Origin of the sequence: Vibrio sp. SCSIO 43140 (assembly GCF_023716585.1) — a bacterium.
GTDB classification, from domain to species: Bacteria; Pseudomonadota; Gammaproteobacteria; order Enterobacterales; family Vibrionaceae; genus Vibrio; species Vibrio maritimus_B.
The window spans coordinates 1,955,657-2,013,327 of sequence record NZ_CP071850.1 but is presented as its reverse complement, the minus strand read 5'-3'; the positions used below and the strand labels follow the sequence as shown (position 1 = coordinate 2,013,327).

General features: G+C 45.4%; 50 protein-coding genes and 2 pseudogenes (2 of these 52 running past the window's edge). 33 read left to right on the top strand and 19 right to left on the bottom strand.

All coding sequences use genetic code 11. The features are described 5' to 3' along the window. Together J4N45_RS09355 and uraH are read right to left on the bottom strand one after the other, a co-directional pair. Positions 1-988: the 5' portion of an NCS2 family permease gene (locus J4N45_RS09355; RefSeq protein ID WP_042472615.1), read on the bottom strand. It extends 356 nt beyond the left edge of the window; the window shows 988 of its 1,344 coding nt (coding positions 1-988); its start codon is at positions 986-988; the stop codon falls past the left edge of the window. A gap of 230 nt (positions 989-1,218) precedes the next feature. Beyond that, entirely contained in the window at positions 1,219-1,572 is a 354-nt protein-coding gene (gene uraH, locus J4N45_RS09350) for a hydroxyisourate hydrolase (protein WP_252011099.1), read from the bottom strand. A gap of 356 nt (positions 1,573-1,928) precedes the next feature. Between uraH and puuE the strand changes: the two genes are divergently transcribed. The 6 genes and pseudogenes from puuE to J4N45_RS27345 form a co-directional block, all read left to right on the top strand. Further along, positions 1,929-2,849 (top strand): allantoinase PuuE, encoded by a 921-nt coding sequence (gene puuE, locus J4N45_RS09345; protein ID WP_252011097.1) that lies wholly within the window; start codon positions 1,929-1,931, stop codon positions 2,847-2,849. A 20-nt stretch (positions 2,850-2,869) separates the two neighbouring features. Continuing rightward, positions 2,870-3,385, top strand: coding sequence for a 2-oxo-4-hydroxy-4-carboxy-5-ureidoimidazoline decarboxylase (gene uraD, locus J4N45_RS09340; RefSeq protein WP_252011095.1), 516 nt, complete (start codon positions 2,870-2,872; stop codon positions 3,383-3,385). 67 nt (positions 3,386-3,452) lie between these two features. Continuing rightward, positions 3,453-4,439: an allantoicase gene (gene alc, locus J4N45_RS09335; RefSeq protein WP_252011093.1), complete on the top strand. Its 987-nt coding sequence runs from the start codon at positions 3,453-3,455 to the stop codon at positions 4,437-4,439. Between the two features lie 20 nt (positions 4,440-4,459). Then, complete coding sequence (locus J4N45_RS09330; RefSeq protein WP_252011091.1) at positions 4,460-5,029, top strand: ureidoglycolate lyase; 570 nt, start codon at positions 4,460-4,462, stop codon at positions 5,027-5,029. Between the two features lie 21 nt (positions 5,030-5,050). Next, positions 5,051-5,986 (top strand): annotated as a pseudogene (locus J4N45_RS09325) (urate hydroxylase PuuD); the annotation flags it as partial. Positions 5,987-6,064: 78 nt separating this feature from the next. Further along, positions 6,065-6,319: pseudogene (locus tag J4N45_RS27345) on the top strand (urate hydroxylase PuuD); the annotation flags it as partial. A 76-nt stretch (positions 6,320-6,395) separates the two neighbouring features. On the opposite strand, the gene J4N45_RS09320 reads toward J4N45_RS27345, so the two are convergent. Beyond that, positions 6,396-7,328, bottom strand: coding sequence for a 2-dehydropantoate 2-reductase (locus tag J4N45_RS09320; protein ID WP_252011088.1), 933 nt, complete (start codon positions 7,326-7,328; stop codon positions 6,396-6,398). 101 nt (positions 7,329-7,429) lie between these two features. Between J4N45_RS09320 and J4N45_RS09315 the strand changes: the two genes are divergently transcribed. After that, the gene (locus J4N45_RS09315) at positions 7,430-7,900 is read left to right on the top strand and encodes a DMT family transporter (RefSeq protein ID WP_252011086.1); all 471 of its coding nucleotides are present in this window, start codon (positions 7,430-7,432) and stop codon (positions 7,898-7,900) included. A 13-nt stretch (positions 7,901-7,913) separates the two neighbouring features. On the opposite strand, the gene J4N45_RS09310 is transcribed toward J4N45_RS09315, so the two are convergent. The 7 genes from J4N45_RS09310 to J4N45_RS09280 form a co-directional block, all read right to left on the bottom strand. Further along, a complete protein-coding gene (locus J4N45_RS09310) occupies positions 7,914-8,276 on the bottom strand; it encodes a YgiW/YdeI family stress tolerance OB fold protein (protein ID WP_252011084.1) in 363 nt (120 codons plus the stop codon). 410 nt (positions 8,277-8,686) lie between these two features. Next, positions 8,687-10,021, bottom strand: a complete 1,335-nt coding sequence (gene guaD, locus J4N45_RS09305) for a guanine deaminase (protein ID WP_252011081.1) — start codon at positions 10,019-10,021, stop codon at positions 8,687-8,689. 64 nt (positions 10,022-10,085) lie between these two features. Continuing rightward, positions 10,086-10,913, bottom strand: a complete 828-nt coding sequence (xdhC, locus tag J4N45_RS09300) for a xanthine dehydrogenase accessory protein XdhC (protein WP_252011079.1) — start codon at positions 10,911-10,913, stop codon at positions 10,086-10,088. A 12-nt stretch (positions 10,914-10,925) separates the two neighbouring features. After that, entirely contained in the window at positions 10,926-13,316 is a 2,391-nt protein-coding gene (xdhB, locus tag J4N45_RS09295; protein WP_252011077.1) for a xanthine dehydrogenase molybdopterin binding subunit, read from the bottom strand. Further along, on the bottom strand, positions 13,309-14,697 hold the full coding sequence (gene xdhA, locus J4N45_RS09290; protein WP_252014682.1) for a xanthine dehydrogenase small subunit: 1,389 nt from the start codon (positions 14,695-14,697) through the stop codon (positions 13,309-13,311). The genes xdhB and xdhA overlap by 8 nt, the downstream gene beginning before the upstream one ends. A gap of 467 nt (positions 14,698-15,164) precedes the next feature. Beyond that, complete coding sequence (locus tag J4N45_RS09285; RefSeq protein WP_252011075.1) at positions 15,165-15,902, bottom strand: GntR family transcriptional regulator; 738 nt, start codon at positions 15,900-15,902, stop codon at positions 15,165-15,167. Positions 15,903-16,092: 190 nt separating this feature from the next. Next, a complete protein-coding gene (locus J4N45_RS09280; RefSeq protein ID WP_252011073.1) occupies positions 16,093-16,281 on the bottom strand; it encodes a hypothetical protein in 189 nt (62 codons plus the stop codon). A gap of 561 nt (positions 16,282-16,842) precedes the next feature. Between J4N45_RS09280 and J4N45_RS09275 the strand changes: the two genes are divergently transcribed. Then, the gene (locus tag J4N45_RS09275; protein WP_252011072.1) at positions 16,843-18,069 is read left to right on the top strand and encodes a DUF819 family protein; all 1,227 of its coding nucleotides are present in this window, start codon (positions 16,843-16,845) and stop codon (positions 18,067-18,069) included. A gap of 76 nt (positions 18,070-18,145) precedes the next feature. Here the strand turns inward: J4N45_RS09275 and J4N45_RS09270 are convergent, their stop codons facing one another. The 4 genes from J4N45_RS09270 to J4N45_RS09255 form a co-directional block, all read right to left on the bottom strand. Then, positions 18,146-19,639, bottom strand: a complete 1,494-nt coding sequence (locus tag J4N45_RS09270) for a tripartite tricarboxylate transporter permease (RefSeq protein WP_252011070.1) — start codon at positions 19,637-19,639, stop codon at positions 18,146-18,148. A 9-nt stretch (positions 19,640-19,648) separates the two neighbouring features. After that, a complete protein-coding gene (locus J4N45_RS09265; RefSeq protein WP_252011068.1) occupies positions 19,649-20,095 on the bottom strand; it encodes a tripartite tricarboxylate transporter TctB family protein in 447 nt (148 codons plus the stop codon). Positions 20,096-20,169: 74 nt separating this feature from the next. Continuing rightward, positions 20,170-21,096, bottom strand: a complete 927-nt coding sequence (locus J4N45_RS09260) for a tripartite tricarboxylate transporter substrate binding protein (protein WP_234495850.1) — start codon at positions 21,094-21,096, stop codon at positions 20,170-20,172. A gap of 14 nt (positions 21,097-21,110) precedes the next feature. Continuing rightward, complete coding sequence (locus tag J4N45_RS09255; protein WP_252011066.1) at positions 21,111-21,581, bottom strand: hypothetical protein; 471 nt, start codon at positions 21,579-21,581, stop codon at positions 21,111-21,113. Between the two features lie 387 nt (positions 21,582-21,968). Here J4N45_RS09255 and J4N45_RS09250 point away from each other — a divergent pair, with 387 nt between their 5' ends. Next, positions 21,969-23,084: a phosphoserine transaminase gene (locus J4N45_RS09250; protein ID WP_252011064.1), complete on the top strand. Its 1,116-nt coding sequence runs from the start codon at positions 21,969-21,971 to the stop codon at positions 23,082-23,084. 124 nt (positions 23,085-23,208) lie between these two features. Continuing rightward, positions 23,209-24,378, top strand: a complete 1,170-nt coding sequence (locus J4N45_RS09245) for a phosphoglycerate dehydrogenase (RefSeq protein WP_252011062.1) — start codon at positions 23,209-23,211, stop codon at positions 24,376-24,378. A 63-nt stretch (positions 24,379-24,441) separates the two neighbouring features. Here J4N45_RS09245 and J4N45_RS09240 read toward each other — a convergent pair whose 3' ends face one another. Next, positions 24,442-25,860 (bottom strand): DUF3131 domain-containing protein, encoded by a 1,419-nt coding sequence (locus tag J4N45_RS09240; protein ID WP_252011060.1) that lies wholly within the window; start codon positions 25,858-25,860, stop codon positions 24,442-24,444. A 236-nt stretch (positions 25,861-26,096) separates the two neighbouring features. On the opposite strand from J4N45_RS09240, the gene J4N45_RS09235 reads away from it, so the two are divergent. From J4N45_RS09235 to J4N45_RS09220, 4 genes are all read left to right on the top strand, one after another. After that, entirely contained in the window at positions 26,097-26,732 is a 636-nt protein-coding gene (locus tag J4N45_RS09235) for an ElyC/SanA/YdcF family protein (RefSeq protein WP_252011058.1), read from the top strand. 108 nt (positions 26,733-26,840) lie between these two features. Next, positions 26,841-28,541, top strand: coding sequence for a type I secretion system permease/ATPase (locus tag J4N45_RS09230; RefSeq protein ID WP_252011056.1), 1,701 nt, complete (start codon positions 26,841-26,843; stop codon positions 28,539-28,541). 9 nt (positions 28,542-28,550) lie between these two features. Continuing rightward, positions 28,551-29,855, top strand: a complete 1,305-nt coding sequence (locus J4N45_RS09225; RefSeq protein ID WP_252011055.1) for an HlyD family type I secretion periplasmic adaptor subunit — start codon at positions 28,551-28,553, stop codon at positions 29,853-29,855. Continuing rightward, positions 29,856-30,110: a hypothetical protein gene (locus tag J4N45_RS09220; RefSeq protein WP_252011053.1), complete on the top strand. Its 255-nt coding sequence runs from the start codon at positions 29,856-29,858 to the stop codon at positions 30,108-30,110. Positions 30,111-30,243: 133 nt separating this feature from the next. Here the strand turns inward: J4N45_RS09220 and J4N45_RS09215 are convergent, their stop codons facing one another. Then, positions 30,244-34,683, bottom strand: coding sequence for a beta strand repeat-containing protein (locus tag J4N45_RS09215; protein WP_252011052.1), 4,440 nt, complete (start codon positions 34,681-34,683; stop codon positions 30,244-30,246). 241 nt (positions 34,684-34,924) lie between these two features. Beyond that, positions 34,925-35,908 carry a hypothetical protein gene (locus J4N45_RS09210; RefSeq protein ID WP_252011051.1) on the bottom strand — a complete coding sequence of 328 codons (984 nt, stop codon included), beginning with the start codon at positions 35,906-35,908 and terminating at the stop codon, positions 34,925-34,927. Between the two features lie 150 nt (positions 35,909-36,058). On the opposite strand from J4N45_RS09210, the gene J4N45_RS09205 reads away from it, so the two are divergent. The 11 genes from J4N45_RS09205 (at position 36,059) to J4N45_RS09155 (ending at position 49,897) form a co-directional block, all read left to right on the top strand. Beyond that, complete coding sequence (locus J4N45_RS09205) at positions 36,059-37,285, top strand: fused response regulator/phosphatase (RefSeq protein ID WP_252011049.1); 1,227 nt, start codon at positions 36,059-36,061, stop codon at positions 37,283-37,285. Between the two features lie 9 nt (positions 37,286-37,294). Further along, positions 37,295-37,627: an STAS domain-containing protein gene (locus J4N45_RS09200; protein ID WP_234495860.1), complete on the top strand. Its 333-nt coding sequence runs from the start codon at positions 37,295-37,297 to the stop codon at positions 37,625-37,627. 28 nt (positions 37,628-37,655) lie between these two features. Further along, positions 37,656-38,780: a nucleotidyltransferase family protein gene (locus J4N45_RS09195; protein ID WP_252011047.1), complete on the top strand. Its 1,125-nt coding sequence runs from the start codon at positions 37,656-37,658 to the stop codon at positions 38,778-38,780. Positions 38,781-38,792: 12 nt separating this feature from the next. Beyond that, positions 38,793-39,248: an ATP-binding protein gene (locus J4N45_RS09190; RefSeq protein ID WP_252011045.1), complete on the top strand. Its 456-nt coding sequence runs from the start codon at positions 38,793-38,795 to the stop codon at positions 39,246-39,248. A 10-nt stretch (positions 39,249-39,258) separates the two neighbouring features. Further along, complete coding sequence (locus tag J4N45_RS09185) at positions 39,259-41,409, top strand: glycoside hydrolase family 2 protein (RefSeq protein ID WP_252011043.1); 2,151 nt, start codon at positions 39,259-39,261, stop codon at positions 41,407-41,409. Between the two features lie 77 nt (positions 41,410-41,486). Next, complete coding sequence (locus J4N45_RS09180; protein WP_252011041.1) at positions 41,487-43,346, top strand: glycosyltransferase family 2 protein; 1,860 nt, start codon at positions 41,487-41,489, stop codon at positions 43,344-43,346. Further along, positions 43,336-44,652, top strand: a complete 1,317-nt coding sequence (locus tag J4N45_RS09175) for a DUF3131 domain-containing protein (protein ID WP_252011039.1) — start codon at positions 43,336-43,338, stop codon at positions 44,650-44,652. The genes J4N45_RS09180 and J4N45_RS09175 overlap by 11 nt, the downstream gene beginning before the upstream one ends. Before the next feature lie 28 nt (positions 44,653-44,680). Beyond that, positions 44,681-46,090, top strand: coding sequence for a DUF3131 domain-containing protein (locus tag J4N45_RS09170; RefSeq protein ID WP_128650004.1), 1,410 nt, complete (start codon positions 44,681-44,683; stop codon positions 46,088-46,090). A gap of 11 nt (positions 46,091-46,101) precedes the next feature. After that, a complete protein-coding gene (locus tag J4N45_RS09165) occupies positions 46,102-47,493 on the top strand; it encodes a DUF3131 domain-containing protein (RefSeq protein WP_234495866.1) in 1,392 nt (463 codons plus the stop codon). Then, a complete protein-coding gene (locus J4N45_RS09160; protein ID WP_252011036.1) occupies positions 47,480-48,472 on the top strand; it encodes a hypothetical protein in 993 nt (330 codons plus the stop codon). Before J4N45_RS09165 ends, J4N45_RS09160 begins: the two co-directional genes overlap by 14 nt. Positions 48,473-48,619: 147 nt before the next feature. Then, positions 48,620-49,897 (top strand): glycosyltransferase, encoded by a 1,278-nt coding sequence (locus J4N45_RS09155; protein ID WP_252011035.1) that lies wholly within the window; start codon positions 48,620-48,622, stop codon positions 49,895-49,897. Positions 49,898-49,984: 87 nt separating this feature from the next. Here the strand turns inward: J4N45_RS09155 and J4N45_RS09150 are convergent, their stop codons facing one another. Beyond that, positions 49,985-50,182: a hypothetical protein gene (locus J4N45_RS09150; RefSeq protein WP_252011033.1), complete on the bottom strand. Its 198-nt coding sequence runs from the start codon at positions 50,180-50,182 to the stop codon at positions 49,985-49,987. A gap of 319 nt (positions 50,183-50,501) precedes the next feature. Here J4N45_RS09150 and thrS point away from each other — a divergent pair, with 319 nt between their 5' ends. From thrS to rplT, 4 genes are all read left to right on the top strand, one after another. Then, the gene (gene thrS, locus J4N45_RS09145; protein ID WP_252011029.1) at positions 50,502-52,427 is read left to right on the top strand and encodes a threonine--tRNA ligase; all 1,926 of its coding nucleotides are present in this window, start codon (positions 50,502-50,504) and stop codon (positions 52,425-52,427) included. A 3-nt stretch (positions 52,428-52,430) separates the two neighbouring features. After that, positions 52,431-52,982, top strand: coding sequence for a translation initiation factor IF-3 (gene infC, locus J4N45_RS09140; protein ID WP_081935896.1), 552 nt, complete (start codon positions 52,431-52,433; stop codon positions 52,980-52,982). A gap of 104 nt (positions 52,983-53,086) precedes the next feature. Beyond that, positions 53,087-53,281 carry a 50S ribosomal protein L35 gene (rpmI, locus tag J4N45_RS09135; RefSeq protein ID WP_019275792.1) on the top strand — a complete coding sequence of 65 codons (195 nt, stop codon included), beginning with the start codon at positions 53,087-53,089 and terminating at the stop codon, positions 53,279-53,281. Positions 53,282-53,322: 41 nt separating this feature from the next. After that, positions 53,323-53,676: a 50S ribosomal protein L20 gene (rplT, locus tag J4N45_RS09130; protein ID WP_004401084.1), complete on the top strand. Its 354-nt coding sequence runs from the start codon at positions 53,323-53,325 to the stop codon at positions 53,674-53,676. A 52-nt stretch (positions 53,677-53,728) separates the two neighbouring features. Here the strand turns inward: rplT and J4N45_RS09125 are convergent, their stop codons facing one another. After that, on the bottom strand, positions 53,729-54,694 hold the full coding sequence (locus J4N45_RS09125; RefSeq protein ID WP_252014624.1) for an integron integrase: 966 nt from the start codon (positions 54,692-54,694) through the stop codon (positions 53,729-53,731). Positions 54,695-54,929: 235 nt separating this feature from the next. On the opposite strand from J4N45_RS09125, the gene J4N45_RS09120 reads away from it, so the two are divergent. From J4N45_RS09120 to J4N45_RS09105, 4 genes are all read left to right on the top strand, one after another. Beyond that, complete coding sequence (locus tag J4N45_RS09120; RefSeq protein WP_252014623.1) at positions 54,930-55,568, top strand: hypothetical protein; 639 nt, start codon at positions 54,930-54,932, stop codon at positions 55,566-55,568. Positions 55,569-55,779: 211 nt separating this feature from the next. After that, positions 55,780-56,265, top strand: coding sequence for a hypothetical protein (locus J4N45_RS09115; protein WP_252014622.1), 486 nt, complete (start codon positions 55,780-55,782; stop codon positions 56,263-56,265). Between the two features lie 133 nt (positions 56,266-56,398). Next, entirely contained in the window at positions 56,399-57,391 is a 993-nt protein-coding gene (locus J4N45_RS09110; protein ID WP_252014621.1) for a hypothetical protein, read from the top strand. A gap of 158 nt (positions 57,392-57,549) precedes the next feature. Next, positions 57,550-57,671 carry the start of a GNAT family N-acetyltransferase gene (locus J4N45_RS09105; protein WP_286036902.1) on the top strand. The gene runs 412 nt beyond the window's last position, so the window shows 122 of its 534 coding nt (coding positions 1-122); its start codon is at positions 57,550-57,552; the stop codon falls past the right edge of the window.

Genomic DNA, 57,671 nt, shown 5'->3' with positions numbered 1-57,671 from the left:
CTGCTGCTACACCCGCCGCGCTTTCTACATAACTGGTCACTGGTGGACAACCCACACATGCGCCAGCAACACTAGAAATACTGTCGGCTTTAAGTGCCTTACTCAATCCTTCAATTTTGCCTGTTTCTTTGTTGATTAGGTGAGCTCGCTCAGCGACACCCATCAGAGTACCTGCTGTGTCAAACATGTTCACAAAAAGGAAAGCAAGAATCACACTGACCATAGAAACGTTAAGAGCACCTGAAATGTCCATCGCCATGAAGGTTGGAGCAATACTTGGTGGCGCAGAGAAGAAGCCATTGTATTGAACAAGACCCAACATCATGCCAACAATAGTGACGCTCAGAATGCCGATTAATACCGCTCCGAACACGCGACGCTCACTGAGCACAGCGATGATCAAGAAGGCAATAGCTGCTAGCAGCGCATCGGGTTTCGTGAAGTCACCCAGAGAGACCAAGGTTGCTGGGTTTTCAACAACAATACCTGCGGTTTTTAGGCCGATAAGACCCAAGAAGAGACCGACACCTGCCGTCATAGAGTAGCGTAAGCTTTCAGGAATACTCTCAATGATCCACTGTCGTATCTTATAGAAGCTCATACCCACGAAGAGTACACCTGAAATAAACACTGCCCCGAGTGCAACTTCCCAGCTATAGCCCATCTCACTGACAACAGTAAAAGAGAAAAAAGCATTAAGCCCCATACCAGGTGCTAAGCCTACTGGCCAGTTCGCGAACAGTCCCATGAGTAAACAGCCGATGGCTGCACCGATACATGTCGCAACAAAGACGGCGCCTTGATCCATTCCGGAAGCAGCCATGATGCTCGGGTTAACAAAGATGATATACGCCATAGTAGCGAAGGTAGTGACGCCACCTATTAATTCATTTTTAACGCTAGAACCATGTTGTTTTATCTTAAAAAAGCGCTCTAAGAGGCTGTTTTGGGATGCTTCATTGAGCACTTCTGCTTTGGTTTCATTCATTTTGAGTAAGTCCTTTTCGCATTACCCTGTTTCGTTGAGTGGGTAAAATTTCTATTGCTTATCCTTAAATTGAAAACAGCAGTCCCCATGACTCGACGCGTCCTCTAAAGAACGAGTTAAGAGCCATTCCTCACATGAGGTGGTTCATTTCAATTTGTTGGTGATGCGCGATAACGCGCGGCTCATTTAAAGCTGCGTGCGACAACTTCTAAGAGATGGTGAACACCGAGCTAACTGCCTCGGTATGTCGAGAAACTGTATGGTGATACCAACAGAGGGACGTGATAGTGAGCGTCTTTATCATTAAGCCCAAATCGAATCACAACGTCGTCTAAGAATGGAACCTCGTCGAGTTCAACCCCTTTAGCTTGATAGTAGGAGGCGACATGAAACACGAGTTGATATTTGCCCGGCAGAAACTGATCACCCTCTAGGATGGGGGTGTCGGTACGTCCGTCTGAGTTGGTCACTACTTTCTTGATGAACTGGATGTCGTTTCCTTCCACTCTAAATAGCTCTACTTGAATCTCTGCACCTGGAACACCGTTGGTCGTATCTAAAACATGTGTAGTCAGTCTTCCCATATTGCTCTCGTACCTAAGTACGCTCCTTAATTGGCTGATTCAATCTTGTATACAACGAGGTCGTATCAAGAACTTTATTGATATTAATATGTACACAATTAAATCGATTAGTAAAGTTTTACGTTACAAATATGTTGAATTAATTCTCTGCTTTGTGATGGTGCAATGCGCACTAAAATGTAGCCAGGCTAGAGGGTTTTGATTTTAAATTGTTGATTTTATTTGTATTGAATCTAGAAGATAATTCAACAAACAAAATCTTTACATTAAGATAAATTATTGTATACAATTAAGTTAACGAAATGAGTCATGAACTTGCGGTGGCAGGTTCATTCAGATGGTTAAGGAGTCTGTGGATGAATAAGGATTATTCACGTAACCTCGTCGGCTATGGAGCCAACCCTCCAAACCCTAAATGGCCGAACAACGCACGAGTTGCGGTCTCTTTTGTATTGAATTACGAAGAAGGGGGAGAGCGTTGTATTTTGCACGGAGACGATGAGTCGGAAGCGTTTCTCTCAGAAATTCCATCGGCAGCACCGATCAAAGGTGAGCGTCACATCAGCATGGAATCCATCTATGAGTATGGTAGCCGTGCAGGTGTATGGCGTGTTCTTCGTTTGTTTGAGCAATACGATATTCCTCTAACGATATTTGCTGTTGCGATGGCGGTTGAGCGTTATCCAGAGGTGGCGAAAGCCATGAAGGAAGCAGGTCATGAGATATGCAGTCATGGCTATCGCTGGATTGACTATCAGTATATGGATGAATCACAAGAGCGTGACCACATGGCGAAGGCCATCTCTATCATAAAAGAGATCACAGGTGAGCGACCTCTTGGCTGGTATACGGGGCGAACGGGTCCTAACACTCGTCGCTTAGTTGCTGAAGAAGGCGGCTTCTTGTATGACTCTGACGCCTACGACGATGACCTACCTTATTGGCACACTGAAACAGGTCGACCACAGTTGGTGATTCCGTACACATTAGACGTTAACGATATGCGATTCGCTACCGCCCAAGGCTTCAACTCCGGTGAGCAGTTCTATCAGTACCTAAAAGACACTTTTGACACCTTATACGAAGAGGGCGAACACGCACCTAAGATGATGTCAGTAGGGCTTCACTGTCGTTTGATTGGTCGCCCTGGAAGAATCGCTTCTCTTCGACGTTTCTTAGACTACGTCAAACAACATGACGATGTATGGCTTTGTCGAAGAGTGGATATTGCGAAGCACTGGCACGAGCATCATCCATACGACCCGAATCAATTATAACAATCACAAGGAGCAAAGTGATGACGCAATTTAGACACTGTAAGCCAACGGAAATGGTTCGAGACGAGTTTGTCTCTTGCTTTGCTGATATCTATGAACACAGCCCTTGGGTCGCTGAATCGGTGTTTGATTCAGGAATTGAACCTGATGATGACCACATTGAGAGCCTGCATTTGAAAATGTCGATGACACTTTTAAATGCAACGGAAACCAAGCAACTCGACTTGATTAATGCTCACCCTGATTTGGCAGGGCGAGCCGCTATTAATGGCGAACTCACTGCAGCCTCGACAGCTGAACAAGCTGGTGCTGGTATAGATCAGTGTTCTGAGGAAGAGTTTGCCAAATTTACCACCTACAACAACGAATACAAAAGTCGCTTCAACTTCCCTTTTATCATGGCAGTAAAGGGGGCCAATCGTTACCAAATTCTTGAATCGTTCGAGATGCGATTAGGCAATGATAGTGAAACTGAGTTTGTTACAGCACTTAACGAGATCAACAAGATAGCGTTATTTCGCTTAAGAGATATGTAAGTCAGGGAAACGGCAGCTATCTCTCTCATTTTATTATTAATTGAATAATTGAACTGGATGACAAGAAATGTCCTTGAAAATTGAACAATACATTAATCTAGCAGATGACAAACTGGGCGCTGAAGCGCTCTACGCCACGGATGATTTTTTCGCGGATAAGAGCCGCTTGCTCAGCCGATTAGACCCGGTATGGAAAGATGACTTCTATGACGACAACGGTAAGTGGATGGACGGCTGGGAAAGTCGTCGAAAGCGTGGAGAAGGTTACGACTACTGCATCGTTAAACTAGGCTTGGCGGGCACAATCGCTGGCGTTGATATCGATACGTCCTTCTTTACTGGCAACTACCCACCATCAGCTTCTATTGATGCTATTTATAGTCCAGAAGCTGACCCAACGAACTCAGAAGAATGGGAAGAAATTCTACCCTCTCAGAGTCTATCTGGGGATCAGCACCACATCAGTGAGATCGACAGTGACAAAGTTTACACCCACGTAAGACTTAACATCTATCCCGACGGTGGCGTCGCTCGCTTACGCGTCTACGGCACACCAAGCGTTGATTGGGATGCCATCGACGAGCTGCAGCAAATTGACCTCGCCGCCGTAGAACATGGTGGAAGAGCGTTAGCATGTAGCGATGAGCACTACGGAAACAAGTCCAACATATTAGGACCAGGTCGTGGTGAAAACATGGGTGATGGCTGGGAAACCGCGCGCCGCAGAACGCCAGGTAATGATTGGGTTATCGTTGCGTTAGGTCATGCTGGCAACGTAGGTCGAGTCGTTGTTGATACCGCACACTTTAAGGGTAACTACCCTGACAGTTGCTCGATTCAAGCCGCTTATGTGAAAGGTGGCACGGATGATCAGGTCGCAACTCAGAGCTTGTTCTGGAAAGAGTTGTTACCGTCTCAAAAACTCAATGCACACTCGATTCATGAGTTCGTATCAGAGGTTAATGAGATTGGACCGATCACCCATGTACGATTGAACATCTTCCCTGACGGCGGTGTTAGTCGCTTGCGCCTATTTGGCACCAAGGCGAACTAAACTTAGTAGAGGGAATTGATATGAGTACTGGTATACGCCGAATTGAAATAGAGCCTCTCAACAAGCATGCGTTTGCTGAGTTTGGTGATGTCATCGAGGTGGAAAATAGCGACTATTTTATGATCAATAACGGATCAACGCGTCGTTATCACAAGCTAGCAGAGGCTGACGTGGAAGAGCAGGGTGGCAGAGCCATCATGAGTATCTTTCAGGCGACGCCTTTGCAATATCCGCTGACTATCAAAATGTTAGAAAGGCACCCACTTGGCTCACAAGCGTTTATACCATTACTCGGGAAACCGTATCTTATCGTCGTTGCTCCCAAAGGAGACAACCCTTCTTTGGAGCACTGCAGAGCATTTTTGAGCAATGGGCAGCAAGGTGTGAATTATCACAAGGGCGTTTGGCATCATCCAGTTTTAGCGTTAACCGACCAAGACCAGTTTCTAGTTGTAGATAGAGCTGGCGATGGGAATAACTGTGATGAGGTGTTCTTTAGTGAGGGACTGATTCAGTTATGCCTAGAAGATCTGCCTGTTGGCCTAGATGAGATACAAAAAGATAAGGATAAGCAGCGAGTCTCTGGCTAAGCTGCTGACGAGGAGTGTGCTATGGATCCACACGTAACAGAATGGCTGAACCTGATTATTCGTTGGGTTCACATGATAGTAGGTATCGCATGGATTGGTGCGTCATTCTACTTTGTATGGTTAGAGAATAACCTTAATCGCACAAATCCCCGCGATGGTCTTTCCGGCGATTTGTGGGCGATTCATGGTGGTGGGATTTACCATCTAGAGAAATACAAGCTTGCGCCACCTAAGATGCCAGAGAATTTGCATTGGTTTAAGTGGGAAGCGTATTTCACTTGGATAACCGGTGTGCTGCTTTTGGGCGTAGTGTACTACCTCAACGCTGAGATCTATTTGGTTGCTCCGGGCTCGGGTATCGATTCCACTACCGCGATAATGATAGGTGTGGCGTCTCTAGTAGCTGGCTGGGTTATCTATAACGTGCTTTGTAACTCGGCCCTAGGTAAAACCCCAATAGTTTTAGGTGTCGTGTTGTTTGTCGGCTTAGTGGCTGCAGCCTATGGGCTGACTCAGGTGTTCAGTGGCCGCGGTGCCTACATCCATGTTGGTGCCATTATCGGGACCATTATGGTGGGTAATGTGTTCTTCGTTATCATGCCAGCTCAGCGTAACCTAGTGAAAGCGATTGAAAACAATCAAGAGCCTGATCCTGCGTTACCTGCGAAAGGGTTGCTGCGCTCAAGGCACAACAACTATCTGACGTTGCCTGTGCTGTTCATTATGATCAGTAACCACTTTCCAAGTACCTATGGTCATGAATATAACTGGGCGATCTTAGCGGGCTTATCAGTGTTCAGCATCTTAGTGAGACACTATTTCAATACACGTCACGGTAGCCAAAAATTTGCTTGGACGATTCCTGCAGCTGCTTTGGGCATGGTGACACTTGCTTTCGTCTCATCTCCGTATGCGAACAGACCATCGACGCCAGTCGCTAAAGCACCGGTGACACAAACTCAGGCAAGTTCTGAAGAAGTACAAACGGGCAATGAGCATATCGCTCAGTCTCAAGGTCATGATGGTTCGATTCCGTTTTCACAGATTAATCAGGTCATTCAAGAGCGATGTTCTGTGTGTCATTCCGCAACGCCAACACACGCTGCATTTCAGACTGCGCCTGGTGGAGTCGTGTTGGATACGCCAGAAGAGATCAAAGTGAATGTGCCGCGTATTGTCGCTCAGACAGTAACAACAAAAGTGATGCCACTTGGCAACCTCACTCAAATGACCGATGAAGAGCGTACTCTAATTGGAGAGTGGGTAGAGCAGGGTGCTCAGATTCAATGAGGTCAAATTGTCAGTGCAAAGCCGCCTAGAAAGGGCGGCTTTGTTTTTGGGTTTAATGAAAGTACCGACTTAGCCGTTATCGACCCAGAATTTGTTTATTGATGAAGCTCAACTGTTCGTATAGCGCAGTTGTTTTTGGCATCGTGACGCCATGACTAGCGGCTAAATCAATGGCGTTTTTGTACATATATTGAATCTCAAGCTCTCGATTATTGCGCCTATCTAGCAGCATACTGGTCAAGTAGGGCTTCATTTTAGCGGTGTTGCTAAGCATGGTGTCAATGAGTGACATCGGGATCTCTGTGTTAGTAGTTTGGGCGGCATGCTGAACTTCGATCATAATTGCCTTTGATAAACCTACTAACTCAGCGCAATCCATCATTGTTGCAGTATCTGAATCCAGAACTGCAGACAAGCCGTTGAATGGCACATTCCAAAGTAACTTTTTCCAACGCGCATCGATGATTTTGGGGTCTACATCGACTTCGACGCCACTTTGGGTTAAATCATTTGCGAATGCGTGTAATGCGTCGATTCCACTTTGGCCGTATACGCCAATAGTAATGCGTCCGTAATCAATGTGGTCAATATGTCCAGGGCCCACCTTGTTCGAGCAAATAAAACACAAACCACCACCAACGAAAGGCAGGTCGAACGCCTCTGCTACCTCTTGTTCTGCACCGATTCCGTTTTGGAGCAGCATGACTAATGTGTTTGGTTTTAGCAATGGTTGAATGAGGCTTTCGAGTAGATGATTCTGGGTAGTTTTGAGCGCGACGAGTACGACGTCTGCTCTTGGCATGTCAGTCGGTGTGCTGTATGCGTTGAGGTCACATGAAGGAATAGAAAAATCGCCATAGTGCGAGTCGACACGTAAACCGTTATTAACAACATGTTGGTAGTCACTGTTTAATAGGAAGTGGACGTCATGACCTCCATGATGGAGTCTTGCACCGTAGTAACCTCCAATCGCGCCTGTTCCAATTACTGCGAATACCTTTTTGCTCATGTCCTGTCCCTATTTCTAATATGTACTCGTATTACTGTACAGGAAAATAGTTGGGAATGAAGTGCTACGCTTGAATGAGTGCAGCAATAAGGAAATAAACAGTGGCGAATTTTACGGGCGTGATTTTGGTGTTGCTCAGTGTCATAGTCGGCACTACTTTAGCTTCACAGGCAGGCGTTAATGCACAGCTTCGAACAGGGCTAAGTTCTCCACTTCAGGCAGCGTTTATTTCGTTTGTGATTGGGACCATAGTACTCGGTACATTAGTCGTGCTGGAAGGAAAGCCTTGGTTTCCTACAGGAAGTTTAAAGAATCTTCCTTGGTGGGCGTGGTTGGGTGGTTTTTTAGGGGCCTTTAATATTGCAATGTCGATCTATCTAGCACCTAAGTTAGGGGCTTTAGCGCTTGCGATCTCGATTGTTTGTGGGCAGGTCATCGCGTCTCTTTTTTACGATCAGTACGGGCTTTTGGGCTACCCTAAGATCGAACTATCGCCCCACCGGATTGGAGGGGCGATCTTGATAGTGATCGGCGTGGTTCTTGTCGCTAATCACCCTAGCAAAGGCAGTTGATTCTTAAGTCAGATTAGCCTGCGATTGCTACGCGTTTAATGTCCAGTTTGGTGTCTTCGAATGTGTCTTTATCGACCTTACCAGAGATGATCACTTTGTCGGTTGGTGTTACTTCAACACCACGCCAGTCTTCGTTCTCGACCTCGATAACAATGGTGTTTTGACCGTCGGTGAATTGGTACTTTTCATCACCTAGCGAGTGGGTAATGTTGCCAGTGATTTGAACCGCAGTGTCGTCTTTTGCTTCCAACGCTTGTGCAACAGTCGTTTGCGCGCCAAGGGTAGGACCGTTAAAACCGCCTTGAGCAGGCATTGATTTAGCTGCTGCGAAACCAGACGTTAGGATTAGTGCTGTAGCGATGATAACTTTTTTCATAATAACCTCGATTTAGACATCTTTGTTTAGTTGACGATGTCAGTATGCATCCGTCTAGATTAACTAACCTTGAAATGAATATTCAGAATTCGTTCATGTTTGAAAAAAGGTGAAAAAAGTTTGTTGTTTGAGGGAGGAGTTGAGGATGGGCGTGTGCTTGTATAAGACCCCTGCCTGCGCAGGGGTGACGACAATTTGGGTTCGGATAAACTATAACCCCGTCATTCCACTGGCAGTGCGCCTGCGCAGAGATGACTACTATTTGGAATGTGAGGAAGTTACAACTCGCGTCATTCCTGCGCAGGCAGGAATCTTCTTGCGGCTAGGTGGACGCTTTGAGAAGACCTCTGCCTGCGCACGCGCACGGCTAGTGGGTTGATGATTGTTTGATGTAATGCAGTTGACTACCTTCAACTCACCATTCTCTTATCACGTTCACCTTTCGCGTCATACGCTAAGTCACCATAGATATAAGTTTCACAAACCGTTCGGTCATCACCGAGGCTCATCAACACGAACAGCTTTTCTTCAAGCGTTGTTGCTTGATTCATCCTAAAGCGCATCAGTTGCGTCGCGTGCAGATCCAAAACCACAAAGTCAGCTTCTTTGCCTATTTCTAAGTTGCCGATTTTATCTTCTAAGTGCAGAGCCTTCGCACCGCCCAGTGTGGCAAGAAACAGTGATTTGATTGGGTGCAGCTTTTCTTGCTGTAGCTGCATGATCTTATACGCCTCACTCATGGTCTGTAGTATGGAGAAGCTGGTGCCTGCTCCCACGTCCGTACCCATGCCAACGCGTATGCCTTTATCTTCCATCTTGTTGAGCTTAAATAAGCCAGAACCTAGGAATAGGTTTGAGGTCGGACAGAATGCAATAGCGGACTCCGTGTCGGCGAGACGTTGACATTCGCAATCTGAAAGATGAATACCATGGGCGAATACCGAGCGCTTGTGAAGCAAGCCGTAGTGGTCGTAAACATCTAAATAGCTTTTTCGCTCTGGAAATAGATCCAGCACCCACTCGATCTCTTTTTTGTTTTCTGAAAGGTGAGTGTGCATATAGACGTCAGGGTATTCCTCAAGCAGCTTTCCAACCATAGCGAGTTGCTCAGGTGTGCTAGTAGGAGCAAACCGCGGTGTGACAGCGTAATGCAGACGTCCGCGATGGTGCCACTTCTCGATGAGCTCTTTTGATGCTTGGTAGCCAGATTCTGGTGTATCAGTAAGGTAGTCTGGAGCGTTGCGGTCCATTAACACCTTACCGCAAATCATTCGCAGGTTTCGACGTTCAGCTTCTCCAAAGAAGACATCCACCGATTCTTTGTGCACTGTACCAAACACTAACGCGGTCGTTGTGCCGTTGCTGGCAAGTTCATCCAAGAACAGCTTCGCCACTTTGAGTGCATAGATAGGGTTTTGAAAGCGTCGCTCTTCTGGGAAGGTATAGTTTTCCAGCCAATCAAGAAGCTGCTCCCCATAAGAGGCAATCATACCTGTCTGAGGGTAGTGGATATGAGTATCGATAAAGCCGGAGGTGATGAGCTTGTCTTTATAGGTTTTGATTTTCATTGGCTTGGTGTGTCTAGCCAATATATCGGTTGCGCTGCCGATGTCGACGATGTGACCGTTTTCCACCACGATCATGCCGTCTTCAAAAAATTGATATGAGTTCTCTAGACCCACATCTTTGGGGTCAGCAATGCTATGTAAAATGCTGGCACGGTAGGCCTTGCGTTGTGTTGTCATGACACTTCCTTTCTCTGCCCGAATTCTTCAGTCAGTATTATTATTTTAATCCTTTAGCGGCCTTTTAGCCTGCTTGGTCGAGCTCTTGGCGCGTGTTCGCGGGGCGCTTTTGCTCTATCGGGTTGCCTTGGTAATGCGAAATCAGCTCACCCGCAACCGAGACAGCAATCTCTGCCGGGTGCTTGCCAGTGACCGCTCCGATACCTATCGGGCAGGTCATGGTGTTGATTTCATCTTGATTAAAGCCACGTTGTGCCAAACGGAAGTCAAACTTCTTACGCTTGGTCAGAGATCCAATCATCCCAAAGTAGGTGCTGTCACCGCGCTTGATAATCGCTTTTGCCAGATCGAAATCGAGTTGATGATTGTGAGTCATCACGAGGTAGTAACTGTTTGGTGGCATTTGAGCGATTTCACCAACTGGGTCGTCACTCACAAGCTTATTGACACCTTGCGGCAAGGTTTCTGGAAACTCTGCCTCACGTTCATCAATCCACGTTACCCTAAAGGGCAGGGTAGCAACAATATGAACCAGTGCTTTTGCCACATGACCTGCACCAAAAAGTATCAAGTGCTTTTGTGCAGTGCCAATGGGCTCAAAGCTAAGTGTTGCCATACCACCGCAACATTGACCTAATCGAGCACCCAAATTAAACCTTTCTACTTTGAGACTTTGCTCTCCAGAAAGCAGCATTTCTCGTGCCATTTTAGAGGCTACATGCTCTAAGTGACCGCCTCCAATGGTCGCGATGATGTTATCCCGTGTTACCAGCATTTTTGTACCTGCATCTCGCGGCACGGAGCCGCGATCTTCAAGTACGGTCACCATGACGCAAGGTTCATGCTGTTCTTCGAGCTTAGCAAGCTCATGAATCCAGTTATCCTTAAACATAGTGACCTCCTGTTAATTGGTTTCCGTGAAGGATGCCGTGTTAACACTCTGATCTTGTGTCACGGCTTGTACCGCCATTAACACACGTTCTGGTGTTGCAGGGGTATCCAGTTTGGGAATCGCACCATCAACGGCGACATAAGAGATGGCGTCTTTTAGCGCACTCCAAACGGACATGCCGAGCATGAAAGGTGGCTCACCCACAGCTTTGGAGTTGAACACGGTGTCTTCGGGGTTACTTCGGTTTTCAAGAAGATGTGTTCTAAAATCGATCGGCATGTCTGCAATGGCTGGGATCTTGTAGCTTGCAGGGCCATTCGTCATCAAACGTCCTTGCTCATTCCAGACGAGCTCTTCGGTTGTCAACCAACCCACACCTTGAACAAAGCCACCTTCCACCTGACCAATGTCGATAGCCGGGTTAAGCGACGCGCCCACATCATGCAAGATATCCACGCGCAAGATTTTGTACTCACCAGTGAGAGTATCGATGATGACTTCGGAACACGACGCGCCATAAGCATAGTAATAGAACGGGCGGCCACGTGCTTTTTCATGGTCGTAGTAGATTTTAGGCGTGCGATAAAAACCTGTGCTCGATAGCGAGATTTGGTTCATCCACGCCAACTGCGCAAAGTCGGCAAACGTCATGATCTGCTCACGTATTTGGACCATGCCATTTTTAAACAACACTTCTTCAGGGGTGACTTTAAAGTGAGAAGAAGCAAACTCAATTAGACGCTGTTTGATGGTTATTGCGGCGTTTTGTGCAGCTTTACCGTTGAGATCGGCGCCCGATGAGGCCGCCGTGGGCGAGGTGTTCGGCACCTTGTCGGTGTTGGTAGCGGTGATTTGGATACGGTCAACATCTACTTGAAACTCCTCTGCAACGATTTGCGCCACTTTGATATTCAGACCTTGACCCATCTCGGTACCACCGTGGTTTAAGTGGATACTGCCGTCGGTATAGATATGAATAAGTGCGCCTGCTTGGTTTAGGAACGTGGCGGTAAACGAGATACCAAATTTGACGGGTGTGATAGACAAACCCTTTTTCAAAATCGGATTGTTTTTGTTGAACTCAGCAATCTCTTTACGCCTTGCGTGGTAATCACTGCTTTGTTCTAACTGCTCAGTGATTTCAGGAAGGAAGTTATCTTCCACTGTTTGATAGTAGTGGGTAACGTTTCGACCCTCTTCGCCGTAGTAGTTGGCTTTGCGAACTTCTAACGGGTCTTTATTTAGGTAGCGGGCGATTTCATCCATGATGTGTTCAATGGTCATCATCCCCTGAGGACCACCAAAACCACGGTAAGCGGTGTTCGAAGCGGTATTGGTTTTGCAGCGGTGTCCGGTAACAGTCGCATCACCTAAGTAGTAAGCATTGTCAGAGTGGAACATGGCACGGTCGACAATCGAGCTCGACAGATCTGGCGAGTAGCCACAGTTACCCGCGACAACAATATCGGCACCTTGAATCACACCGTTATCATCAAAGCCAATCTTATATTGGTTGTAGAATGGGTGACGTTTACCCGTCATGGTCATATCTTCATTGCGAAGCAGGCGCATCTTGGTTGGTCGACCTGTCAAATGAGCGATGACCGCTGCCATACAAGCAGGCGCAGCCGCTTGTGTCTCTTTACCACCAAAACCACCGCCCATGCGGCGCATGTCGATAACTACCTTGTGCATTGCAACTCCAAGTACCTCAGAGACCAGTTTTTGCACTTCTGTTGGGTTTTGTGTAGAGGTATAAACAATCATGCCGCCGTCTTCGGTTGGCATCACGCTGCTAACTTGTGTTTCGAGATAGAAGTGTTCTTGACCGCCAATTTCGATTTCACCCTCGATGACGTGTTTGGCGTTGGCAAGCGCTTTGGCTGAGTCACCGCGCTTTTGCTGGTGGCTTTCCGTCACGAAATGTTTTTTCGCTAGTGCTTCTTTGACATCCAGAATGGCAGGTAGCGACTCGTATTCAACGATGGCTGCGTGCGCTGCTTTTCTTGCTGTTTCAAGATCGCTCGCCGCAACCGCGATGACGGGTTGACCGTAGTACTCGACGATGCCATCGGCAAGCAGAGGATCACCTGGAAGGATAGCGCCAATATCAAGCTGTCCTGGCACGTCTTTGGAGGTAATCGCAATAGCAACGCCGGCGAAGTCATAACAAGGAGAGACATCTATCTTAGTGATTTTTGCGTGTGCTTGTGTGCTCAGTAGTGCGTAGACATGAAGCTGGTTTGGGAACTCAAGTCTGTCATCGATGTAGACAGCCTCGCCCGTCACTTGTTTTGGTGCGCTATCGTGCTTAACACTCTTACCAACACCTGTTTTAAGATCTTGTTTGACGATAGCAACCATCTCTTCGTGAGTCAGCTGCTGGTGATTCACATTAGACATAAGATGTTACCCTCGTTTCAATCAGGTTGTTGGTGTTATTGGTTTCAATGTAATAGCGTTTGAGCATATTGGCGGCGGTGAGGCTTCGGTAAGTTTGGCTAGCGCGAAAATCTGATAGGGGCTCAAAGTCGTTACTCAGTGCTTCCATTGCGTTACTAATAGTCTCTTCATTCCAAGGCTGTCCGACTAGCGTCTTCTCACAAGAGATTGCTCGTTTCGGTGTTGCTGCCATGCCGCCAAAGGCAATACGAGCACTCACTACATGGTTATCTTCCACCTCAATGCTGAAAGCACCACAAACTGCTGAAATATCGTCATCTAAACGTTTAGAGAGCTTGTAAGCGCGGAATGTGCTTGATGATGGTTTAGGTATAAAGATTTTTTCAATGAACTCGCTAGGCTGCTGCGCGGTGACTTTGTAGCTGATGAAGTAGTCTTCAATAGGCATGACGCGTGTTTCATCACCGCAGCGTAGTTGGATTTTTGCGTCAAGAGCGATGAGCAGCGGTGGGGTGTCTCCGATAGGCGAAGCGTTAGCAATATTGCCACCTATGGTGCCTTGATTTCTAACTTGCAAAGAGGCGAAGCGGTGCAACAGTTCACCAAAATCGGGGTAGTGCTTGTTTAGCAGTGTATAGGCATCGCTGATTGGAAGGTTTGCCCCGATCTCTAAGCTGTCTTCGGTCTCTTGGCAGACTTTCATCTCTTCGACGAGATTCACGCTGATAAGGGTTTCAATCTCGCGATGGAATTGAGTAACTTCGAGCGCCAAATCTGTACCACCGGCAACCAGTTTGGCCTGTGGATGAGCTTTGTATAGTTTGGCAAGCTCTTCAGTGTTCTTTGGAGAAAATGCGGTAAGGTGTCCAAGACGAAGACTTGCTTCTTCATTTTGGATTTTTTCAAGCTTAGCGATGGTTGCTCGCTCAAGCTCTGAAAATTGGTCAACGATTTGTTCTTCCGAACACAGTGACAACGCAGAATCGACGATGGGTCGGTAACCCGTGCAGCGGCAAAGGTTGCCAGCCAGAGACTCCATCACATCGGCTTTGTTAGCATTCGGCTTGTTCTTAGTCAGTGCGAACATTGACATGATAAATCCAGGCGTACAGTAGCCGCACTGAGAGCCATGAAACTCGACAATGGCTTGTTGAACTGGGTGAAGTGACTTATCGCGGGCTTGCAGATCTTCTACCGTGATAAGTTGCTTGCCGTGAAGAGCAGAAATAAAAGTGAGGCAGGAGTTAACGCTGCGATACTCGAGCTTGCCATCGACGAGCTCACCAAGCACTACGGTACATGCACCGCAATCACCAGAACCACATCCTTCCTTGGTGCCTGTTTTTTTAACATGAGTGCGCAGATAGTTCAGCACCGTCATGTTTGGGGAGACATTTACTTCCTGTCTGATTTCTTGATTGAGTAAAAAAGTAATCAAGAGACCTCCTTGTACAGTGTATTCATGAAATTATTTTTTCTGACCTTCGGGTCAATAATTGGCTAAATTGACCATAAGGTCAACTATTAATTTACAAGTTGGCAACATTTCTAATGGGTTGAGATCAAGGTCAAATTGGGAGTTGTGGCTAGGTTGTTGGTTTGGAAAGTGTTGTATGGTGGAGAATACCGCTGTGTGCGATACAAAAAATCATCGTTGAAAAAGTAGGGGTTTTTGGCATCTATGTCGTCATCCCCTTGTAAAAGGGGATCTTTTGCAGCGCGTTGACAAATCGATTTGGCAAGGTATGCATGTGTTTGAGATGAGTCACTCGGGTCAGGAGATCCTCACTTGCGTGAGGATGACGAGCTTTCTTTGGGCATACAACTTAGTTTTAGAGAGGTTTTAAGTTAACTCGCTTTGTTCTTCAAAACATCTGAGAACACGACATGCAAGTCGTTGGAGGCCATACTGTCATCGAGGTTGAGCTTAGAGCGAATATGGTCAAGGTGCTCGCTCATCAATGCGAGTGCTTTCTCTCTATTACCCGCTTCTATGGCGTCTAGTAACTCGCTATGTTCATCTTGGGAGCAGTTGGAGTGATTGCCCGTCTCATACATTGCGATGAGAAGAGATGATTGAGATACGATGCTTCTTTGGAAGGCCAAGAGGGGAGCATTATCTGCCATCTCGGCAAGTTTGATATGAAACTCACCAGAGAGCCGTAGCCCCTTACCGTAGTCATCTTGGGCGAAGGCTTGGTTTTCTTGTTCTACTAGCTTGCGGCACTCGGCAATTTGCAGTTTCGTCGCATGTTCCACTGCAAGCTCTATGATAGCGATTTCAAGTATTTCTCGCGCTTTGAATATTTGCTTCGCCTCTTCAACAGATGGGGCTGAAACGGTCGCGCCTCGGTTGGGTTTGATATCGATGACTTTTTCAATGGATAGTCTCAGTAGCGCACGACGTATTATGGTTCTGCTCACGCCAAAGATCTCAGCTAATGCTTCTTCGCTAAGTTTTGTCGCGGGTGGCAGTCTTTGTTCGAGAATAGCGTCGAAAATATGGCAATAAACCACGTCGTCTTGGGTCTGTCCTGCGACTTTGGTCTTCACGCCTTTGTTTACTGAGTTTTTCAGGTTTCCCATTTGGATACAGCACTCTACAGTTTTCATTCCTTGTTAAGACAATAATACTTCACTTTGTATACAAATAGCCACTACGACCAGATTTTGTGAAACAACTTGCAATAATAAGAACAATAAAGGTTAAGAGTCGACTTGCGTTGGTGAGAAGGAGGAACATTTCCTCCTTCGATCGATGAGAAGTAAGTTCGAGTTAGATCCCGAAGTCATAGTCTTTGTAGATATCAGAGAGTGTTTTCGGCTTTTTACTGCGTTTTGACTGCGCAGTGTGTTGTTGACTCTGTAGCGCTTCAGCATGAGCTTGCGCAGATTTCATGAATTCAGGATTGGCCATCGCTTTTTTACGCAGCTCGTTGATGCGTTCTAGTCTTTCTTGCAACATAACTACACCTCATGAATTACTGTATGTACAAACAGTATATGTAGTAACTGTATAAAGATCCAGTATTGATGTGCAATCGTTAGATTTTCTGTTTTTTAGTCAATTGTTGATGAGTTGATGAGGGAATACTTGGTGCAAATTGACGTAGAAGTTACCAATCTTGACTTAAGTATGTGATTTAGATCAAACAATTGTGATTGTCTTGGGGTACAAAATTTGCGCGCTTTAACATAAGCGGTGCGCTTGGTTGCATTTGTTTGGTTATTGAAAGGGAGGTAAAGATTTCTAGGGTTAGCAAGATGTTAAAATCACAAGTCTACGTGCTAACTTGATGTAAATTAACAAAAACATAGAGATTAGCTTGTTTTTTGAACATTGTTTTTCATGGTTTATCGTTATGGTTCTAGTATTGCTAATGATGATGAATGTTTAATTATTCATGCGCTGTGCGTAAAGATTGTTAAAATTTGTGACAGGCGAGGGTTGTGGGTATAGTCTCGGCCAACTAACAAAATGTGTCTAATTGTTTCAAGAAGACATCAGTTAAGGAGATTTATCGACATGATCACTAATGATGCTGTCATCATGGGTTTGCTAGCCGCAATCCTCGGCGCTGTGTTTATCACAGAAAGCAGTAAAAACCCATTCTGGAAAAAATTCTATTCCGTCGTTCCTGGTCTTTTGCTGTGTTACTTTCTGCCGTCGCTACTCAATACGACTGGTTTGATTGATGGCTCAGCCTCTAACTTGTATTTCGTTGCAAGTCGTTATCTGCTTCCAGGTGCGTTAGTACTACTTATCGTATCTGCTGATCTGAAGAAGATCTTCGGTCTAGGCTCTAAAGCCGTCATCATGTTTTTAACAGGTACCCTTGGTATTATCATTGGCGGCCCAGCGGCGATTATTATTCTAAATTTCGTCAATCCTGACCTTGTCTCTGGTGACGTATGGCGAGGGCTAACCACGGTAGCGGGTTCTTGGATCGGTGGTGGTGCAAACCAAGCGGCGATGAAGGAAGTATTTGGTGTTGGTGACCAGCTGTTCTCCGCAATGATCACTGTTGATGTTATCTGCGCCAACATTTGGATGGCCGTGCTACTTATCATGGCGGGTCGTCAAAAGAAAATGGATGCTTGGCTCAAAGCCGATACAACGTCTATCGACGAACTTAAAGAGACGGTGGCGAAATACGAAGAGGAAAACTCTCGCCCGATCACGACAACAGATATGATGAAAGTCGTCGCGATTGCTTTTGGTTTGACAGGCTTGGCACACTTTGGCGCAGATTTAATTGCACCATGGATTGCAACCAACGCACCTGAGCTTGAAAAGTACAGCCTGACTTCAGGATTCTTCTGGCTAATCGTATTAGTTACGACATTCGCTCTTATCGCTTCAATGTTTAAACCTGCGCGCACCCTAGAGCACGCTGGCGCATCAAAAATCGGTTCGGCATTCATCTATATCCTAGTTGCGACGATTGGTATGCAAATGGATGTGACTGCGATTCTAGATAACCCAGGTTACTTCTTTATCGGTATTACATGGTTAACGATTCATGCACTGCTGATGATTGGTGTCGCGAAGCTTATTAGAGCGCCACTATTCTTTATGGCGGTAGGTAGCCAAGCAAACGTGGGTGGCGCAGCATCGGCTCCAGTTGTAGCGGCAGCATTCCACCCATCACTGGCACCCGTTGGTATTTTGATGGCGGTTCTCGGCTATGCATTGGGTACTTATGGCGCGTATATTTGCGGCATATTGATGCAAAGTGTTGTTGGCTTCTAAAACTAGCTGAATACACTCAAAAGAAAGGCATGGTTTTTACACCATGCCTTTTTTACGCTTTGAACATCTGCTTCAGTTATTCTGTTGCTTGTTGAAGCTTTTGCCGTTTTTTCATGCGCAAAGTTGAGTACACAGAGAAAACAGCTAATACGATGAACGCGAGAGCGATCGGTCTTTCATACAAAAATGACCAGCTGTTATCGTACATCAGCAACGCTTTTCTAAGGTTGGTCTCTGCCATCGGCCCCAAGATTATCGCGAGTAGAATTGGTGACGAAGGTATCTCTAGCTTGCCCAGAACGAAACCAAGGAAACCAAAGCCAATCGCAATGCCTACATCAAACATTGAGTTGTTAATGGCATAAGCACCAACGACGGACAAGAAGATGATGATTGGAATCATGAGTATCTTCGGCACCTCAATGATGCGACAGAAGAAGCGAATACCGATCAACCCGACGATGAGCATGACCAGATTAGCCACTAACATTGAACTGAACACGCCATAAACGACTTCTGGGCTTTGCGCGAACAGCAGAGGACCAGGCGTTAATCCTTGAACAATCAGAGCGCCAAGCAAGACCGCGGCCACCGCGTCTCCCGGAACGCCAAGAGTAAGCAGAGGGACAAGTGAACCGCCTGTCACACCGTTATTGCCAGCTTCTGCGGCAGCAAGCCCGCGTACAGACCCTTTACCGAAATCTTCTGGATTCTTCGACGAGCGCTTCGCTTCGTTGTAGCAAACAAACGCTGAAATATCCGCGCCAGCACCGGGCACTGAACCAATAGAAGTTCCTAATAAGCCGCTTTTGACTGCCGTTGGCATCATCTCTTTGAGATCTTGCTTGCTCATTAGGCTTCGATCGAACTTCGGCTTCGCCATTTTCTTTTCTGACGTAATTTTTTCGATTTGATTGAGCGCTTCGGACAGAGCAAATAAACCAATCAATACAGGAATGACGTTGATACCGCTGTATAGATCCATTACGCCAAAGGTAAACCTAGGGACGCTACTAATAGGGTCTAAACCGACCGTTGAAATAAGAAGTCCAATCGCACCCGCGAGCAGGCCCTTGAGAATATTTTGAGCTGAGACGCTAGCAATGATGGTTAGGCCGAACACAGCCAATGCAAAATATTCAGGAGCGTTAAATCTTAGAGCAAAGTCTGCTAAGAGCGGTGAGATACCGATGAGAACTATGGTACTGATTAAGCCACCAGTAAATGAAGCCACAGCAGAGATACTTAACGCACGCGCAGCTTGCCCCTTAGCAGCGAGAGTATGCCCATCTAGAACGGTTGCTGCAGATGCTGGCGTACCTGGAGTTTTTAGCAAAATAGCTGCAATAGAGCCGCCGTATATTCCGCCGATATAAACACCGATGAGCATTACGAGTGCAGCCGTTGGCTCCATTCCAAAGGTAAAAGGTAGCAAGATGGCCACACCCATGGTGGCTGTTAAGCCGGGTAGGGCACCAAGGATTATGCCCCCAAGGACACCAAACACAAGAACAGGAAGAACGGAGAAACTAAATGCGACCGCTAGGCCATTAACTAAATGTTCAAACATAGCGGTTCCTTAATATAGTAAACCTTCTGGTAAAGCGATGATAAACACCTCACCAAACAGATAGTAAATTCCATAGACGAATGCCCACGCGACGGCATAGTAGAGCGGCTTTTTGACTTTGAATATGACGAGATAGATGGTGAATGCGATAAATGACGCAATGAGATATCCCACTACATTGATTAATAAAGCGTAGCCACCCAAAAATGCGAGACCAAACACCGATAATTTAGTGAAAATTGGCAGCTCTTCTTTAGTGAACTTCTTTTGCATGACATGTTGGATGATCAATAAACCGGATAGAAGAATAATGGCGATGGCGACAACGCTAGGAAAAAATTTGGCATCTACACTCGCATCTTGAAAGCGAGGCTCTGCAAACTGGCTTATGAAATAAAGGCTTAGAGCGCCAAAGATGATCATAAGCGAAGGGAAAATAACATGACGACTTTTCATAAACTCACCTCAACTGCGTGAGAGATGCGGGGGAGAGAAACGCCCCCGCAGGTAATACATACTAGATAATTGAATTAGTTAATAAGTTGACCCAGTGCTTTCGTGTCTTGCTCGACGAACGAGGTAAACTCTTCGGCATTTAGGTTATGAATTGTCATGGCACCTTTTTCCATGAACTCGATAAACTCAGGCGATGCCATTGCTTGGTCGAATGCTTTGCCAAGTGTTTCGATAACCTCATCTGGCGTGTTTTTAGGAGCGCCAATACCACGCCATGTACCTGTTTGCACGTCTACACCTTGCTCTTTAAGCGTTGGAACGTCAGGAATGTAAGCAATGCGCTCTTCAGACATAACACCTAGCGCTTTTAGTTGACCTGAGCGTAGTTGAGCAATGGCTTCTCCCGGCGTAACCATAGTCACATCAGTATGTTTACCAAGAACCGCAGGGATCGCTTCAGAAGCGCCGTTGTAAGGAATGGCATTGAGCTTAATGCCTTGGTCTTTTTCTAACGCCATCAGATAGAAATTAGGCGCTGCTGTTGATGCAAACTTAACCGCGCCATCTTCTTTCTTCGCCTCTGCGATCAGGTCATTAATGGTGTTATATGGGCTGTCTGCTGAAACGAGCACAACCGCTGGGTCAAGGTTAACCATTCGGATTAGTTTGAAATCATCAGCCGTATGCTGCATCAATCCCATTTGTGGAAGAGAGGCAATCTCGCGAGTGACTACCGTTAGTGTATAGCCATCTGCACGCTGCTGAGCACCAAAGCTCATGCCAACCGCACCAGCACCACCTGTACGGTTCATTACCGCAATGTTCTGCCCAAGAACGTCTTTCGCTGAGTTTGCTAGTGTACGACCGACTGCATCGGTACCACCACCTGCACCAAATGGAACAACAAGGCGAATATTCTTAGCTGGGTAGTCGGCAGCGATTACCGACGTCGAGAGGAGAATACCAGCGGTAACAAATAGTTTTTTAAGTAAGTTGCTCATAGTTTTGACCTTAATTATCTAAATTGTTGTGTAGGGGTAGTGCTTTTTATTGATTGATATTCACTAATAGTGAGTTGCTCTATTGCTAACGCGATCCAACTGCTAATTAGCATGTCGTACCATTGTTCAACGCCACTACATGCGACGACGATATCGCCATAAACAAAGGAGCCATAAAATAAGACGTCGCCTTCACGCAGTGAGGAAGGGTGAACAGACTGCTGATGAATATTTGGAGTGTTGTTCCTCCATGCCTGCTGAGCTTTCTTTCTTGCCAACTTATCGAATTCAATCGTCCATTGAGATGGATTTCCTAATGAAGACTCGATCAAAATAGACTCTTCAAAGCTGCCTTCCCAAGGCTTGATGGATGGGTCCATAACGACGATGTGTAGCTCTTTGCGATTCGTACGCTCAAACAATTTTTCAATTGCGGGTTTCACTAATTCGATAGCATCTAATGCGATCTCTTTATTGCTTTTCATAGCACCTCCAATGGCAATGAATTTACTATATTGTAAGACAATAATTGCTCGCCACTTGTCGTCGAACAAAATGATAGAGAGGTCACGTTGGATAGATTTTATTTGCCACTAAGATCAATTTAATTAATTAAAATAGCAATTTAAGTGTGATTTTGAATAGGTTTTTACAATTCAAATAAACTGTTAGTTATTAAAATATATTTGTACTAATAAATTACAAAAATATGACGAAATTACCGCCAAAATATTCCATGTTCTGAACTGTTTATTAGACTGATATTCGTCACTAGCTCTCAAAACCTGCAAGTCGATGATCAGGGGGCTTGCCTTAACTGGTGTGTTTGTGACAATCTTTTGAATAGTTATTCATTTTTAGGCAGGAAGCCCATGAAACCCATAATTAAACCAAGCAATCCTAACTTCTCTTCAGGACCTTGTAGCAAGCGCCCAGGCTATCAACTATCGAATCTCGATACGGCATCTTTGGGGCGTAGCCACCGTTCCTCACTTGGCAAAGCCGTTTTAGCTGAGTCTATCGACAAGACTAAGGCGATTTTAGGCATCCCGGACGACTATCGCGTCGGTATTGTGGCAGGTTCAGATACCGGTGCAATGGAGATGGTGATGTGGTCAATGCTAGGCGTGCGACCTGTTGATGTATTTCATTGGGAGTCGTTCGGTTCTGGTTGGTTAACCGATATCACTAAGCAGCTAAAGTTGGATGAGGTAAATAGCTATCTAGCGGAATACGGCGAGTTGCCGGATCTCTCTCAGGCTAATCCAAGTCATGATGCGGTGTTTACGTGGAACGGTACTACCTCTGGTGTGAAAGTCCCTAACGGTGATTGGATCAGTGATGAGCGTGAAGGACTGACTATTTGTGACGCGACTTCGGCAGTATTTGCAATGGATATGCCTTGGGAGAAGCTGGATGTTGTGACTTACAGCTGGCAGAAAGTACTTGGTGGAGAGGGTGGTCATGGCGTGATTGTTTTAAGTCCAAAAGCGGTTGAGCGTCTAGAAAGTTACACACCATCTTGGCCACTGCCGAAGATCTTCCGAATGACGAAAGGCGGTAAGCTGATCGAAGGCATTTTCAAAGGGGCGACCATTAATACTCCTTCAATGCTGTGTGTAGTGGATTACATAGACGCTCTAGATTGGGTGGATGGTTTAGGCGGGGTCGACGTGGCAATAGAGAAATCTCAAGCGAACTTAGCCGTGTTAACGAACTTTGTTGATTCTCGCGACTGGATTCACTTCTTAGCGAAGAAGCCGGAGCAGCGCTCAAATACCAGTGTGTGCTTAACCTTAGATGCGACGGAAGAGCAGGTTAAAGCCATGATTAAGCTTCTTGATGAAGAGCAAGTTGCGTTTGATATCGGTGCTTATCGTGATGCCCCCGCTGGTTTGAGGATATGGGCGGGAGCGACCGTCGAGGCAACAGACTTAGAAGCATTGTTGCCGTGGCTGGATTGGGCTTACGCAGAAGTCACTAAATAAAGAACAAAGCACCTGCTTATCAGGTGCTTTGTTGTCTCTGGCGCAACATAAAAAAGCCAGCATTGGGACGAATAAAGTGCACTGATGGGTAGAAAAGGATTTTCAACTTAAAGTGGAACCAATAATGAAACAAATAAAAACCTACAACGCGATTGCTAATAAAGGACTCGATAAGTTTTCACGTGATCAATACGAAGTCTCAAGCGAGTTTAGTGCGCCGGATGCAATTCTTCTGAGAAGTCAAAAACTGCATGAAGAACCCATAGCTCCGAGCGTAAAAGCCATCGCTCGCTGTGGAGCTGGGGTGAATAATATTCCGATTCAAGCCTGCACAGAAAATGGCATTGTGGTATTCAACACACCTGGCGCTAATGCGAATGCTGTAAAGGAGTTAGTATTAACAGGGTTGTTACTCTCGGCGCGCGATGTTTTTGGTGGGATGCAGTACTCCCAGTCGCTTACCGAACTTTCTGATGCTGCTGCGATGGACAAACTACTGGAGAAAGAGAAGAAACGCTTCTCAGGATCGGAAATCAAAGGTAAAACGCTGGGCGTTATTGGTCTTGGAGCGATTGGTGCGTCTGTCGCGAATACCGCTATTGACTTGGGTATGGAGGTCATCGGTTTTGACTCGGCGCTCAGTGTTGAGGCAGCATGGCGCCTTTCAAGTCGTATCCAGCGAGCGGAGAACTTGCAGTCGCTAATCAGTAAGTGTGATTTTGTTACGGTTCATGTTCCAGCACTTCCGGCGACCATCGGACTTATCAGCAGTGAACTGCTCGCATCCGCTAAGCCGGGTCTGGTACTACTTAACTTTGCTCGCAAAGAGATTGTCGATACTGACGCCGTGGTAACGGCACTAGAAAATGGTCAAGTAGGCCAGTATGTGACGGATTTTCCAACCCCGTCTTTAATCGGCAGAGAAGGCGTTATTCTCATGCCACACATCGGCGCGTCTACGGCAGAAGCAGAAGAAAACTGCGCGGTGATGGGAGCCATGCAGCTTATAGATTTCCTCGAAAACGGCAATATTACCAACTCGGTTAACTTTCCTCAGATCACATTAGAACGCGCCGAGGGCTACCGAATCACGTTTGCCAACGACAACGTTCCTAAAGTGCTTGGTACGGTTCTTTCTTTACTTGCGGATCTCAATATCAACGTACTTGATATGCTCAACAAGAGTCGGGATGAAGTGGCGTATACAATACTGGATATCGAGCAAGAGCCCAACGCGGAGCTTCTATCTGCAATCAGTGGGGTGGAGCACGTATTCAACGTTAGGGCGCTGTGATTGTCAGTTATTTGCGAGGATTGCTAGCACCTTCGTATAACAATGACTAGGTTGGTGACCCGTTTATTGGGTCACCAGTGAATCATTGGTGACAAAGTCATAAATCGAGTTCTTCCCTAAAGCCTTATACCAGAGTGCGGTAAGTACAAGCGAGTTAGTATTGATGTTGTAAGCCGTATTGGTACCGCCATTTTCGTAGATACCTGTAGGTATACTGCGTGAGCTTAAACTGGAATTAAGCACAGTCTCGGTTAGCGTAGCGGCGAATTCATCTTCAAAGATTACGCTAAGTCCAAACCCCACTTTGTTACTGAAAATCTGAGGGTTTTCAATGGGTTTTCCTCCTGGGCTAACGCTTATCCATGGCTTTCCATAGTAATAGACGTTGTTGTAAGCAAACCAAGGGCTTTTATTCATCGCATCTTCTGCATAGACCTTGAGCTTCCCAGATAAGGCAGACTCACTTTTATGAAGTTCATAAAGAGTGTCTAGCTGATTCCACCAAGCATTCAGATTACCGATTTCAATCGCAAGAAGAACATAAGGATCAGTGGTGAAATAGGGGAGGTTTCGCTGATCGATAAGTAGCTTTTGATTGTCGACTTCTACCGCTTCAATGTGGTTCCAACTGAAACTCTCATCCAAATCATAACCAAACAACACAAAGCCTTGAGCGGCGTATTGTAGGTATCCTAAACGCCCTTCTTGACGATAATACTCTTTACCTTGGTAAAGCTTGGTTCCAAACAAGTTGCCATCTTTTACGGCTTTTTCGATCGACCATCGCTGTAGTATTTTTTCAATGTCTCGGCTTAGGTCCGGAAATCTTTCTTGTGTCACTTTGAGCCAGATAAGTAAACGGCCAATGTCGAGTGCCGACCAGCCATTGCCATTGCTATCGGATTCAGAATAACTGCCTGAAGGTAGGCCAGACTCGGTGCTGTACTCTCTATTGGGTAGGGTGTTTTTGTAGAGAGGAAGTTCGGCGAGTGTATTTAGCGTCAGCGTTAGGGTGTCCTTTGTAACTTCACGCGATGCGAGTTCTAAGTCATAGGCCGCAATGGTTGCTGCGATGCCACTGGCTACATCCCACATCGTGGCGTGATGATAGCCTTGTACCGAATCCCAAAGTCCGGTCTCTGGGTGATAGTTACGATCAAAGTAGTGCTTCGACTTTTTTGCTAATAGCCAGTCATTGCGATCTAACCGCGAGAGGTCGAGGGTTATTTTTTTTGGGGTAACTTCATTTATCGGGAGGACAGACGACGACTCAAATTCGTTGAGAGGTTCGCCATTCGCTTCGACGATGATCGATGGAGCTATCGCTCGGCGCTGAAACTCTATCTCACTTTTTGGGCCAGTTGCCTCTCCTTGAGTCATACCTCGTCCGCCATAAAAACTTGGCGACGCCTCTTCAGAAGCAATCACTTGAACGCTAAGTATACAACCCAGTAGGGGCAACATCACTTTGTGTATACTCACAGTTCGCTTCATCCTTGGTCATTGGCAATCCTAAACTAATGATAATACATGGTTTATGTATTTCGAGAATAATTAATCTGGCTTACATCAAATCTTCGAAAAATCGCAATATTAGGTGTGTATAAAAAACGTACAAATAAATGTCATTCTGCGTTAAGTTTTGCTAAGATGTTGGCGTCAACGGACTGTAATGGGTCAACGGATAGGCAGGGCTTCGAAGTCAATAAGGTGCTCCTATGCGAAATTTCATTCAATCGCTCACCCGTTCAGAGAATATTCTTGTCAGAGATTCTGCATTTAAACTTCATCACTTCTTAGATAAAAGCGTTGCTGATTATCGCCTCGACGATACCCAAAAAGCACGCCTTGAAGACTACCTACATTCAAATGAACTCACCCATACCGATTTTGGCGACCCGTTAAAAGCTCACGGGATTATCGCTTTTTCGTTTGGCGATAGTGAAGATGTGAACAAAGAACTTGCCGATGTTAGTGTGTCACTCATGAAAAACAATGCGTTTCTAGACGCACACTTACAACAAGAAGTTGCGGTACACGCATTAGATAAAGTGACAAACATCAATGTGATTCGAAATGATGACTACCAAACAACAGCGGACGTCGCGAGAGTCGCTTTGGAGCATTCCGTTGGTCGCAATGTCATTGTCGTCGCACAATCTTGGCATGCGAAGCGTTGTATCGAGACCTGCGAACAAGCTGGTTTAAACGTGGTTGGATTAAGGACGGTACAGAGCTTTCCAAAAAATGATCCACAGCCTTGGGTGCGTAATCCAATCAACTGGGTACTAAAAGAAAGTAACCGCTGTTTTGCTACTGGCTACGAGATCAGTAAAGAGCTTCAGCTCGCATAAGCTATGGAGCTCTAACATCTTGTTTTAATGCCGAAATTAAACTCGAATTGTGCGACTTGATTACTATACTTCCTTTTATAACGTTATGACTGGGTTTATAGGTATTGCATGGAACGCATCACTGAGGCTTTTAACGAGACCAAAAGAGAAATATGGGTTGCGGGTTGGTTTAGTTTAGCAATCAATTTTCTGGTTCTTTCTCTGCCAATCTATGGTCTTCAACTCTTTGACCGTGTTTTATCAAGCTACAGTCTCGAGACTATGTTCGCTTTGCTCGCGATTGTACTGTTCTTGGTGACTGCACAGTTCGCTCTTGAGTATATCCGCACTGAGTTGCTTCAGAAGTCTGGGTTGAAGTTAGACTCAAAACTGAGTGGTATTCTTTTAGCTCGAAGTATTGCTCAATCCTCACAAACCAACAGAATTGAGAAGCAAGGTCTGCATGATCTATCTGAGATCAGAAACTTCTTAGTGACACCTTCGACTTCTGCCATCTTCGACATACCCTGGACGCCATTCTTTCTCCTCATACTATTTATGCTCCATCCCTATATCGGCACTGTCGCTCTGATAGGCAGTGTCATCTTCGTGATGTTGGCATTTGTCATGTTGCTTCAATCTCGAAAGCCCAATGAAGAATCTAGCTTGTACTCCAACAGAACCAACATGGAGCTCAATGATTATCTGAGGAATGCTCCAACACTGAATGCAATGGGCATGTCAGACAACATCGGTAAAGTTTGGGAAAAGAAAAGCGAGAAGCTCTTAGCCTATCAATGGGAGGTCAACTCTCGCGCGGGTAAGGTGTTGGCCGTTAGCCGCTACTTTCGAACCATTCTTCAAGTTGCGGTTCTATCTGTTGGGGTGTATCTGGTATTGAACCAACAGCTAGGTACTGGCGCTATTATCGCTGCTTCAATCATTATGGGTCGAGTACTTTCACCTTTTGAACAAGCCGTCGGTGGATGGAAATCATGGTATGTTGCATTCAAGGCATGGCAGCGATTGAACTCAGCTCAGAGTTTGAAAGCGCCAGTGGAAAAAACCAGGCTTCCTCGACCGAAAGGGCATATTCATTTCAAAAACGTGGGCCTTAAGCTTCCCAATGCCAACGAGCCGATATTACAAAACATCAGCTTCAAACTGGGTGGCGGACAATCTCTCGCTATATTAGGTAACTCTGGCTCAGGAAAATCAACACTCGCGAAACTCATCATGGGCATCTATCAACCAAGTGTTGGCATGATAGAAGTCGACGGAGCAGCAGTGAGCCAATGGTCTGAGGTTCAATTTGGCGAGCATGTGGGCTACCTACCTCAGCATGTAGGTCTCTTGGCTGGAACGGTAAGGGATAACATAGCCCGCTTTAGCGATGCCAAAGATGAAGATGTAGTCGCGGCCGCGAAACTCGCGTGTATCCATGAGTTGATAATCTCTCTCCCTGATGGTTATCAGACGTATTGCGGAGAAGGGGGCGTTCAACTCTCGGGCGGACAAATGCAGCGTATAGGACTGGCTCGCGCTATTTTTTCGAACCCTAAGGTGTTGGTGTTAGACGAGCCAAACTCAAACCTCGATCCTGAAGGTGAGGTGGCGCTAGCTATTGTGCTCCAGCATTGCAAAGAAAATGACATTACTGTGGTGATGATAAGTCACCGTCCGGGCTTTATGCGTCAGATGGACTGGGTCATTTTGCTGAAAGACGGCAAGGTGGAAAGAGCAGGCAAGAGCGAGCAGTTCTTGGGCTTAAGTTCAGATGTCGATACCGATAACAAGGCAAGCAAGCCGCAAACACGCAGTGCAGGCTAGGGGGTAGTGATGGTATTCGATACGTCAAAAGTCATTCGCAACGGCATCATTCTTACTCTTGTGACAACCGTGGGTTTTATATGGTGGAGTACGTCGGTAGAGCTCAGTTCGGCGTCTATCGCTCGTGGGGTAGTTGTTGTTGAGTCAAAGCGTAAACAAGTACAGCACCTAGAGGGTGGGTATGTTAAGCAAATCTATGTGAGGGAAGGACAGCATGTCGAGCAAGGGGATGTGCTGGTGGAGCTATCCAACTCGAGAGCGGAAGCAGACTTTCAACGCCTGACCTTAAAATCGATTTCATTGGATTATCAAATTAGACGTCTACGCGCACTACTGGATGAACAGCAGACAGTAGATTGGACTTATGATGATCCGAATTCAACGGTCGATACCGTTGATAAAACCCAAGTGGTTGCCAACATCATTAGTAATGAACAAGTTCAGTTTCAGCAAGCGCTGCTTAAGAATGAGCTTGCGGAAGGTCAGTATTTACAGAAAAAAGCACTACTTGATGAACAAATACGAGGCGGCACTTTTCAACAGCGAGCAGTAAAACGTCAGTTGTCTTTGGTTAAACAAGAAATTGATATGACCAAGGGATTAGTGGACAAAGGATATGTTTCTAAAACTAGGATGTTAGAGCTTCAAAGGGCGTTAGCTCGCATCGATGCCGAACTGGCAGAGGTCACGGCAGAAACCGAGGTGGGAATGCGACAACTAAAAACGCTTGAGCAAACTCATAAAGCGGAGCAGTTAGCGCTTAAGCAAACCTATTCCGCTTCACTTACTGATACTCAAAAAGAGGCACGAGATGTTAGTGAGGCTCTGCGCGCAGCCTCTGACGTACGCTCTCGTGTCACAATCCGAGCTGAGCATGCTGGAACCGTAGTTGGGTTGGGTATTGCGGGTGTTGGTATGGTGGTGAATCCTGGCGACGTCATCATGCAAATTGTTCCGGATAGCGATGAACTTATTGTAGAAGCTCTAGTTCCACCGCAAGACATTGACGTAGTGAGGATTGGGCAGAATGCTAAGGTTAGGTTGACGGCTTACAACATTCGTAAGACGCCACCTGTTGAAGGCGAGGTGACTTACATCGCCGCAGATAGGCTAGGTGATGAGAGTGATGGTAAAACGGCAGGATATACCGTTCAAATCAAGCTAAATGGTGACAGCCTTAAGAACCTAAAGCACATTGAACTGTACCCTGGTATGCAAACAGAGGTCTTCATTGTGCTCGAAGAGCGTACATTATGGGATTACCTGACCGCGCCGCTAAGCGTCAGTTATTATCGCGCGATGAGGGAAGTATAGATGGAATCAGAGACGTTTTTTTGGCTTATGTTCTACGCGTCATTTTTAGTGGCGACCAGCATAGTCGGAGCATTAAAAGGGCGCTTTATAGCGGGTGTGCTATTGGGTTATGTATTAGGTCCTATTGGGTTAGTTGTCATGCTATTTAGTAAGGACAAACGGATGCTACCGTGTCCTCATTGTGGACAGAAGACTCACCGCCATTCGTACCACTGCCAAGTCTGCCACGAGAAGGTATATGGTTGTTTGAACTAGACTCAGCGAAATACTACCCTCTCTTGAGAATGCCCTCGTAAACGAGGGCATTTTTTTGGATAGTAATCCTTAGTGAAAGTGAAAAAAAGCCCTCCAATAGGAGGGCAAACAGTCAAGAAAACAAGGAAAGGAATTAAGCAATATCAGATGGGAAGTTAATGCTGTCTTGGTCTAGGTCACTCCAGATAGTGACTTCTTTGCCATCTGCACTTTCAAGTTTGTAACCATATAGATTTGAGGTATCAAGGTTTTGAGCTTCGTAGGCATCTTTAAGACCTTGGTCCATTTCGGCGACTGTGCTCTTAAGCTCCCATCCCCAACCAGTAAGGTCGATAGAGTTAGCGCCTGTACACACAAACTGACCGTTTGCTTCGCCTGCTGTGTCGTTAACAACAATCTTGTCTAGAGAAATTGAGATATCAGTGTCAGTAGAGTTCACTTTGACCCCCTCAATCTCTTGGAAAGCAGTCTTTGACATGTCGATGGTTTGTCCATCACCATCATTGCCGACTACCAGTACGTCGAAGCCTTCACCACCGCTGAAGTAGACAGAGTTAGCGTCACCAGAAGTCAACTCTTCGCTGTCAAAGATTAAGGTGTCATCACCGCTACCCGCAAATAGTTGGTCGAGACCAGAACCACCATCAAGAGAGTCATTACCTTCTTGACCAAAGACCAAGTCATCACCAGAACCGCCACGAAGCGTGTCGTTACCTACACCGCCGTCGACGAAGTCGTTGCTGCTACCGCCGTCTAGAGTATCGTCACCTTCTTTACCAGATAGGTTATCAGCACCTGAGCCACCATACATTTTATCGTTACCCAGCTCACCGTACATTTGGTCATCGCCTGACTGACCGTACATGGTGTCGTTGCCGTCTTGACCAAATAAGGTGTCATTACCAGAACCACCTTCAAGTCGGTCGTTACCCTCGCCGCCAAACAGCTGGTCAACACCGGCATCACCTTTCAGCTTATCATTACCTTCGCCACCTGTTAGTTGGTCGTCACCGTCGCCGCCAAACAGTTGGTCATTGCCCGTACCACCGTCAAGGGTGTCGTTATCGCCATAGCCATACAGTTTGTCATCGCCATCGTTGCCCTCAAGGACATCATGACCAGCTCCGGCGTTTAGAGTATCGTTACCATCGCCACCGTATAATTTATCGTGTCCATCACCAGAGGTTAGGGCGTCGTTACCTTCACCACCGAATAGTTGGTCGTCGCCAGCACCCGACGCAATAGCATCGTTGCCTTCATCACCGTAAAGCGCGTTATTACCACCAGAAGAAGTGATAGTATCGTTGCCGAGACCGCCGCGAATGGTATCGTGACCTGCACCAGACTCGATGGTATCTTCGCCTTCGCCACCATCTATCGTGTTGTTGCCAGAAAGTGCTGTGATGCTGTCGTCGCCTTCATCGCCAGACAGGGTACTGTTGCCTGCTTCAGCTATGATCTCATCATTACCCAGACCGCCTGATACAGTATCGTTGCCTTCACCAGTCTTGATGTAGTCAGCGCCTTCACCACCCACAATTGAGTCGTTGCCTGTGCCACCAAACAGAATGTCATCACCGGCACCACCGTCAATCGCATTGTTACCGGATTCGCCAAAGAGTTGGTCAACGCCCTCACCACCAATTAAGGTGTCGTCACCAGCGCCAGCGTAAACAAAGTCGTCACCAGCACCGCCATCAAGGGTATCTTTGCCTGCACCACCAAGTAGTACATCGGTATCTTCTCCGCCGAACAACTGGTCGTTACCATCGCCACCATCTAGCGTGTCTTCACCTGCGCCTCCAGATAGAACATCGGCACCGCCACCACCGGATAGGTTATCGTTACCAAGACCACCGATGGCATTGTCGCTACCCGAACCACCGAATAGGGTATCATCACCTTCGCCAAGGTCGATGGTATTGTTGCCTGCTTCACCATAGACAGTGTCGTTACCCGTTCCCGCATTGACAGTATCTTTGCCATCACCCGCGAAAAGTGTATCGTCACCTGCACCACCAGTGATTGTGTCATCATCATCGCCGCCGTATAGAGTGTCAGAGGCATCACTACCGATGAGTGTGTCATTACCAGAGCCACCGAAGATGTTGTGCGAGCCAGTTGAGGCTGCAGTTAGTGTGTCGTTACCCGCTTCACCAAGTAGGGTATCTTGACCATCATCGGTCATGGTGTCATCGCCGGCACCGCCTGCTAGGAAGTCGTAACCTTCACCACCGACCAGTACGTCGTTACCTGCACCACCAAAGATAGCGTCGTTACCATCTTCACCATACAGTTCGTCATTACCGTCACCACCATCGATATGGTCATCGCCGATACCTGCTTTGACAACATCATCCCCTTTATCTGCGAATACTGCATCATTACCGTCACCAGTATTAACCGTGTCGGTACCGATACCACCATAGACAGCATCATTACCTAAACCCGTATTGATGGTGTTATCGCCAGCTTCACCAAATACGGTGTCATTACCTTCGCCGGTCTCTACCGTATCTGTGCCAGAGCCCGCAAATATGGTGTCATCGCCTTTGCCTGAGATGAGAGTGTCGTTATCCGCGCCACCTGCAAGTACGTCATTTTCATCTGAGCCAGTTAGCGTATCATTACCTGAGCCGCCAAATAGCTCGCTTCCATTCAGGCCAGCGACTAGCGTGTCGTCACCACCTTCACCGAACAGTTTGTTATTGCCTTCTTGCCCTAGAACTGTATCGTTTCCGCCACCAGCGAAAATCGCATCATTGCCTAAACCTGCCTCGATGGTGTCGTCACCGCCGCCTGCGAACACTTCGTCATCTCCAGTACCCGCGATAATATTGTCATTGCCAGCACCTGCGTATAGCTTGTCGTTTCCTTCGCCACCGTCAATTTGGTTGTTACCATCACCAGCGTAAATGGTATCGCTGCCCTGACCAGCGTTTACTACATCATCTCCACTGTCTGCGTAGACAGTATCGTCACCTGTTCCAGTGTCGATTTGGTTTTGACCGCCTCCAGCAAAGATAGTGTCGTTGTCAGCGCCAGAGTTAATAACGTCGTCGCCCGCTTCGGTGTAGATAGTGTCAACACCGTCACCAGAATCAATAACATTGTTACCGCTTTGACCAAATACTAGGTCATCACCTTGACCAGTAGTGATTACATCGTCGCCTTCACCAGCGTACACTTGGTCGTTACCTGCGCCTGTATCGATAATGTCGGCACCTTGGTTTGAGTGAATAATGTCGTCACCTTCGCCACCAGTCATAGTGTCGACACCTTCGCCACCGTACAGTTCGTCATTACCAGCACCACCGACAAGGACATCGTTACCAGCGTCACCAATCAGTACATCGTTGCCTTCACCACCAACGAGTTGGTCGTTACCGTACTCACCGACAAGCACGTCATCCCCAGCATCACCCTGCATGACGTCGTCGCCGTCACCACCTAGGAGAAGGTCATTATCATCGCCACCATGGATTGTATCGTTACCAGAACCACCCATCGCGAAGTCTGCACCCGCACCACCCACGATGGTATCGGCACCTTCTTCACCTTGGAGTTCATCCGCGCCTTCACCACCTTCCAGGTAATCATCTCCTTTACCGCCGAATACTTTGTCGTCGCCAGCGTCGCCATATAGAGTATCTGTACCGTCATCACCGATAACGATATCGTTACCTTCGCCGCCATAGATAACATCATCACCGAGTTCACCTAGAAGGGTGTCGTTGCCTGCGTCGCCTTTGAGCGTGTCGTTACCGTCGCTACCTAGCAGCGTGTCGTTACCTTCGCCACCAGAAAGGAAGTCGTTTCCGTTACCGCCAACTAGAACGTCGTCACCTTCTTCACCGAAAAGGCGGTCGTCGTTGATGTCACCATCCAGGAAGTCGTTACCTGTACCACCAAAGATGGTGTCATCACCCTGTTGGCCTTTGAGGATATCGTCACCCGCACCGCCGTAGATTTGGTCATTGAAGATGTTGTGAACCTGAATGTCGACAGTGTTGATGTCGGATACCGGAGCGCCACTGGTGTCTTCTAGAGAGAAGAAGAGAGGAGCATCGCCTGATACTTGCTCGTCTGTGAACTCAAAATCGACAGAGATGTCGCCATTCTCATCTACGATAGCCTCTTGGGTATGAACGACAGCGCCTGACTCGTCTTTGATGGTGACAATGACTTTGTCGTAGCTGCCATCAACGTTGAAGTTAGCAGTAAGATTGCAGGTTTGATCGATGATGTAATTGCCTAATCGAACACCGTGAGCATCGACATTAGTGTCTGAACCCGCTTCACCGCTTGAATATGTGTAGACTGACGTACTTGTACCCCAGTTGTCGTTGTTGCTATCACCGTTAGATTGGTTTGCATTGTTGTCGTTGTCATATTCGACGTCGCCAAGAACAACGTCTGCGCCGTCACCTGCTTGAATGTGGTCAGAACCTTCACCACCCGCAACGAAGTCATCGCCTTGTTTCGCATGTATCTCGTCGTTACCAGCCTTTGCGTTTACGTTATCAGCTTGCTCTGTGCCTGTTATTAGGTCGTCGTGTTTAGTTCCTTCCATGGTGTCCTCTCTTAAGCCATGTTTTACTAGCAGCGTTAGTTAGTGATTTAGGAGGTTTTGACAACTTTTCAACAAAACCAAGTTGCATAGACAAGAGCAGGATGTGTGCCAATTAGGAGTGCTGATTTTAAGGGATTGAATTTAATGAATTTATTGATTTGGAGGATGGTTAATTGTTATTTCTATAAATAACTTTCTTATTTTGAGAATAAATTTGAATTAGTCGCGAATATCATTTTGATTAAAATGCGAATGAGTATGCGATCATAATAGAGCCATCGAGAAAACGTCCCGTATTTTCACCTGCATTGCTTGGGTTCCAGCGATTTCCGGAATAATTATTATATTGCAAAGTAATGGTACCGGGACGCCAATCAAAATAACCAAAACCATAGGTATAATCAGGGTTCCAAGGTTGTTGCTGGGACTTGTCAAAATAGTAGAATGCGGTCGCGTTTACGTACCAATTACCCCAAATTGCGTATTTGCAACCTAGCGATGCAGTTCTATGGTGCGCTTTATAACTACTAGATTCCAAATCAAAATAAGAAGGTGTCCAGTTGTAGTCCACTTGACAGCCAATACTTCCATCTTCGGTCAGTCGGGTCCATTCGAGAAGCTTTCCTGTAATAGGGAACTTCCACCCAAGAGAAACCGTGCCCTCATCAAATTGGGTTCTCGAGCCCCCCGGCTCTGGGTTAAATCGGTTACCCCCATAGTTCGAATAGATGAGACTAAAAGTATATGGACGCCAATCACTGTAACCGAAAACGTAGGTAAAATCGGGGTTCCAAGGCTGCTGTTGGTCTTTGTCGAAGTAATAGTAGAGTGTGCCTGAAGCGAACCAGTTACCTAAAAGCACATACTTGAGAGAGAGGTTAGCGGTGTAATTCACATTAGAAGGACCATTAACCGCGCCTGACGGTAAGTTAGCAGCCGGTGTTTGGATTAGTGGTAGATTCAAAGAAAAGTTGCCACTCAGACCTGAAAGGCCCTCTCTCTCTTTTAATTCGCCAAAGGGTAGGTCAAATGAACTTTCAACACCCCTCCAAATTAAATCAAGCTCTGTTTCTTCTTCCTCTTTTATATCGTGGCTATTACCAGTGGTAATGTTGGGAGAGCTAGGTTGAGGTGCATGTTGCCTTGTATTCGACAGGTACTCATCTGCATGAGTTGATGATGAAAGTAGTACTAACAACAGCGGAATATTAAGACTTACTTTCATAGAGTTGAGCATCCTTGCATTCACCCCTTGGGAATCTTATTAACTATAGAACGTCGCTAAGGTGAAGAAAACCAATAATTTTTTTGTTTTTTCGTTCATAGATTCTATTCTAGTAAATAGTTGCTCCAAAGATGAGACGATTTCTCAAAAATGATACAGCCGACACCTAACTCGCAAAATGAAACGCAAGAGATCTTACTCGTTGAGGATAACAAAACGACGCGTATTCTCATGAGTTCGCTATTGAAAAAGCGCGGTTACAAGGTAACGGTCGCTGAACATGGCCAAGAGGCTTTAGACGTTTTAAACGAAAGTGAAAATATTCAGTTTGTTTTGAGTGACTGGGTGATGCCAGAAATGGATGGTGTAGAGCTATGTAAAGCGCTCAAGTCCAATGACTACAACCGCTATATCTTTTTTGTGCTCCTATCTTCTCAAGACGACAAAGATTCTATTGTCTGTGGAATCGATGCGGGTGCTGATGATTTCGTTGCTAAAAACACTCCCATTGATGAGTTAGATGCGCGTATCAGGGCAGGATTTAGAAATCTCCAGCTTCATAACGAACTGCTCATGAAGAATCAGGCGCTTGACAGTGCATACGCAACAATGCGTCAAGACCTCGATTATGCGGGAGAATTTATAAGGCAGTTGCTGCCCACGAAAAAAGTGTTTGAGAAAGTGGCAATGGACTATACCTCCATTCCGAGTGCTCAAATTGGGGGGGACATACTTGGGTATTTTGAACTTGATGAAAACCACCTTGGTTTCTATTTACTCGATGTGTCAGGGCATGGAGTTTCGTCTGCCTTATTGTCGTTTTCAGTCCAGCAAACCTTGTCTGTGGTGAATGGAGCCAATTCGGTTGTCTTTAAAGATACTCCAAATGGTCGAGAGATTCGTTCTGCAGATGAAGTTGTTACCAAGCTCAATGAGATTTATAGCCAAGATGACTCGAATACGCTCTATTTCACCATGGTCTACGCCGTTCTAAATCGAAAGACGGGAGAAATGAATTATTGCGTGGCAGGTCATCCACCCATTATTTGGTATCAGCATGAAAGCGAGTCAACACAGTTTTTGGGGGACGAGAATTTTGTTGTGGGTATGTTTGATTTCGCCGATTACAAACAAGACTCGATTACTCTCGGACCTAATGATGAGATATGGCTTTATACCGACGGCATTACCGAAGCCAGATATGAAGACGATTTTTATACCGAAGAAAGGTTGAAACTGTTAATTGATAACAGTCGCGATCTTGAATTAGAAGATAAACCAGACGCTGTCGTTTCAGCGGTCAGGAAGTGGCAGCATAATGATGAGTTTGACGATGATATCAGTATGTTGGTCTGCAAATGGACACCGAACCAATAGGAAGGCGATATGAAGTATGAAGTAAAGAACAACGACTTATTTACCGTTGTTGAAGTTCAAGAAGCGAGATTCGATGCGAAGCTGGCTCCGATGTTCCGTCAGTCGATTGAAGATATCCAAGTTGATATTAAACCCAATCTGCTTCTCGACTTATCGTCGGTAACGTTTATGGATAGTAGCGGTCTGGGAGCCGTAATGGCGGTTTATAAACTGCTACGAGATCGTCAAATAGCGATTGTCGGTGCACGCCAACCAGTAAGAGAGTTGCTCAAACTGACTCGAATGGATCGCTTGGTTAAAACCTTCGATACGGTTGAAGATGCGATGACAGCGTCAGCTTAACAAACAAGAAAGGCTAGGGAGGACAGCGATGAAGGGAATGATATTAGCAGCAGGTAAAGGGACACGAGTTCGTCCAATTACACAGCAAATACCCAAACCTATGATTCCAATACTAGGTAAGCCGGTAATGGAGTCCATGATTGAGCTGTTCGCCCAGCATAACATTACCAAAATTGTCATTAATACCAGTCACTTGTCTGAGGTGATTGAAGGCTATTTTGGAGATGGTCATCACTTTGATGTTCAGTTGTCGTATTCCTGTGAAGGTGAACTGAAGGATGGCAAGTTTGAAAGTCAAGCGCTTGGCTCTGCTGGTGGGATGAAAAAGATCCAAGAGTTCTCGGGCTTTTTTGATGAGACCTTTGTTGTTGTCTGCGGCGATGCCTGGATCGATCTTGACCTCAAAGAGGCGGTACGCAAGCACAAAAAAAATGGTGGTATTGCGACCATTATAACCAAGCAGGTGTTGGATGATGAGGTCGAGAAATATGGCGTTGTGGTCACTGGCGACAAAGGCATCGTTCGTAGTTTCCAAGAAAAGCCGTCCAAAGAAGAAGCCCTGTCTAATCAGGCAAATACAGGTATTTATATCTTTGAGCCTGCAATCTTCGACTATATTCCAGTTGACCAAGAGTTTGATATCGGTAGCGAGTTATTCCCTAAGTTGGTGGAGCAACATGTTCCTTTTTACGCCGTGGACATGAACTTTCAATGGCTCGATGTCGGTAACATTAAGGATATATGGGGGGTAACGGAAGATGTCCTAAATGGCAAGGTACCAGGTTATCGAGTCCCTGGGACACAGATCAAAGCAGGCGTTTGGCTTGGGATCAATACCAGTATCGATTTGAAAAATTGCACGATTGTTCCACCTGTTGTTATCGGTAGTGGCTGTCACATAGAGGATGGCGCAACCATAGTTGGTCCCGCTCTTGTCGGTGCCAACTGCCATGTTGAATCGGGTGCAACGGTTAAGCATTCGCTTATCTTTGATTACACCAAGATCCTCAAAGATGTTGAAGTCTCCGAGCAAACCATTTTCGGTGACTTTAGTATCGGTCACGATGGTAATACCGAATCTTCAGATACGTGGATAAACCTAAAACCGCATCCTGCACTCAATCGTTTATCCGATGCGATCAATAAAATGTGAGGAATGTGATTTATGAACACGGATAACCACACATTTTCAAACACCTACATGAGCTCAATAGCCACATCTCGAGATGTGGCTAACGACCTGAAACAATTTTGGTCAGGTTGGGATATTCAAGGAAATACGATTGATGAGTTAGAACTGTGTGTGGTTGAACTGGTAAACAACGCCTATGAACATGCCTATAACGAGGCTGAGGGAAAGCCGATTGAAATAGTAAGTCGCTGCCAGAATTCAAAAATCATTGTTGATATTGCCAATTTTGGTGAAGGTATGTCGCAAGATGAATTCGCTTCGGCGCTTGAAGCTGACTTTATTGAGCCTGATGCAGATGACCCCGATACATGGACGACGTCTGGAAGAGGGTTCATTATTTTAGCAGCACTGGTTGATAGCGTTGAGCTAGAGCATGAGGGGGAAAAGAATACCTTTCGACTCATCAAATCTTGTAAGTCTAGTGCGTAGGCGATGAGTTATGAGAGCTTTTGCGTCGCTCAGTTTCGTTCTGATTCTCACTGCCTGTGTCAGTGAGCTCAATCCTGCCTATCTCCTAGAAAGGTATTCACTCAACGGTCAATGGAACGTTGAGTTTTTAGATTCTGAAAAACCGATGGAGGCTTCAATCAAGGTTCCATCTAACTGGTATTCGCAGGGTGTTGAATATTCAGGCAGAGCGCTATATCAGAAATCCTTCTCTCTAGATGCCGCTCCAGAAAAACGATACTGGCTCAATTTCGATGCGGTGGACTATCAAGCGGATGTTGCTTTAAATAACGTGCCTTTAGGAAGTCACACAGGGTACTTCGGCGCGTTTAAGTTCGAGGTAACCTCTCACTTGCTGTCAGGTGCTAATCAGTTAGCCGTAATAGTGACCAGCGAAGATGATCCAAAAGTAAAAGACTGGTCCCTGAACAAAAAAGAGCTCAAGGGAGTGCTTAACCATCACGACACTCGCCCTGGTGGCGCCTGGTCTGATCGTGGACAAGACGCTAACTCAGGCGGTATTTGGGGCGATGTTTTTATTGAATCCACGGGTTCGATAGCGATAAAGCAAGCGCACTTTTTACCAGAGTTAAGGGAGGACAATCAAACGAGTGCGCGTTTGGAGCTCCAACTAGACAGTACAGTTAACGAAAGTGCAACGATCAATATTTCATTGGCTCCCGCGACAAATGATGTCAGTGATGTTAGAGAGTCTTATACGATCAGCACGGATTTAACTGCCGGTGCTAACACCATTCAGTGGTCGCTTCCAACAATGAAAAGAGCTCTGTGGTGGCCCTACGATTGGGGAACACCTACGCTCTACGATCTCTCTATCGAGGTGAGGACGCCAGATGGAGAGTTGTCACATCAAACTAGCCAACAAGTTGGATTTCGCAGCTTTAAGTACTCTGAAAGTGAAAAACAGTTCTACGTCAATCATCAAAAATATTTTGTACGAGGCACCAACTATATTGCAAGTCAGTGGCTTGGCGAGGTGTCAGAGCAAGACTATCGCCAAGACCTCGAACTGATGAAAGCGGCCAATATTAACAGTGTGCGTGTTCACGCTCATGTCGCAGGTAAGTCTTTCTATCAGATGGCAGACCAGCTTGGTCTGATCGTTTGGCAAGATTTCCCTTTGCAGTGGGGATACGATAATTCGGTATCGACGGCCGCAGAAGCAGGTAAGCAGGCCAAAGAGATGACGAATCAATTATTTAATCATCCATCTATCGCATTTTGGAGTGGGCATAATGAACCGCCATGGGATGCCACTTGGATGCAATACAAGTATCCGTCTTACGACAAAAATCACAATCAATTGCTCACACAAACAGTTTTTGAAGCGCTGAATGAAGCTGAAGATGGACGAGTTGTGAGAGAGGCATCTTACACGTATGAACATCCTTGGTTTGGCTGGTACTCGGGGCACTATAAAGACTATCGAAACATTCAGGGTCCGCCGATCATCAGCGAATTTGGTGCACAGGCCTTCCCTGATTTAGCTCTTAGTAAGGAAATATTGGGTGGTGATACCCAGTGGCCACCCAATGAAGAGCAACTATCGGCACTCGCTTACAGAAACTATCAACATCATGAGGCTCAAAACCTCGCTAAAGTGAATTTAGGTGCATCTCTTACTGAGTATATTGACAATACTCAGCAATATCAGAGAAGAGTAAATAAATACGCGGCAGAGCAGTTAAGACTTAAGAAAAATAATGGTATCGCTGTTATTTACCAATTTATGTTTGTTGATAGCTGGCCTTCGATTACTTGGTCGGTTTTGGATGATTCGCGAAACCCAAAACCAGCGTACTTCGCACTAAAGGAGTCTTTTCAGCCAATTTTGGGCATTGCGAGTGTAAATCCAGATTCTTCGTCTAAGCTTATAAATGTCAGTGTAATCAATGACTCAAGAGATGATTTGTCAAACGTGACCCTTGCTGTCAAATGTGCGGATAGGGCTGAGGAAATATCTACGTGTTGGCGTCGAGAAGGAATAAATCTGGCAGCAAACAATGTGTCGTTCGTTGCCAATATCGAACAAAACCTTTTAGGCGAAAAATTCACGATTGAGTTAATCGATGAGTCGGGAAAAATCATTTCTAGTAATCACTATCAACCAGGAGATTACTAGAGGGCTAGTGAGTTAGGCTTTATTTTTACTAGCCATTTACGAGCGAATAAAAGCTTTTCAATAGGGAAGTTGGGTAAATGGACAATTATTTTCAAAAGTATGAGCACAGAGTGCCACCCGAGCCAGTGCCACATAGCATACCTCGTGAGTTGCTATATCAGTATCTAGCAACATGTAATCTCACCCTTGGTATCTGGTATTTGTGGTGGCGATGGACTTATGCGCTCAATATGGATGCGCTGTGGTTTTCATTACCGCTGGCTTTCGCGGAGTCATGCGCGTTCATTGGTTCGATTCTATTTACCATCAACCTGTGGAAAACCAAAGATGAACCTCGCCGCGAGCCGCCTTCCAACATTAACCAATGTGTTAATCAAACCGATGAAGACAGACCTTTGTCGGTTGATGTGTTTTTCCCCAGCTACGATGAAGAACCTGAATTGGTGCGACTAAGTATTGAAGACGCGCAGAAGATAACCTATCCACACGAAATCGACATGAAGATATTCATACTCGATGATGGTAAGCGTGATTCAATGAAAGCGTTAGCCGAAGAAATGGGGGTTGGCTATATCACTCGTGAGGGTAATGTTGGCTTCAAGGCAGGTAACCTTCGAAATGCAATGGAGCAGACATACGGTGATTTCGTCGTTATTTGTGATGCTGATACTCGTCCATTCCCATCGATTCTGGAAAATACATTAGGCTACTTCCGTGACCCGAATGTGGCATGGGTTCAAACGCCGCAGTGGTTCTTTGATCTTCCAGAAGGAGTAAGGCTACCGGAATGGTTGAAGCGAAAGTTTGGTAATACAGCTGCGAGACTAGGGAAGGGTATTGAAAAATTCTACGGACCCGTTACCTTCGGTCAAGACCCGTTTGTAAACGATCCACAGATGTTCTATGACGTGATTCAGCGTAGAAGAAATTGGGTAAATGCGTCCTTCTGCTGTGGAGCTGGCTCTATTCATAGACGTGAAGCGGTAATGGAAGCGGCGCTTCGAGCGTATGCGGAGCAAATTACCAAAGAGCAGCAAGACGTTGAGAAACAGATTCGCAAGCTGACAAAAGAGAAAACGGTTGATCAATCTATTTCTGACAACCTTAGAAATGAAATCCTGTTTGACACCGAGTTTACGCCTTACAAATTCCACGTATCGGAAGACCTCTACACATCCATCGTGCTGCATTCCGACTCAGAGCGTAATTGGCGTTCGGTAATGCACCCGAAAGTCGAAAGCAAAATGCTGTCACCGCAAGACTTGCAGACATGGACTGTTCAAAGGTTCAAGTACTCTGGCGGTTCAATTGATATCTTCATGAACGATAATCCTATCTTTCGTAAAGGGCTGAAGTTAAAGCAGAAGCTCATGTATGGTGCAAGCTTTTGGTCTAACCTTTCTGCTGTTTGGAACATTATCTTCTTGGCGTGTCCAATCATTTACTTCCTCACCGCTATTGCGCCTGTTAGTGCCTACGATGTGACCTTCTATCTGCACTTTCTTCCTTACATTCTAACCGCAGAGTTGGCCATGATGGTGGGTACATGGGGCGTGGCCGGCTACAAAGGAAAAACCAACTTTTTGTCTTTCTTCCCCGTCAACCTCAAGGCGTTATGGACGGTGTTAAGAGGTCAGAGAATCAGTTTCCCAACAACACCGAAAGAGCGGCAGACGGGCAACTTTGCCAAGTTGGTTTGGCCTCAAATTGCAGTGTTTGTTCTGAGCCTTTTCTCCATTTTCTACGCGTGGACGGGTTATTACACAGGTAACTGGGGTGAGTACTCAGGTGGGGGGTTAGTGTTTAACACATTTTGGATTCTAAACAATATGTTAGCTATGTGGGGAATGATTGCTGCAGCATTCTGGGAACCTCCAAAAGAAGAGCAATTGAAAGAAGAAGTGACCGGTACGGAGGATTTGAAATATGAAGTTTAAAGATGCGCTGCTAGCAGCCAGACACCATGTCGTATTCATTTTGGGTCTTCTGACCGCACTTGTGATTGCTTTCAATATTGAAACGCGAGACTACGGGCGCGTGCTCGGCAATATCACCTTTGAAGCGCATGAGGAGATTCCTCTAAAAGAGAAACGTGTTTTGTCTCAAGAAGAGTTTACGTGGGCGAACACGGCGTGGCGCTATTTTGAAAATAACTATCAAGAGAACACCGGTTTAGTTAACTCGGTAGATGGTTATCCTTCTACGACCATGTGGGATACCGCTTCTTACTTAATGGGCCTGATCGCTGCAGAAAAAATCAATGTTATTCCAGATGACACCTTCAAGATTCGTATGCAAAAAGCGCTTCGTTCATTGGCAAGATTGCCTCTAGTAGAAGGCAAGCTTCCAAATAAGGCATATAACACCCAAACGCTTGCTATGGTGGATTATCAAAATAATCCGGTGCCAGAAGGCATCGGTTGGTCTGCTATTGATATCGGAAGAATCTTGGTGCCGTTGAACATTCTGATTTGGCAGTACCCTGAGTTCAACGCTGACGTAAACAACATTCTTAATCATTGGAAGATTAATGAAATGCTGATTGACGGCTACCTTTATGGCTCTCGCCCTAACACTGAGGGTGGGTTTGAACTTGTACAAGAGGGTCGTATTGGTTACGAAGAGTATGCGTCTAAGTCTTTGTTCTTGATGGGGCGAGACGTCTTTAACTCCATGAAGTACATCGATTATCTTGAGCTAATTGATATTTACGGTATCGAGATCCCAACCGATAAGCGTGACCCTGCAAAATTCCATGCGCATAACTATGTGGTGAGTGAATCTTACATCCTGGATGGCATTGAGTTTGGTTCAGACAGTGTGTCGCGTATTTTTGCTCACCGAGTCTTTAGTGCACAAGAAAGACGCTATGAAGATACGGGTACTGTGACGGCGGTGAGTGAGGATAACGTCGATGAAGCGCCTTACTTTGTCTATAACACTGTTTTCTCAGACGGAAAAGAGTGGAATGCCATCTCAGATGATGGCACAGATCAATCACATCTGAAGACCCTCTCAACCAAGGCTGCGTTTGGTTGGTATGCCTTGTATGAAAATGACTATACTGACCTGCTAATTAACGAAGTTTCTCCGCTATTTTCGGAAACTAAAGGCTGGTATTCGGGTAGATACGAAGACGATGGCCGACCAAACCGCGCTATCACGGCCAACACTAACGGAATTGTGTTGGAATCACTGGCATATATAGAAAACGGACCACTGCTTCGAGTAGGTGCAGAGTAATAGACCGAGCTGTTTTAGGGAGAAGAACATGCGCTTATTGACAACTTTATGCGTCGCTTTAGCAGTGGCTGGCTGTGGAAACAAATACAACCAGTTTTCAGATGATATCGTTGAGCGAAAAAATCATTGGAGTATACCTCAAGCACGGCAAGGCGAGTTGACCGAGAAAGAAATGGATATGGCTCGTATTGCTTGGAAGTATTTTGAAAACAACTACCAAGAATCGACAGGGTTAGTTAATGCGGTAAATAACTATCCATCAGTGACCTGGTGGGATGCAGCTTCTTATCTTGCCGGTATGACCAGTGCCTACGAGCTGGGTATTATCGAAAAAGAAGAGATGGATAAAAGACTGATTGCTTTTATCGGAACGTTAAACCGTCTTGATCTTTTCCGCGGTGAGCTACCCAATAAAGCTTACAATACGCAGTCAGCGGCAAAAGTGGATTACGGTAACCAACCCGGAGAGATTGGTTATTCAGCACTCGATCTAGGGCGTTTGCTGATTTGGCTTTATATCGTGAAACATCGCTATCCAGAATACGCGACGGGAATTGACCAAGCGGTTTTACGTTGGAATTTCTGTAATGTTGTGGACGAGAATGGAACCATGTTTGGTGCCTTGCTTGAGAAAGATAAGCCGGTTCAATACCTACAAGAAGGGCGCCTAGGTTATGAAGAGTATGCTGCGAAGGGTTTCCAACTGTGGGGCTTTGATACCAGTCAGGCTTCAGATCCTGAACCTTACGCCACTATCAATCTCTATGGATACGACATTCCTTACGATACCCGTGACCCTCGTAAATTGAAGGCTCACAGTTATGTTGTTACCGAGAGCTACGTTCTTGATGGCATTGAGCTGGGTTGGGATCTTACTGAGGATAGAACAGGGCACGATTATAAGTATTCCAATGAGTGGATGGCAGAGTTCGCTTTGCAAATCTATCGAGTACAAGAAGAGCGCTATAAGCAAACTGGTATCATTACGGCGAGAACTGAGCACCAGTTAGCCGGCCCTCCTTATTTCGTTTATGACACCATTTATACCGACGGCTTTGCTTGGAATACAATCTCAGAAAATGGTGAGTATCTGCCACAATTTTCTGCTGTTGCCGTGAAAGGTGCGATGGGGATGTGGGTGTTGTGGGATACCGAGTACACCGATCTGTTGTTTGATCATATCTCACACCTTTATGACCGTGACAAAGGATTCTATGAAGGGATCTTTGAAAACGGTACAGGGAAAATTAATACGTTCACTTCAAACAACAACGGTATCACGCTCGAGATTTTACTTTATAAACAACAAGGCAAGCTACTTCGATATCACGATGATGTAGCCCCAAGTCTTTGGGAGAAAGCTCTGGAAACACCGTTTGGCTACGAGGGGCAATGCTTACCACGCGAAAACTTTAAAAAGAAAAAAGACGAAGCGTAGGAGCTGATTGAATGCAAAGGCTAGTAGTTTTGCTTTTAGCAATGCCGCTTCTATTTTCTTGTGGCACTATCGTACAGGGCGTGGGCTCTGGGGTAGATGCTATCAACTCGTCACAGACCTTTAGGCAGGGCCGATATGGTGAGCTGACTGAGCAGGAAATGGCGTGGGCGAGTACGGCGTGGAAGTACGTGGAGAATAATACTCAGCTTCAAACGGGTCTTGTCAACGGGATTGATAATTATCCGTCGACTAATATGTCTGGTATTGCCGATTATCTATTTGCCCTTTTGGCAGCGAAGGAATTCGAGTTCATTTCGAACAAGCAATACGATGAACGTTTGACGCTCGTACTCGCATTTCTTAACGACATGAACCTCAGTATGGGACAGATACCCCATAAGGTGTATCACACACAAACTGGGCAAATGACCGACTATGGTCTTCAGCCTAGAGACATAGGTTGGTCGTCGCTTGATACAGGGCGGTTACTCATCGCCCTCGCTATCGTCAAACAGTACTCTCCAGAATTTACTGAATACATAGACAAAGCTGTACTTCGCTGGAACTTCTGTGAGCTCATAAACGAGGAAGGAGAACTGTTTGGCGGCGCTATCTTCGATGGTAACGTTACGCGTTATAAAGAAGGCCGTTTAGGTGTTGAAGAGTACACCTCTTATGGCTATCTAGATTGGCAGGTCGTCCCATATAAAGCGATGCGAATCGATCCCTATGACGTAGCGACTATTTACAACATAGATTTACTCTTTGATGGCAGAGACCCACGAGACTTCGATGTACTTAGACCAGTCTACAGCACACCTTATCTATGGATGGGGTTAGAGTTCAACTGGGATAAGGTGAGTGATTCGAGCTCTAGTGACGCTAACCACACCGATCCCGTGATGTCAGCTATGGCTGATTCCCTCTATTTAGTGCAACAAGCTAGATGGGATGTGGATCGAATTTATACCGCTCGCGGTGATCATGTCGTGGCAGGAGAGCCATACTTTGTGTATGACGCGGTCTATGCGTTGGGAACGCCTTGGATAACGCTAGCTGAGGATGGCAGTTCACACGATCATTTAGCCTTAGTGTCAACGCGAGTTGCGTTTCAGATGTGGGCACTGTGGAAAACCGACTACACAGATAGACTCATGGTACTTGTCAAAGAGCTCTACGATCCCCAACGCGGTTGGTACGAAGGGCGCTATGAAAGAAACAGTAAATACGAAAAAAGTATTACGCTAAAAACCAATGCGGGTGTACTAGAAGCGTTGCTGTATAAGACCAAGGGAAAACTGTACCAGCCTTCAGGTTCAAGAGAGTACCGTGACGTTCAGTTTGATTCTCGTTTTTATCATCCAGGTAAATGCCTAATTAAGACGTTTGATGCTTATGATTAGACTATTGATTCTGATGCTCTTGGTAGCATTTGTGCCCGCATCACTAGCCAATGTTCAAAATGTTGAGCTTAGATTGTTCTCCCAACCAACCCTGTTAGCGGGTAATGGTCGCTACAAGCAAGCCGCAGAGCAATACCATAGGTTAAGTATTCAGATATTGGCATCAGAGTCTAAGCTGGGCACGGATAAAATGTGGCAGTACGCAGGATTAGCAGAAGCGCTCGCGACAGTTTGTGCCAATCTAGATAATGACGCAAAAGCCTATGAGTATTGGGCTAACAGTGTGCGGTATTTACTCACGGGCGGTACTGATTGGAGCCAGATGAGGCAACACTTGCATCAGCGAAATGAGCAGGCGAATACTCAACTACTTACGCAGATGCAAACATTTGATGTGGCTGGGGGTTATGACCAATCTTGGGAAAATGACGCAGCTGTGTTGCAAGTCTGGCAAGAGAAGTTGAGTTTGTTCACGTTCAACGGACCACGAACAGGAATGAGGGCATCAGCTCCCAGTGTTAATACGATCCCTGAACCGGTAGTGCCTGTCGCAGTTCCATCTGTAGGAGCTGGCGTTCCCGGACAAAAAAAACTTAAAGGGATTGAGTCTAACTTTTCACAGGCTCCTTCTTTTGCTCCAGTACCGGAATCGGCAACACCAAAGGCAAATGAAAAGGTAAGTGAACCAGCTTCACAGACCACTCCCAATGTCCCGAAAACTAATCGCCACCTCATTCAGGCTCAGTCTGAGTCCACAGCGACAGGGGGCGTCGTAGCAACCCCTATTGAAGAGTTTGACTATGAATCGATGGAGCGAGACTCAGTCACTGAGTTTTTAGAAAGTAGTGACACAAGTGCTCCCAGTGAAACTCAGATAGAAAGATCTGTCCCGAGGGCTAATATTGATGCCGAAAGTACCTCTGGTGTCGAAGCAATTCAAAGGCGTTCGTTTGCTCCCGTGCCCGCTCAAGAAGATTAGCCAAAATGGTTCTTATCAAAGGTCCCATCAAATAGAGCCGTAAACGCCAATTTCTGTGCTGCTATATGTTTTTATTTTGTAATAAAATTGAAGTTTTTCTGTTAATTCCTAGTTTGCTTATACCCACAGCAAAAAGGAATATGTCTTATGGCAAGAGAAACGGATTTGCTCAAAGCGTACGAACTATCTCAGCAAGCAAATGAGCACTTTGATCTAACCGATAATGAACAGCAAAGAACGTTGTTACAGCTCGCCGAGCAGCTAGATGCTCTCGACGCATTATCGGTTGGTGATCTAAAACAGCTGGCGATTGAAGAGCAAGCTCCTCTTGAGTTTCGTTTGGCTGTGAAACTTGTCGATTCAAAACGGTTTGTGAGAACCATAGAGCAACCGATTAAAGTTGGTGTCGTGTTTGCGATGTGGGGTGAGCATAACCGGCTAAATCCAAAGCAAGCACAAAACCCTAATGGTGAGGACTCGTTGAGAGTTAAAGCTGACCAGCTAGCTTGGATTACTAAAGACAGTCAAGTGAGTTGGCAACTCTATCCCGTTGATGACGGATGTCCTCATGATAGTGCGGGCATCGCGTCTGGTATCGTTAAAACGCTTGAACACCCCGAACGGGTTTCTGTGGTTCGTTTAGAAGACTATGTACATACGACTGAAGGTCCTTTAGCCAATTTAACGAGTGTCGATGACTCTCGCAAAGGGGGCGCGATAGTGTTGGGTTGCCAAAAAGCCCTTGAAGACGATGCGGAAGTCGTGGTGTATACCGACGCAGATAACTCAGTACACTTAGGTCAACTTGGATTGCTTCTTAAGCCTTACCTGACTGAAAACAAGCAAGTTGCTCTAGGCAATCGCAAACATCCAGAATCGATTCTCGTGAAGCAAGAAGAGAGATGGGGTGTAGGTATTAAGACCCTGCGTCACATGCAGCGCATGATTGGTGAGCAAATCTTTACTCAGGGCATTAAAGACACTCAAGCTGCGTTTAAACTTTACTCGCGCGATGCCCTAGAGGTCATCTTAAGAAATCCGACTGTCTATGACTTTTCATTTGATACAGACTGGATTTTAGCCGCGATGGAGTACAACAAGAGTATCACTACGGTCCCGTTCGCCTTTATTGACTCAGCTGCAGAGTCAGCTTCTATCGTACAAGGCCCAATGACGACGTGGTACACGTTATTAGAAGGGCTGGTCAAAGCGGTTAGGGCGAGACATGCCTCATACAGTCGTGATATGGCCAGAGTCTTCGACGAAGAAATTCACTCGCACAAAGATTTGGAGCTTCTCATCGATAAACTGCCTACCGAGTTAGCGAATGTCGATGATAAGTCGCTGGGTGATCCTTCTATTATGTCGCCTAATCAGATGAAAGCTTGGATCAAGCAAGCGCGACTGGATGCGGTTCAGAGCTAAATCTATTTTGAGTTGTTGGAGTGAATAAAAATCGGCGATGGTCGTTACCATCGCCGATTCAATATCTGATAGGGTATGTCCGAGCGACTAGTTCACGACTTTCACACCTTCGAGGAGTTTTCCATTTGCGAGCATGACAATAGCGGTATCCTGGGGATGCTCTTGTAGTTTTTGGTCGTGATACTCGACTTCAACCACTTCGCTGCCTAGTACAATGTGACCATTTCTATAGACACTTGAGTGTCCATTCGCGTTGAGTTTAACGTAGTAGTTTGAGCTATCCATAGTGACTCCTTTTCCATGCCCTTGAATATAATTTAGTCGTAATAAAGACGAAATCAAACCTTCATTTTAACCAGCATCGACTTATGTGAAGGAGAAGGGAAGTGGTTTAAAATGGTAAGAGTTGAAGCGATTCTTCGTTTTCGATTGTTATTTTATACACTTTGGTTAAAATGACCGCTTGCTCTGGATGAGGCATCCGTATTTGCTTCAAAAAGAACAGTTAATGATATGACATCGCGGCAATTTGTTTTCTATAAAGTTGCCAGACATTAATGCATGTCTTGCTTGGTGTGCAAGACCACTGTAAATAGGACTATACATGCCTGTAATTACTCTTCCTGACGGTAGCCAACGTCAATTTGATAACCCAGTATCCACTATGGATGTCGCTCTATCTATCGGCCCTGGTCTTGCGAAAGCAACCATCGCTGGTCGTGTAGATGGTGAGCGCGTTGATGCGTGTGATCTGATTGAAAACGACGCAAGCCTAGAAATCATCACGGCGAAAGACGAGGACGGTCTTGAGATTGTTCGCCACTCTTGCGCTCACTTGCTTGGTCATGCGATTAAGCAGCTTTACCCAGACGTTAAAATGGCTATCGGTCCAACGATCGACAGCGGTTTCTATTATGACGTTGATTTAGACCACTCTTTGACAATGGAAGACGTGGAAAAAATCGAAAAGCGCATGAAAGAGCTAGCGAAAACCAAGTATCAAGTTATCAAGAAAAAGGTTAGCTGGCAGGAAGCTCGCGACACATTTGAAAGTCGCGGCGAAACGTACAAGATGGAAATCCTAGACGAGAACGTATCTAAAGACGATCGTCCAGGTCTTTACCATCACGAAGAATACATCGATATGTGTCGTGGCCCTCACGTGCCAAACATGAGCTTCTGTCAGCACTTTAAACTGCTGAACGTAGCGGGCGCATATTGGCGTGGTAACAGTGACAACAAGATGCTTCAACGTATCTACGGTACTGCATTCCACGATAAGAAAGCTCTTAAGGCGCACCTAACTCGCCTAGAAGAAGCGGCAAAGCGTGACCACCGTAAAATTGGTAAGCAGCTGGATCTATTCCACATGCAGCAAGAAGCACCGGGTATGGTGTTCTGGCACCACAACGGTTGGTCTGTATTCCGTGACCTAGAAGTATTCATCCGTGAAAAACTGACAGAATACGGTTACCAAGAAGTAAAAGGTCCACTAATGATGGATCGCGTTCTTTGGGAACGTTCTGGTCACTGGGACAAATACGCAGATGCGATGTTCACGACGTCTTCAGAGAACCGTGAGTACGCTATCAAACCAATGAACTGTCCAGGTCACGTTCAGATCTTTAACCAAGGTCTTAAGTCGTACCGTGATCTACCACTACGTATGGCAGAGTTCGGCTCATGTCACCGTAACGAGCCCTCAGGTGCACTTCACGGTATTATGCGTGTTCGTGGCTTTACTCAAGATGACGCTCACGTGTTCTGTACTGAGAGCCAAATTCAGGACGAAGTAACGTCTTGTATCAAGATGGTTTACGATACGTACAATACGTTCGGCTTTGACAACATCGTTGTGAAACTGTCAACTCGCCCAGAAAAGCGTGTTGGTAGTGATGAAATCTGGGATCGCTCTGAAGAAGCACTAAAACAATCTCTTGAAGCAATGGGCATCGCCTATGAAATTCAAGAAGGTGAGGGGGCGTTCTACGGTCCTAAGATCGAATTTACACTATATGACTGCCTAGATCGTGCATGGCAATGTGGTACAGTTCAGCTAGACTTCAACCTACCGGGTCGTCTAGGTGCCACTTACGTGGATGAAAACAACGAACGTCAAGTTCCTGTTATGATTCACCGTGCAATCCTAGGTTCTCTTGAGCGTTTCATCGGTATTCTTATCGAAGAATACGCTGGCTTCTTCCCAACGTGGTTGTCGCCAGAACAGGCTGTTATTATGAATATCACTGATAAACAGTCGGATTATGTTCAAGAAGTAACACAAAAACTGCAAAAAAGTGGAATTAGAGCTAAAGCGGACTTGAGAAATGAGAAGATTGGCTTTAAAATCCGCGAACATACTTTGAAGCGTATCCCGTACATGCTTGTTTGTGGCGACCAAGAAATGGAAGCTGGCGAAATCGCAGTACGTACACGCAAAGGTAAAGACCTCGGCAAATTTAAAGTGGATGACCTCATTTCATACATCCAAGACGAGGTTTCAAGCCGTAAGCTCAATCTGGAGGAATAAGCTATTAAAGGCGGAAGACGTGGCCAACAACCGGCCAAACAAAACCAGCATCGTTTAAACGGTGAAATTCGTGGCGTTCGTGAAGTTCGTCTAACAGGTGCAGATGGTGAATCTGTTGGTGTTGTTTCTATTCAAGAAGCACTAGATGCAGCTGCAGAAGCTGGTATGGATCTCGTAGAGATCAGCCCTAACGCCGAGCCACCAGTTTGTCGTGTGATGGACTATGGCAAGTTCCTCTTCGAGAAGAGCAAAGCTGCGAAAGAGCAGAAGAAGAAGCAAAAGCAGATCCAGATTAAGGAAGTAAAATTCCGTCCTGGAACTGATATTGGAGACTATCAGGTAAAACTACGCAACCTGACGCGTTTCCTAGAAGACGGCAACAAAGTGAAGGTAACAATTCGCTTCCGTGGCCGCGAAATGGCTCACCAAGACATTGGTGTCGACGTTCTTAACCGTTTGAAAGAAGATACTGTAGATTTAGCTGTAGTAGAATCTTTCCCGACTAAGATCGAAGGCCGCCAAATGATCATGGTATTGGCCCCTAAGAAGAAGTAATTAACGGCTTTACAAGTAAGAAAACCTAGCCGTTCTCGAATGGCTGGGTTTTGTTCGCCCTAATTACTATTGTTTAACAACTCAACAATGCGGAGTTATTCATCATGCCTAAGATGAAAACCAACAAAGGTGCTGCTAAGCGTTTTAAGAAAACTGCTGGTGGTATTAAATTTAAGCACGCTACAAAACGTCACATTCTGACTAAGCGTACTACTAAGAACAAGCGTCAGCTTCGTCCAAATGCAATCCTTCCTAAGTGTGAAGTGGCTGCAGTTGTTCGTATGATGCCATACGCTTAATTCTTTTTAGTTTATCAATCGTTTAGTTTAGGAGAGACATAATGCCTCGCGTAAAACGTGGTGTACAAGCTCGTGCACGTCATAAGAAAGTTCTAAAACAAGCTAAAGGTTACTACGGTGCACGTTCACGTGTTTACCGCGTAGCTTTCCAAGCAGTTACTAAAGCTGGTCAATACGCTTACCGTGACCGTCGCAACAAGAAACGTCAATTCCGTCAACTGTGGATTGCACGTATCAACGCGGCATCTCGTCAAAATGGTCTATCTTACAGCCGTTTCATCAACGGTCTTAAGAAAGCATCTATCGAGATCGATCGTAAGATCCTTGCTGATATCGCGGTATTCGACAAAGCTGCATTCGCAGTTCTAGTTGAAAAAGCGAAAGCTGCTCTTTAATTAGCAGTTTAGGTCTATGTAAAAGGGGAGCGTAAGCTCTCCTTTTTTGTATCTAAAGAATGTTCGATAAAGGGCTTTTTACGCCACTCGCTCCTCGATTAATGACGTGAGTGTAGATCTGAGTGGTTTTAATGTCCGTGTGACCTAGCTGCTCTTGTACTGTTCGAATATCAGCGCCACTTTCCAATAAATGAGTCGCGAAAGAGTGCCTTAGCGTGTGGCAACTAACACTCTTGGTTATTCCCGTTTTCTTAACCGCAACTTTTAAGGCTTTTTGTACACTGGTCTCGTTTATATGATGACGCCGAGTCAGTGTAGACTGAGGGTCAATTGACAGCCGAATTGATGGAAAAAGATATTGCCAGTTTAGCGCCTTATTGGCGTTCGGGTATTTCTTCTCTAAAGCGTCAGGAAGCCAAACTCCAGCGTAATCGTCATGCTTTACGTCTTGCTTCCATATCTTCTCAACTTGCTCTTGCTGAAGCTTCAAAGACGGTAAAAGTTCTCTTGCAAGGGTGACTACCCGGTTTTTATTGCCTTTCGCTCTCCAAATTCTTATCGCACCATAATCAAAGTCGATATCGTGATAACGAAGCCGTAAGCATTTCATCAGCCGTAACCCAGATCCATACATTAACTGAGCAGGTAACAGAAAATGTGGCGGCATATTCGAAAGCAAATCAGTCACTTCCTTGACGGTTAATACAGTTGGCAACTTCTTACTCTTACTGGATTTTTTAAAGCGCATGTTCACATCGATAGGGTTGTGTATCACGTGCTTGTACAGAAACACCAGCGCATTAAGCGCTTGGTTTTGAGAGCGCATAGCCAGGTTTCGATCAGTCACTAAATGTGAGAGAAACTCTTCTACTTCTCTAGTACCCATCTCACTGGGGTGGCGCTTATTGTGATAAACAATGTATTGAAGTATCCAAGATAGGTACGCCTCAATAGTTTTCTTGGCGTAATGTCTAGCCTGCATAAACTCCCGAATATAGCTCAAAAATGGCGATCTCATACCTAACCTCAATGCTGTTTGTATGCACAGTAGATAGAGCCTGGCGACAGAAATCGAACTTATGCGGAATAGATCCGCTTTTTGTGATATGCAACAAATTTAATTATTGCTAAATGTATGATTTTCATCATGTAATCATCTAACATGGTCAGATTCTATAGATTTAGAAGGCGGTAGCGTGGAAGTAAGTACGGAAAAAGTCCGTCTATAAAGCGTTATAAAACAAGAGAGAATTATGGAAAAGTCAGACTCATTTATTGTTGATTTTTGGGCCTTTGTGTTCAAAATTCTCGGGAAAATCTCATTCTTCAACCTAGTTCGTCGGCTTTTTCCGAAAGCAAGAACAGGTCGTTTTTCTGAAGTTTGGGCTTTGAGCCACGTATTTTTATCAATAGCTTCAGTTCCAGCTGTCTTATACATAGATAATAAATACATTGGTTTTGCAATTGCTTTGTACGCGCTTTTAAGAGTTTATGAAGTAGTGATTTATCAAACCAATGTTCTGTTGTTTGATGAATATCGTGCTCTAAAGGCAGGTAGGGAATACAAATTACACGGTTATAGACGAATCGTAATTTTGTTAATGCAAAACTATTTCGAAATCATATTTTGGTTCGCAGCACAGTATATTTTCTTCCAGAACATGTTCTCTTTTGCAGTTGAAGGCTCGCATGAAAGTGTGTTGGGAGCGGTATACACTAGCTTCGTAGTAATGACTAGTTTCGGGTTCTATAACGTGACTCCTCTAGGCGTGCTAGCTTATTCGTTAGTTATTGGTCAGGCTATGATCGGGCTTTTCATGACGTTATTGAGTTTAGCTCGCTTCATTGGCGTAATTCCGACTCCTAAGTCAATGGATGCCACAGAACAGTAAATTGTTTTATAACAATAAATTTAAGCAGATTCGCAACGCTTGGCATTTTTGGTTTGAATCAGTTTTAGTGTTTACGGCACAATGCTTCAGGTCAGTGGCAGCGTTGCTCACTACTTAATTTGGCGTTATGCTTCTATCACATACGAATTCGAAGCCTGTAAATTTATGCATTTTGCTTTTATTCACTTCATTCACACTTAAAGGGCAAGACATGAAATGGCTAGAAACTTTAGTATCAAGCTTTACCAGTAGCAAAGAAACTGTTGCAAGTGAGCTACTCCACACTCCTCAAAATTTCTACTCTCGAACTTTAAGGCGAGAAAAAGGAAGAGCAAAAGCATATTTGCAGCTAGCGAATAAAGATTTTACATTTTCGGTGCAAGTGTTTAAATCTGTCGAATCTATAACATCTAATATTTCTACAAAAGAAATGAAACAAGGCGTGTTATTTTTGCAAAGTCATGTGCACTCTCTAGAAAGTAGAAAATCCTACTTGGTTATCTATGCTGCACTGCTTGCTTCCTGTATAGCGCTATTTAAGTTACTAGGGATGGCATACGTATCTATCGCAGTTGCAGCAGTTGGAATCATTGTAGTTGCAAGTGATAGGGTATTCATGACTCACCGAGTCCATCTTCTAGAGGATCTTATAGCCTACTTACAATTGGTTATCGAAGAAAGAAAGAGCGATGCATAACAAATTGCTTAAGCAGACAGCTAACAGTTGGCGATTTTGGTTTGGTTGAGTTCAGTGATTAAGGTGGCTTTGCTTGAGTGTTGTGGCAGTTAGCTGCAACTTAGCAAGGCGTTATGAAAATTGGGATACATTAATGAAAGATTTACCATGGATGACGGTATTGAGTTCAATGCTATTAGGTTTTACGTCTGTCCAGTCAAATGCTGCTGAATTTCAAGTTGATGATACTAATTCCACTGTTTCTATGAACTACCATCCAGCATCAACGATTAAGTCATGTCTAGACTCATCTAATTGTACTAGCTTATCGTTCAATTCTCGTGCAATAGACAACCTATTAGCCGGGCGGGAAGTTAAATCAGATATGGACGACAACAAAAACATCAGCGCGCAAGCGCTTAGAAGCGGACAGCTTTACTCAATCTCTGAAAAAGCTACAAGTTCCTTTAGCGCTAAACTCATTTCTCACAATCCTGTTGATAGAAAAATAACTATTTCTTACTCAATCTCCCTAACTGCATCCGAGAGCAAGCGTTCATTTTGGGAGTACAATAAAACCGCCTCGTTATCAGGAAATAACTATTCGTTGTTCATTGATACGAAGCTATCCGTCTTAGACATTCCAAATAAAGTCCTGTTAAACCAATTTGAAATATTTGAGATCGAAAAATGCAGCAAATCAGATAAATATTGTTTTAGTGAGCTAGCCTATTACCCTGACTATAATTTGTATCTTTTAACTAGCTCTATGAACCTTACGGAAGAACAACTCAAAGGTGCCCCAGTTGAAAAAGTACTTGAAGGTATTTTAAAAACCTTTTTACCAGTGTTTAATCCGTTGGCTGCCAAGTTCTATAATGTTCCGCCAACGTACGAAAACGATAAGAACCCCAGCGACTACTCTCTTGATTCAATCATATTAGGGATAGATGCCGTTGTTGGTGACAAACAATATGTTGGTTATGCAGGGGTTGAACAGAAAGAACATTTGAGTCTTTTTTACAATGTAGAAGAAACCAATAATTCAGTAGTGCAGTTAATCACTCGCCTATGTAATGAACTTCGCAAAGGGAATCATCCACAAAACTTAGTTGATGAACACTGCGACTATAGTGGTTCAAGGTGAATTTTCATAACAAGCAATTTAAGAGGGATTCACAACGCTTGGCACTTTTGCTTCTACTGCAAATTTAGTGTTTACGGTACAATGCGTTAGGTTGGGTGGTGGCGTTGTTCACCCCTTAATTGGGCGTTATATGCCATTTTAGTTCAGAGGGAATAAAGTTGATTGAATCAAGGGCAGTTAGATTGAGACCACTTGGGATTGAAGATGTTGAAGCATTTTACTTATGGGCCTGTGATAGGGAAGTCACACAGTTTAGCTTGTCATCTTATGCTTACCCAAA

What these genes read in the sequence shown, in the direction of transcription:
- uraH (WP_252011099.1), bottom strand. Translation starts at nt 1,572, where the DNA reads ATGGGAAGACTGACTACACATGTTTTAGATACGACCAACGGTGTTCCA.
- puuE (WP_252011097.1), top strand. Translation starts at nt 1,929, where the DNA reads ATGAATAAGGATTATTCACGTAACCTCGTCGGCTATGGAGCCAACCCT.
- uraD (WP_252011095.1), top strand. Translation starts at nt 2,870, where the DNA reads ATGACGCAATTTAGACACTGTAAGCCAACGGAAATGGTTCGAGACGAG.
- alc (WP_252011093.1), top strand. Translation starts at nt 3,453, where the DNA reads ATGTCCTTGAAAATTGAACAATACATTAATCTAGCAGATGACAAACTG.
- J4N45_RS09330 (WP_252011091.1), top strand. Translation starts at nt 4,460, where the DNA reads ATGAGTACTGGTATACGCCGAATTGAAATAGAGCCTCTCAACAAGCAT.
- J4N45_RS09320 (WP_252011088.1), bottom strand. Translation starts at nt 7,328, where the DNA reads ATGAGCAAAAAGGTATTCGCAGTAATTGGAACAGGCGCGATTGGAGGT.
- J4N45_RS09310 (WP_252011084.1), bottom strand. Translation starts at nt 8,276, where the DNA reads ATGAAAAAAGTTATCATCGCTACAGCACTAATCCTAACGTCTGGTTTC.
- guaD (WP_252011081.1), bottom strand. Translation starts at nt 10,021, where the DNA reads ATGACAACACAACGCAAGGCCTACCGTGCCAGCATTTTACATAGCATT.
- xdhC (WP_252011079.1), bottom strand. Translation starts at nt 10,913, where the DNA reads ATGTTTAAGGATAACTGGATTCATGAGCTTGCTAAGCTCGAAGAACAG.
- xdhB (WP_252011077.1), bottom strand. Translation starts at nt 13,316, where the DNA reads ATGTCTAATGTGAATCACCAGCAGCTGACTCACGAAGAGATGGTTGCT.
- xdhA (WP_252014682.1), bottom strand. Translation starts at nt 14,697, where the DNA reads ATGACGGTGCTGAACTATCTGCGCACTCATGTTAAAAAAACAGGCACC.
- J4N45_RS09285 (WP_252011075.1), bottom strand. Translation starts at nt 15,902, where the DNA reads ATGGGAAACCTGAAAAACTCAGTAAACAAAGGCGTGAAGACCAAAGTC.
- J4N45_RS09280 (WP_252011073.1), bottom strand. Translation starts at nt 16,281, where the DNA reads ATGTTGCAAGAAAGACTAGAACGCATCAACGAGCTGCGTAAAAAAGCG.
- J4N45_RS09275 (WP_252011072.1), top strand. Translation starts at nt 16,843, where the DNA reads ATGATCACTAATGATGCTGTCATCATGGGTTTGCTAGCCGCAATCCTC.
- J4N45_RS09270 (WP_252011070.1), bottom strand. Translation starts at nt 19,639, where the DNA reads ATGTTTGAACATTTAGTTAATGGCCTAGCGGTCGCATTTAGTTTCTCC.
- J4N45_RS09265 (WP_252011068.1), bottom strand. Translation starts at nt 20,095, where the DNA reads ATGAAAAGTCGTCATGTTATTTTCCCTTCGCTTATGATCATCTTTGGC.
- J4N45_RS09260 (WP_234495850.1), bottom strand. Translation starts at nt 21,096, where the DNA reads ATGAGCAACTTACTTAAAAAACTATTTGTTACCGCTGGTATTCTCCTC.
- J4N45_RS09255 (WP_252011066.1), bottom strand. Translation starts at nt 21,581, where the DNA reads ATGAAAAGCAATAAAGAGATCGCATTAGATGCTATCGAATTAGTGAAA.
- J4N45_RS09250 (WP_252011064.1), top strand. Translation starts at nt 21,969, where the DNA reads ATGAAACCCATAATTAAACCAAGCAATCCTAACTTCTCTTCAGGACCT.
- J4N45_RS09245 (WP_252011062.1), top strand. Translation starts at nt 23,209, where the DNA reads ATGAAACAAATAAAAACCTACAACGCGATTGCTAATAAAGGACTCGAT.
- J4N45_RS09235 (WP_252011058.1), top strand. Translation starts at nt 26,097, where the DNA reads ATGCGAAATTTCATTCAATCGCTCACCCGTTCAGAGAATATTCTTGTC.
- J4N45_RS09230 (WP_252011056.1), top strand. Translation starts at nt 26,841, where the DNA reads ATGGAACGCATCACTGAGGCTTTTAACGAGACCAAAAGAGAAATATGG.
- J4N45_RS09225 (WP_252011055.1), top strand. Translation starts at nt 28,551, where the DNA reads ATGGTATTCGATACGTCAAAAGTCATTCGCAACGGCATCATTCTTACT.
- J4N45_RS09220 (WP_252011053.1), top strand. Translation starts at nt 29,856, where the DNA reads ATGGAATCAGAGACGTTTTTTTGGCTTATGTTCTACGCGTCATTTTTA.
- J4N45_RS09215 (WP_252011052.1), bottom strand. Translation starts at nt 34,683, where the DNA reads ATGGAAGGAACTAAACACGACGACCTAATAACAGGCACAGAGCAAGCT.
- J4N45_RS09210 (WP_252011051.1), bottom strand. Translation starts at nt 35,908, where the DNA reads ATGAAAGTAAGTCTTAATATTCCGCTGTTGTTAGTACTACTTTCATCA.
- J4N45_RS09205 (WP_252011049.1), top strand. Translation starts at nt 36,059, where the DNA reads ATGATACAGCCGACACCTAACTCGCAAAATGAAACGCAAGAGATCTTA.
- J4N45_RS09200 (WP_234495860.1), top strand. Translation starts at nt 37,295, where the DNA reads ATGAAGTATGAAGTAAAGAACAACGACTTATTTACCGTTGTTGAAGTT.
- J4N45_RS09195 (WP_252011047.1), top strand. Translation starts at nt 37,656, where the DNA reads ATGAAGGGAATGATATTAGCAGCAGGTAAAGGGACACGAGTTCGTCCA.
- J4N45_RS09190 (WP_252011045.1), top strand. Translation starts at nt 38,793, where the DNA reads ATGAACACGGATAACCACACATTTTCAAACACCTACATGAGCTCAATA.
- J4N45_RS09185 (WP_252011043.1), top strand. Translation starts at nt 39,259, where the DNA reads ATGAGAGCTTTTGCGTCGCTCAGTTTCGTTCTGATTCTCACTGCCTGT.
- J4N45_RS09180 (WP_252011041.1), top strand. Translation starts at nt 41,487, where the DNA reads ATGGACAATTATTTTCAAAAGTATGAGCACAGAGTGCCACCCGAGCCA.
- J4N45_RS09175 (WP_252011039.1), top strand. Translation starts at nt 43,336, where the DNA reads ATGAAGTTTAAAGATGCGCTGCTAGCAGCCAGACACCATGTCGTATTC.
- J4N45_RS09170 (WP_128650004.1), top strand. Translation starts at nt 44,681, where the DNA reads ATGCGCTTATTGACAACTTTATGCGTCGCTTTAGCAGTGGCTGGCTGT.
- J4N45_RS09165 (WP_234495866.1), top strand. Translation starts at nt 46,102, where the DNA reads ATGCAAAGGCTAGTAGTTTTGCTTTTAGCAATGCCGCTTCTATTTTCT.
- J4N45_RS09160 (WP_252011036.1), top strand. Translation starts at nt 47,480, where the DNA reads ATGCTTATGATTAGACTATTGATTCTGATGCTCTTGGTAGCATTTGTG.
- J4N45_RS09155 (WP_252011035.1), top strand. Translation starts at nt 48,620, where the DNA reads ATGGCAAGAGAAACGGATTTGCTCAAAGCGTACGAACTATCTCAGCAA.
- J4N45_RS09150 (WP_252011033.1), bottom strand. Translation starts at nt 50,182, where the DNA reads ATGGATAGCTCAAACTACTACGTTAAACTCAACGCGAATGGACACTCA.
- thrS (WP_252011029.1), top strand. Translation starts at nt 50,502, where the DNA reads ATGCCTGTAATTACTCTTCCTGACGGTAGCCAACGTCAATTTGATAAC.
- rpmI (WP_019275792.1), top strand. Translation starts at nt 53,087, where the DNA reads ATGCCTAAGATGAAAACCAACAAAGGTGCTGCTAAGCGTTTTAAGAAA.
- rplT (WP_004401084.1), top strand. Translation starts at nt 53,323, where the DNA reads ATGCCTCGCGTAAAACGTGGTGTACAAGCTCGTGCACGTCATAAGAAA.
- J4N45_RS09125 (WP_252014624.1), bottom strand. Translation starts at nt 54,694, where the DNA reads ATGAGATCGCCATTTTTGAGCTATATTCGGGAGTTTATGCAGGCTAGA.
- J4N45_RS09120 (WP_252014623.1), top strand. Translation starts at nt 54,930, where the DNA reads ATGGAAAAGTCAGACTCATTTATTGTTGATTTTTGGGCCTTTGTGTTC.
- J4N45_RS09115 (WP_252014622.1), top strand. Translation starts at nt 55,780, where the DNA reads ATGAAATGGCTAGAAACTTTAGTATCAAGCTTTACCAGTAGCAAAGAA.
- J4N45_RS09110 (WP_252014621.1), top strand. Translation starts at nt 56,399, where the DNA reads ATGAAAGATTTACCATGGATGACGGTATTGAGTTCAATGCTATTAGGT.